We start from the raw sequence: 57671 nt of genomic DNA on the forward strand, positions 1-57671 counted from the left end.
TGTGAGTTCACCGTAAAGGAACGTAATATTGAGTTTAAGGCTGTTCTCGCTTACGAACCGAAGAAGTAGCCGTTGTGCGGGGAGCAATCCCCGCATATCCGGTTGTCAGGTCAGGGTGGTAAGGCACCTGCTTTACACTTTCGCCCGCGGTCAGTGATGGCTGCGGGCGATTTCGTTTTAAGGGCAATGATCAGTTTTGCTGACAGAAGTCCGAAACAGGATTTGCTGTATAAATAAACAGCCATTTTGTTAAGGAAGGGTAAGATAACGGCGGGTGCCTGAAGCTTTCCGGTTTCAGGTTTACTCTGAGGTCTGGAAAGATGAAGCCCCAGGAGATATTTCTATCAACCCTGGGGCTGCCACTCCAAACCCGAACAATTTGGATGGTAGTCCCTTCTTCGCATGGAGGCAATATAAACATGCTGACGAAATATGCCCTTGTGGCGGTCATAGTGCTGTGTTTAACGGTGCTGGGATTTACGCTTCTGGTCGGAGACTCACTGTGTGAGTTCACCGTGAAGGAACGTAATATTGAGTTTAAGGCTGTTCTCGCTTACGAACCGAAGAAGTAGCCGTTGTGCGGGGAGTAATCCCCGCATATCCGGTTGTCAGGTCAGGGTGGTAAGGCACCTGCTTTACACTTTCGCCCGCGGTCAGTGATGGCTGCGGGCGATTTCGTATTAAGGGCAATGATCAGTTTTGCCGACAGAAGTCCGAAACAGGATTAACTGTATAAATAAACAGCTATTTTGCTAAGGAAGGGTAAGATAACTGCGGGTGCCTGAAGCTTTCCGGTTTCAGGTTTACTCTGAGGTCTGGAAAGATGAAGCCCCAGGAGATATTTCTATCAACCCTGGGGCTGCCACTCCGAACCTCAACAACTCGGATGGTAGTCCCTTCTTCGCATGGAGGCAATATAAACATGCTGACGAAATATGCCCTTGTGGCAGTCATAGTGCTGTGTTTAACGGTGCTGGGATTTACGCTTCTGGTCGGAGACTCACTGTGTGAGTTCACCGTAAAGGAACGTAATATTGAGTTTAAGGCTGTTCTCGCTTACGAACCAAAGAAGTAGCCGTTGTGCGGGGAGTAATCCCCGCATATCCGGTTGTCAGGTCAGGATGGTAAGGCACCTGCTTTACACTTTCGCCCGCGGTCAGTGATGGCTGCGGGCGAACCGTACCAGATGTTGTCAATTAATCGTGTTGGCACAGCGTTATGACTATCTTTTGTTTAAGCTGCCAGTGCACAGCAAACTGCTCATCCTCTAGTCGAATGATGATCCGCTGTTTATTCCAGCTAATTATCTGATAATCCAGAAAACCTGGAGCGGCCTGTATCTTGTTTGCCTTAAATGCACTCTCTTTGGCGGAAAATGCCAGTGTCAGCGCCAGAGAAAAGGCTAAACCGCAGTCTGCGAGTCGCTCGTGTTCCGCTGGCGTAATAATGTTGTCTGTCAATTCTGCCGCTGTTTGCGCAGAAAAAATTTCTTCGATATCAATGCCAATCGGTTGACGGGATACCACGGCTAATGCCGTAGTCCCGCAGTGGCTGATACTGCCATGTAACCCCGCAGGCCACACAGGTTGACGTAGCTCGCCGATTGCGGGTATACATTTATAGCCATATTCCCGCAACGCATAAACAGCAGCAATCCGTCCGGCCAAATGTTCGGCTTTGCGTTTCCGTCCAGCGTTTTGCAGTTGCGCGTAGTGCGGCAGCCAGAGTAAATCCTGCTCGCGAAAACTCGCCGGATCAAACTCAACAAAATGCAGCGTATGTCCGGCAAAGGGGAGGGCGGTATGCGTAGTTTTCATGTCGACCATATTTGAGACTGATGACAAACGCAAAACTGCCTGATGCGCTACGCTTATCAGGCCTACGTGGTCCTGCAATATATTGAATTGGCAAGATTTTTGTAGGCCTGATAAGGCGTTCACGCCGCATCCGGCATGAACGACGCGCACTTTGTCAACAATCTGACGTTAGCATCAGAAGTGAGTGTTAACGCTCATATACCACGTACGTCCCGGCTCGTTATAGGTATACGCCCCAGCACCGGCAATATAGTTGGCTCCTGCCAGATCGCCTGTGGTCTGGGCATTGCCCGCACGCCACAAACGCTTGTCGAACAGGTTGTCCACGCCGCCGGTCAGACTGACATTCTTCGTCACATCCCAGGTCGCGCTCAGACCCACAATGCTGTACGGACTGATTTCTTTGGTTTCCGGACCAACCGCTGGCTGACCTTTATAGTTGTACTTCTTCGGCTGCTGCTTGCCGTACCAGGTGAAGGTCGTTTGCATCGACAAATCTTCTCGTGCCTGCCAGCTCAGCGTTGAGTTCAACGTATACTCCGGGATAATCGACAAACGGTCGCCCGTGGTTTTGTTTTCACTCTTCAGCATATAAGTGATGTTATTGGTCCACATCACCGTTTCGCTAACCGGTACGTTTAACGATCCTTCCAGACCTTCAACCACCGCTTTCGGCACGTTATCCCACTGGTAGAGATCGGTGCCGGCTGCGTTTTGCCCTACAGCCACATAGCCCGCTTCAATCTTATTGCGATAATCGTTACGGAACCAGGTGACGCCCGCCAGCCAGCCGTCGCGTTTGAACTCCAGACCAATCTCTTTGTTGATACTGGTTTCCGCTTTCAGGTCATCGTTCCCCTGCAGATAGCAGCCGCCTGCGCTGGCGTAACAGCCCTGACCTTTACTGTAGAGAATGTAGTTCGGGTTAGTCTGGTACAGGCTCGGCGCTTTATAGGCGCGGGCAATGCCCATTTTCAGCGTGAAGTCATCGCCTAAACCTTGCGATATGTTCAGCGCCGGGCTCCAGTTATCGCCAACAATGCTGTGATGATCGAAACGCAGCCCCGGCGTTACGATGGTGCTGTCAGTCAGCTCCATGTTGTTTTCGGCAAACAGCGAGAAAATTTCTGCTTTTGAATATGGGCTACGGTCGGTGGCGCTCACGCCATCAATAGCACCACCGGTATTCGTTCCGGTCAGCGCCTGGGTGTTGGAACTTAAGTCCTTCATCCGCTGCTGATTCCACTCCGTACCCAGCGTCAGAGTCTGGTTAACAAGGAAATCAATCGGCAGGTTAATTTCGCTGTGCAGCATCACGTCATCAAGATCGATATCGACGAAATCCTGTGTCGCTTTTTCGTTAAATTTCCCTTCGGTGCCGCCCGCCAGACCTTCTGGAATACGTGAGTTTCGCGTGTGTTCGTACTGTACCCAGTTGCTGGTGGTCACGCCGTTATCCCAGCCGCCGTTCCAGGTCAGCGAGTAGTTCTGGCGATACAAGCGGTTGGTTTCATCACCATATTTCGAGCGGGTATAGGAATCGGAGTTGGTGTTCTGTGTGTCGCCTGCATACAGGTTGCCCTGGCGGCTGTAGCCTGCTTCCAGTTCAAGTGATTGCAGAGGCGCAAAGTCCCAGCGAACTACGCCATTAATATCCTTGTTGATCACCCCTTCGCGCCCGGCGGGCAGCGTATCCGCATATGTACCGGCACGCGCGGACTGATGCCCCCGGTTAATATCCCACGCGTCAGCCTGAGTTTTGTCGAGGTTGCCATATAAACGGAAGCTGAATTCATCACCCAGCGGGCCGGTCAGGCTGAAGTTGGTACGTTTGGTGGCACCTTCCTCTTTATGTTCTGGGGCGTTGAAATAAGCATCCCAGGAGCCATGCCACTCACCGCTGCCTTTTTTGGTAATGATGTTAACTACGCCGCCCGCCGCGCCGTTGCCATAACGCGCAGCTGCCGGACCACGCAGAACTTCAATACGTTCAATCATTTCAGGCGGCACCCAGGAGGTATCGCCACGGGTATCGCGCTCGCCACGCCAGCCCTGACGTACCGAGTTACGGCTGCTGACCGGTTTGCCGTCAATCAAAATCAACGTGTTTTCCGGCCCCATGCCGCGAATATCAATCTGGCGGTTATTACCACGCTGACCACTGGTGGAGTTACCGGTCAGGTTAACGCCTGGCATGGTACGGATGATTTCCGACACATCGCGGGCAACGGGGTTTTTGCGGATTTCATCTGCGGTGATGGTCGAAACGCCAGGCGCCTGCAAGTTCTGCTCTGCGGCGGTAACGACAATGGTATCGTCATGTGAAACAGGAGTATCGGTTGGCTCTTGTGCCTGTGCTACCCCATAAATCCCCAGATTGACCAACAAGGCCAGGGAATGAATCTTCTTGTTCATTGTTTTATTCCTGCATTTTTGCCACGAATTGCAACTGTCGGGCATGGTCGTCATCAACACGACGCATCCCGCTACCGCGAAAACCTTTGATCCTGAAAGACACGCAGTGCAGTTGGTTAATAAATGTCCGCGCTTCCCACGGCGTGCCATTACGCTATTGCAAATGCAAATAGTTATCAATAATATTATCAATATATTTCTGCAATCAATGAAAAAATTCACAATAAACATAAGGTTATGATGTGGCGGCGTTAAAGGTGGGAAGTGATAGCTGGTGGCAGTTGAAACATGGCCCTGAATGGCAGCGTCTTAATGACGAAATGTTTGAGGTCACTTTCTGGTGGCGTGATCCACAAGGTTCTGAAGACTACTCGACGATAAAGCGCGTATGGGTCTACATTACTGGCGTCACCGATCACCATCAAAATAGCCGCCCCCAGTCGATGCAGCGAATTGCAGGTACCAACGTCTGGCAGTGGACGACACAACTCAATGCCAACTGGCGCGGCAGCTACTGTTTTATTCCCACCGAACGCGATGACATTTTTTCTGCACCATCCCCCGATCGCCTCGAGTTACGCGAGGGATGGCAAAAATTACTCCCCCAGGCGATAGCCGATCCGCTGAATCCACAAAGCTGGAAAGGCGGGCGAGGGCACGCTGTTTCTGCACTCGAAATGCCGCAAGCGCCCGTGCAACCTGGTTGGGATTGTCCGCAAGCGCCAGAAACGCCTGCCAAAGAAATTATCTGGAAAAGTGAACGGTTGAAAAATTCACGCCGTGTATGGATTTTTACCACCGGTGATGCAACAGCAGAAGAACGCCCGCTGGCAGTTTTGCTCGATGGCGAATTTTGGGCGCAGAGTATGCCCGTCTGGCCTGTGCTGACTTCGCTGACCCATCGTCAGCAACTTCCTCCCGCCGTGTATGTGTTGATCGACGCTATCGACACCACGCACCGCGCCCACGAACTGCCGTGTAATGCCGATTTCTGGCTGGCAGTACAGCAAGAGTTATTACCCCTGGTGAAAGCTATTGCCCCTTTTAGCGATCGCGCCGATCGCACCGTGGTCGCCGGGCAGAGTTTTGGTGGGCTTTCCGCGCTGTATGCCGGACTGCACTGGCCTGAACGCTTTGGCTGTGTATTAAGCCAGTCAGGATCGTACTGGTGGCCGCATCGGGGCGGGCAGCAAGAAGGTGTTTTACTTGAGCAACTTAAAGCTGGTGAAGTTAGCGCCGAAGGTCTGCGCATTGTGCTGGAAGCGGGTATTCGCGAGCCGATGATCATGCGGGCCAATCAGGCGCTGTATGCGCAATTACACCCCATAAAAGAATCCATTTTCTGGCGTCAGGTTGACGGCGGACATGATGCGCTTTGTTGGCGCGGTGGCTTGATGCAGGGGCTAATCGACCTCTGGCAACCACTTTTCCATGACAGGAGTTGAATATGGCATTCAGTAATCCCTTCGATGATCCACAGGGAGCGTTTTACATTTTGCGCAATGCGCAGGGGCAATTCAGTCTGTGGCCGCAACAATGCGCCTTACCGGCAGGCTGGGACATTGTGTGTCAGCCGCAGTCACAAGAGTCCTGCCAGCAGTGGCTGGAAGCCCACTGGCGTACTCTGACACCGGCGAATTTCACCCAGTTGCAGGAGGCGCAATGAGCCAGCATTTACCTTTGGTCGCCGCACAACCCGGCATCTGGATGGCAGAAAAACTGTCGGATTTACCCTCCGCCTGGAGCGTGGCGCATTACGTTGAGTTAACCGGAGAGGTTGATGTGCCATTACTGGCCCGCGCGGTGGTTGCCGGATTAGCGCAAGCAGATACACTGCGGATGCGTTTTACGGAAGATAACGGCGAAGTCTGGCAGTGGGTCGATGATGCGCTGACGTTCGAACTGCCAGAAATTATCGACCTGCGAACCAACATTGATCCACACGGTACTGCGCAGGCATTAATGCAGGCGGATTTGCAACAAGATCTGCGCGTCGATAGCGGTAAACCACTGGTCTTTCATCAGCTGATACAGGTGGCGGATAACCGCTGGTACTGGTATCAGCGTTATCACCATTTGCTGGTCGATGGCTTCAGTTTCCCGGCCATTACCCGCCAGATCGCCAACATTTACTGCACATGGCTGCGTGGCGAACCAACGCCTGCTTCGCCGTTTACGCCTTTCGCTGATGTAGTGGAAGAGTACCAGCAATACCGCGAAAGCGAAGCCTGGCAGCGGGATGCGGCATTCTGGGCGGAACAGCGTCGTCAACTGCCACCGCCCGCGTCACTTTCTCCGGCACCTTTACCGGGGCGTAGCGCTTCGGCAGATATTCTGCGCCTGAAACTGGAATTTACCGACGGGGAATTCCGCCAGCTGGCTACGCAACTTTCAGGTGTGCAGCGTACCGATTTAGCCCTTGCGCTGGCTGCGTTATGGCTGGGGCGATTGTGCAACCGCATGGACTACGCCGCCGGATTTATCTTTATGCGCCGCATGGGATCGGCAGCCCTGACCGCCACCGGGCCGGTGCTCAACGTTTTACCGTTGGGAATTCACATTGAAGCGCAAGAAACGCTGCCGGAACTGGCAACCCGACTGGCGGCTCAATTGAAAAAAATGCGCCGTCATCAACGCTTTGATGCCGAACAAATTGTCCGCGACAGCGGGCGAGCGGCAGGTGATGAACCGCTGTTCGGTCCGGTACTCAATATCAAGGTATTTGATTACCAACTGGATATTCCGGGCGTGCAGGCGCAAACCCATACCCTGGCAACCGGTCCGGTTAATGACCTTGAACTGGCCCTGTTCCCGGATGAACACGGTGATTTGAGTATTGAGATCCTCGCCAATAAACAGCGTTACGCTGAGTCAACGTTAATCCAGCATGCTGAACGCCTGAAAATGTTGATTGCCCAGTTCGCCGCGGATCCGGCGCTGTTGTGCGGCGATGTCGATATTATGCTGCCAGGTGAGTATGCGCAGCTGGCGCAGATCAACGCCACTCAGGTTGAGATTCCAGAAACCACGCTGAGTGCGCTGGTGGCAGAGCAAGCGGCAAAAACACCGGATGCTCCGGCGCTGGCAGATGCACGTTACCAGTTCAGCTATCGGGAAATGCGCGAGCAGGTGGTAGCGCTGGCGAATCTGCTGCGTGAGCGCGGCGTTAAACCGGGCGACAGCGTGGCGGTGGCACTACCGCGCTCGGTCTTTTTGACCCTGGCGCTACATGCGATAGTTGAAGCTGGCGCGGCCTGGCTACCGCTGGATACCGGCTATCCGGACGATCGCCTGAAAATGATGCTGGAAGATGCGCGTCCGTCGCTGTTAATCTCCACCGACGATCAACTGCCGCGCTTTAGCGATATCCCCAATTTAACCAGCCTTTGCTATAACGCCCCGCTTACACCGCAGGGCAGTGCGCCGCTGCAGCTTTCACAACCGCACCACACGGCTTATATCATCTTCACCTCCGGTTCCACCGGCAGACCAAAAGGGGTAATGGTCGGGCAGACGGCTATCGTTAATCGCCTGCTTTGGATGCAAAACCATTACTCGCTTACAGGCGAAGATGTCGTTGCCCAAAAAACGCCGTGCAGTTTTGATGTCTCGGTGTGGGAGTTTTTCTGGCCGTTTATTGCCGGGGCAAAACTGGTGATGGCTGAACCGGAAGCGCACCGCGACCCGCTCGCTATGCAGCAATTCTTTGCCGAATATGGCGTAACGACCACGCACTTTGTGCCGTCGATGCTGGCGGCATTTGTTGCATCGCTGACGCCGCAAACAGCTCGCCAGAGTTGCGCGACGTTGAAACAGGTTTTCTGTAGTGGTGAAGCCTTACCGGCTGATTTATGCCGCGAATGGCAACAGTTAACCGGCGCGCCGTTGCATAATCTATATGGCCCGACGGAAGCGGCGGTAGATGTCAGTTGGTATCCGGCTTTTGGCGAGGAACTGGCACAGGTGCGCGGCAGCAGCGTGCCGATTGGCTATCCGGTGTGGAATACGGGCCTGCGTATTCTTGATGCGATGATGCATCCGGTGCCGCCGGGTGTGGCGGGTGATCTCTATCTCACCGGCATTCAACTGGCGCAGGGGTATCTCGGACGACCCGATCTGACCGCCAGCCGCTTTATTGCCGATCCTTTTGCCCCAGGTGAACGGATGTACCGTACCGGAGACGTTGCCCGCTGGCTGGATAACGGTGCGGTGGAGTACCTCGGGCGCAGTGACGATCAGCTAAAAATTCGCGGGCAGCGTATTGAACTGGGCGAAATCGATCGCGTGATGCAGGCGCTGCCGGATGTCGAACAAGCCGTTACCCACGCCTGTGTAATTAACCAGGCGGCAGCCACCGGTGGTGATGCGCGTCAGTTGGTGGGCTATCTGGTGTCGCAATCAGGTCTGCCGTTGGATACCAGCGCATTGCAGGCGCAGCTTCGCGAAACATTGCCACCGCATATGGTGCCCGTGGTTCTGCTGCAACTTCCACAGTTACCTCTTAGCGCCAACGGCAAGCTGGATCGCAAAGCCTTACCGTTGCCTGAACTGAAGGCACAAGCGCCGGGGCGTGCGCCGAAAGCGGGCAGTGAAACGATTATCGCCGCGGCATTCTCGTCGTTGCTGGGTTGTGACGTGCAGGATGCCGATGCTGATTTCTTTGCGCTTGGCGGTCATTCGCTACTGGCAATGAAACTGGCAGCGCAGTTAAGTCGGCAGTTTGCCCGCCAGGTGACGCCGGGGCAGGTGATGGTCGCGTCAACCGTCGCTAAACTGGCGACGATTATTGATGGTGAAGAAGACAGCTCCCGGCGCATGGGATTCGAAACCATTCTGCCGTTGCGTGAAGGTAATGGCCCGACGCTTTTTTGTTTCCATCCGGCATCCGGTTTTGCCTGGCAGTTTAGCGTGCTCTCGCGTTATCTCGATCCACAATGGTCGATTATCGGCATTCAGTCGCCGCGCCCTCATGGACCCATGCAGACGGCGACGAACCAGGATGAAGTCTGCGAAGCGCATCTGGCAACGTTACTTAAACAACAACCGCACGGCCCTTATTACCTGCTGGGGTATTCTCTGGGCGGTACGCTGGCGCAGGGCATTGCGGCGCGACTGCGTACCCGTGGCGAACAGGTGGCATTTCTTGGTTTGCTGGATACGTGGCCGCCAGAAACGCAAAACTGGCAGGAAAAAGAGGCTAATGGTCTGGACCCGGAAGTGCTGGCGGAGATTAACCGCGAACGCGAGGCCTTCCTGGCGGCACAGCAGGGAAGTACTTCAACGGAGTTGTTTACCACCATTGAAGGCAACTACGCTGATGCTGTGCGCTTGTTAACCACCGCCCATAGCGTTCCGTTTGATGGCAAAGCAACGTTATTTGTTGCTGAGCGCACACTTCAGGAAGGTATGAGTCCCGAACGCGCCTGGTCACCGTGGATAGCTGAGCTGGATATTTATCGTCAGGATTGCGCGCATGTGGATATTATTTCTCCGGATTATTTTAAAGAAATAGGACCATTAATAAATACGCTGATTAATAACTAACCGTACGTTAGTAATGAATTTGCCATAACCTCACGCAAAACCATAATCCGACTAAATGATTATGGTTTTTTTATTCTTAAAAATTATTTATTTCTCTGAGAGCTGCACCATTGCTGGGATTGCTGAGTTTGTTATTCATTTTTGGATAATAATAGTGAAAGAGTTCTTTCGGATAATTCTCAGATACTGTTAGAATGTTATATACAACGTTGTGCTTTTATGGACTAAAATCTCAGGTTCAACTACATGTCATCACTGAATATTAAGCAGGGAAGCGATTCTCATTTTCCCGATTATCATCTGGCGCCGACCAGCAATAATGAAATTGATTTACTTAAACTTATCGAAGTTTTGTGGTGCGCAAAAACGCGGATAATAGCGGTGGCTTTTGTCTTTGCCTGCATCGGATTACTGGTGTCTTTCATCCTGCCGCAAAAATGGACCAGCTCGGCAGTCATCACGCCCGCAGAGGCTGTTCAGTGGCAAGACCTGGAGAAAACCTTCACCAAACTGCGGGTGTTGGATCTTGACGTGAATATTGGACGTGACGATGTATTTAATCTGTTTATCAAGAAATTTCAGTCTGTTAGTTTGCTGGAAGATTATCTGCGTTCGTCACCGTATATCATGGATCAGTTAAAAGAGGCGAAATTCGACGAACTGGATTTGCATCGCGCTATTGTCGCATTGAGCGAAAAAATGAAAGCGGTTGATGACAACGGCAGTAAGAAAAAAGATGAGCCCGCGTTGTATACTTCCTGGACATTAAGTTTCACCGCACCCACCAGTGAAGAAGCGCAGACAGTATTGGCAGGGTATATCGATTATATCTCTGCCATCGTGGTGAAAGAGTCGCTAGAAAATGTGCGTAATAAGCTGGAAATCAGAACCCAGTTTGAAAAAGAAAAACTGACCCAGGATCGTATAAAAACGAAAAATCAGCTTGATGCAAATATTCAGCGTCTCAATTATTCACTGGATATTGCCAATGCGGCAGGAATTAAAAAGCCCGTATACAGTAATGGTCAGGCTGTTAAAGATGACCCTGATTTTTCTATTTCTCTCGGTGCTGACGGTATTGAACGCAAACTTGAAATTGAAAAAGCGGTCACCGATGTTGCGGAACTGAACGGTGAGTTACGTAATCGTCAGTATCATGTTGAGCAATTAACAAAAACAAATGTCAATGATGTAAACTTTACGCCGTTTAAATATCAGTTGCGTCCGACTTTGCCGGTGAAAAAAGACGGTCCGGGCAAAGCGATTATTGTGATCCTTTCCGCGCTGATTGGCGGTATGGTGGCTTGTGGCAGTGTGTTGTTGCGTCATGCGATGGCATCCAGAAAACAGGATGCCATGATGGCAGACCACTTAGTTTAAATCTTCGCGGTTGAAGGTGCCGTTCGTCCGAGCGGCACCACGAGCGGCGTTCCGGCAACTGGATCGTCAATAATCATGCAGCGCAGGCCATAAATGCGCTCGATCAATTCAGCAGTGACAATCTCCTTCGGCGCTCCCTGAGCAACAATTTTCCCTTCCCGCAATGCAATCAAATGGCTGGCGTAACGACAGGCCTGATTAAGATCGTGCAGCACTGCCGCCAGGGTATAGCCTTTCTCGCGGTTCAGCTCGCTTAACAACTCCAGCAAATCAATCTGATGACTGATATCCAGCCAGGTCGTGGGTTCGTCGAGCAGCATAATTGCCGTTTCCTGGGCCAGCACCATCGCGATCCACGCCCGCTGGCGTTGTCCGCCAGAAAGGGTATCCACGCTTTGATCCGCCAGATGAGTTATTCCCGTTGCTTGCATCGCTTTCGTTACCGCTTCTTCATCTTCTTTGCGCCAGCGGGTAAACAGCGGTTGATGCGGGTAACGCCCACGCGCTACCAGCTCCTGCACGGTGATATCTCCCGGCGTGGTAGCATTTTGCGCCAACAGACCAATCCGGCGTGCAACCTCTTTACTGGCGTAATGTTGAATGTGCTCGCCATCCAGCCAGACATGCCCGTGAGCAGGCGTCATCAGGCGGCTTAAGGTACGCAGTAACGTGGATTTACCGCAGCCATTTGGCCCGATAATTGCCGTGAAGTGACCATCAGGTATTTCTACAGTCAGATTTTCCGCAACGGTATATTTGCCATATCCCAGGGTTAACTGTTCGCCGCGCAAACGGGCTACTGATTCGGTCATTTTTTGCGAGACTCCTGAATTAACAAGACGATAAGGTAAATACCGCCGAGGCTGACGGTAACGACACCAACCGGAAGTTGATACGGCATAAACAGTTGCTGAGCGCAGAGATCGGCCGCCAGCAGTAACAGCGCTCCGCACAGCGCCGCCTGGGTCAGCCCCCAGCGAGCGGTGCCGCTAATGCGTCGGGCAATGTGCGGCGCGACTAAAGCAATAAAGGAAATCGGCCCGGCAAGCGCCGTTGCCGCAGCGGTAAGCACCACTGCAACCAGCATCATTAACAGACGCGAACGTTCGACGCTGACGCCCAGCGCACACGCGGTATCATCGCCCATTTCCAGCAAGCGCATTCGCCGCACCAGCAAGGCGGCGGCAATGAGAATCAATATAATGATGGGTGCGGAAGGCGAGGTTTTTGCCCACGTCAGGCCGTTGAGCGATCCGGCATTCCACAAACCCGCTGTTAGCGCCGTTTCTAAAGACGCTTTCAGCAACAGCCAGGTATTAAAGGCCACCAGCATGGCGCGAACGCCGATGCCGATAATAATCAACCGAAAGGTGTCGATACCGTTACGCCAGGCGAGCAGCCAGACCAACAGCGAAGTGACAATGCCGCCCACCATTGCTGCCAGCGCGATAGCCGTCAGGTCCTGACCAAACAGCACCATCGCCACCAGCACGCCGCTCCACGCCCCGGTGTTAAAGCCCATTACGTCAGGGCTGCCGAGCGGGTTACGCATCAGCGACTGAAAAATCGCGCCGCTGACGCCCAGTGCCGCGCCAATCAACAGCGCCATCAGCACGCGTGGTAAACGCCATTCGGTGACCACCATCGTCATACTGCGCGGCGAATCACCCATCAACGCGGCGAATACCTGCGAGGTTTCCAGCGTGACGGCACCGCTACGTAATCCCCAGATACCTGCAACCACACAGGCGGAAACCAGCAGCAAACAGGTGATGATTAATCGGCGAGAGACGTAAATCATGCACCACCTCGCGTTTTACGTCGCACGAGGAAGATCAGCACCGGCGCGCCAATAAACGCACTGACCACAGAAACGCGCAGTTCACCGGGCACAATCACCCGCCCGATGATATCGGCAAACAGCAGCAGGGCAGGGGTAGCGAGTAGCGTGACGGGCAGCGACCAGCGATGATCGGCACCTACCAGCCAACGCGCCATATGCGGCATCATCAGGCCAATAAAGGCAATCGGGCCAACTACCGCCGTCGCACTACCACAAAGCACGGTAATCGCCAGCAGGCCAATCAACTGTGTGCGCGCCACGCGACTGCCCAGCGCCGTCGCGGTGTCACTGCCAAGGCTTAAACTGTTCAGCGCGCGGCTCAGTAATAGCGCGGTTGCTCCGGCGATCAGCACCGGGATCAGCACCACTTTTAAGGTGTGTAAATTACGAATATCCAGCGAACCGGCTTGCCAGAAACGCAGTTGATCGTAGACGTCAGGATTAAGCAGGGCGATGCCGCTGGTCAGCCCTTCCAGCACCGCCGCCAGCGCCACGCCCGCCAGGGTTAAACGCACCGGACTTAATTGCCCGCCGCCCTGGCTGCCGGTAAAGGCAACAATCAACGAGGCCACCAGCGCCCCGGCGAAGGCCATCGCCAGTTGTTCCTGCGCGGATGAGTAACCAAACAGCGCAGCTCCCAGCACAATGGCAAAGCTGGCTCCGGCGTTCACGCCAAGCAAGCCGGGGTCGGCAAGTGGGTTTCGGGTGAGGGTTTGCATTAACGCCCCGGCAAGCCCAAGCGCACCGCCGGCCAGTAAACCGGCAAGGGTGCGCGGCAGTCGCGCGTCGAGCACGATGGTGCAGTCGGCGCTCTGACAGGTGCCGGAGAAGGCCTCCAGCACTACGGAAGCGGGGAGTGATTTTGCCCCAATGAGCAGGCTTAATGCCGTCGCGATAATCAGTAATAACAGCAATCCGGGCACGGCAATGGCGCGTGTCACGGCAACAGAACCAGACATACGAACTTCCATGATAATGAAATTAATTATCGTTATCGATCTTATTTGGATATGTTAGCATGTGCAGCCTAAGAATAGGTATTTAAAATATTTGATGGCAAGGCATTGTAATGAATAAACAATCCTGGCTGCTTAACCTCAGCCTGTTGAAAACGCACCCGGCGTTTCGCGCAGTATTCCTCGCTCGTTTTATCTCAATTGTGTCTCTGGGTTTGCTCGGCGTCGCGGTGCCGGTGCAGATCCAGATGATGACGCATTCTACCTGGCAGGTGGGGCTTTCGGTGACGCTGACCGGCGGCGCGATGTTTGTTGGCCTGATGGTCGGCGGTGTGCTGGCGGATCGCTATGAGCGCAAAAAAGTGATTTTGCTGGCGCGCGGCACCTGTGGCATTGGCTTCATTGGACTGTGCCTGAACGCGCTGCTGCCGGAGCCATCTCTATTGGCAATCTATTTACTTGGTTTATGGGATGGTTTTTTCGCATCGCTTGGCGTTACGGCGCTACTGGCGGCGACACCTGCACTGGTAGGGCGTGAAAACTTAATGCAGGCCGGGGCGATCACCATGTTGACCGTGCGTCTGGGGTCGGTGATTTCGCCCATGATTGGCGGTTTACTGCTGGCGACCGGAGGCGTCGCCTGGAACTACGGGCTGGCGGCAGCGGGCACGTTTATTACCCTGCTGCCGTTGTTAAGCCTTCCGGCGTTGCCACCGCCACCGCAGCCGCGTGAGCATCCGTTGAAATCACTTCTGGCAGGTTTTCGTTTTCTGCTCGCCAGTCCGCTGGTGGGAGGGATTGCGCTGCTGGGTGGTTTATTGACGATGGCGAGCGCGGTGCGGGTACTGTATCCGGCGCTGGCTGACAACTGGCAGATGTCGGCGGCACAGATTGGTTTTCTCTATGCGGCGATCCCGCTCGGTGCGGCTATTGGCGCGTTAACCAGCGGGAAGCTGGCACATAGTGCGCGACCAGGGTTATTGATGCTGCTCTCCACGCTGGGATCGTTCCTCGCCATTGGTCTGTTTGGCCTGATGCCGATGTGGATTTTAGGCGTGGTTTGTCTGGCACTGTTCGGCTGGTTGAGTGCGGTTAGTTCGTTGCTGCAATATACAATGCTGCAAACGCAAACCCCGGAAGCGATGTTAGGGCGGATTAACGGTTTGTGGACGGCACAGAACGTGACGGGCGATGCGATTGGTGCTGCACTGTTGGGCGGTCTGGGGGCGATGATGACACCAGTGGCTTCCGCAAGCGCGAGCGGTTTTGCTTTGTTTATTATCGGTGTGTTGTTGTTGCTGGTGCTGGTGGAGTTGCGGCGTTTTCGCCAGACGCCGCCGCAGGTGACAGCGTCCGACAGTTAATGCTTAAAACAGCGCCTTAAGTCGTTCCAGCACTTGCATGGCGCTGTAGTAATCCAGACGGAACGTCTCGGTTCCCAGTGCATAAACTTGCTTGTTTTGTACTGCAGGCAAGTGCGCGAGCAGCGGATTAGCATAAATCGCATCGGCGTCTTTCTGATCACCGGCGAACAGGAATAGCGATTCACCGTTTAACCCAGCAGCCAGATTTTCCCCACCAAGCTGAATGATGTCATGGCGTTTGCCCTGGCTTTGGCTGGCGTTTAACCCTGCGGGTAACTTCGCCAGCGTAAAGCCGAGTTGTTCCAGCATCTGCCCTTGTGCTGATTCCGGCGTCCAGAGATTGGCACTGTGCGCGGCGGCGGTATAGACAATGGCAGTGACCGGCTGCGGCGGTAATTTGATTTGCTCTTTCGCCGCTGCCAGTTGCTTATCAAACTGTGCAATCCGCTCTGCCGCTTGTTTCTCATGCCCGGTAATTTCGCCAAGCTGCGTTAACAGCGACTGCCAGCTTTTGTCGTCGTAATTGATGATTAATGTCGGGGCGATGGTAGAAAGCTGATCATACAGCGCCAGCGCCGAATCCCCGCCAGTTGCGCTAATTAAAATCAGATCCGGCATTTGCGCGGCAACGGCTTCGGCACTCGGTTCGCCGATATAGAGTCGTTGCAGTTTGCGTTCTTTCGCCACATCGCTCCACTGGCGTAAAAAGCCCTGGTCATCTGCTACGCGGTTATTTGGCGTGGTCGCGCCGCTGGCGATCACCGGAGCATCAATCGCCAGCAGTGAGCCGGTCAGGGTGACGCTGGTGGAAACAATACGCTGCGGCTGACTTTCCAGGGTATGAGTGCCACGGCTGTCAGTAATCTGACGCGGCCAGTCGGCAGCCTGAACTGCGGCTATTCCTGAAAGCAAAAGTCCTGTTAATAGAAGGGCGTTGCGGTAGAGCGAGGCGAGTCTCACAAATCAGCTTCCTGTTATTAATAAGGTTAAGGGCGTAATGACAAATTCGACAAAGCGCACCATTCGTCCCCTCGCTCCTTTGGGGAGAGGGGGCAGAACGGCGCAGGCCATCACATTGCGCTTATGCGAATCCATCAATAATGCTTCTCATTTTCATTGTAACCACAACCAGATGCAACCCCGAGTTGCAGATTGCGTTACCTCAAGAGTTGACATAGTGCGCGTTTGCTTTTAGGTTAGCGACCGAAAATATAAATGATAATCATTATTAAAGCCTTTATCATTTTGTGGAGGATGATATGGATACGTCACTGGCTGAGGAAGTACAGCAGACCATGGCAACACTTGCGCCCAATCGCTTTTTCTTTATGTCGCCGTACCGCAGTTTTACGACGTCAGGATGTTTCGCCCGCTTCGATGAACCGGCTGTGAACGGGGATTCGCCCGACAGTCCCTTCCAGCAAAAACTCGCCGCGCTGTTTGCCGATGCCAAAGCGCAGGGCATTAAAAATCCGGTGATGGTCGGGGCGATTCCCTTCGATCCACGTCAGCCTTCATCGCTGTATATTCCCGAATCCTGGCAGTCGTTCTCCCGTCAGGAAAAACAAGCTTCCGCACGCCGTTTCATCCGCAGCCAGTCGCTGAACGTGGTGGAACGCCAGGCAATTCCGGAACAAACCACGTTTGAACAGATGGTTGCCCGCGCCGCCGCACTTACCGCCACGCCGCAGGTCGACAAAGTGGTGTTGTCGCGGTTGATTGATATCACCACTGACGCTGCCATTGATAGTGGCGTATTGCTGGAACGGTTGATCGCGCAAAACCCGGTTAGTTACAACTTCCATGTCCCGCTGGCTGATGGTGGCGTTCTGCTGGGGGCCAGCCCGGAACTGCTGCTACGTAAAGACGGCGAGCGTTTTAGCTCCATTCCGTTAGCCGGTTCCGCGCGTCGTCAGCCGGATGAAGTGCTCGATCTCGAAGCAGGTAATCGTCTGCTGGCGTCAGAAAAAGATCGCCATGAACATGAACTGGTGACTCAGGCGATGAAAGAGGTACTGCGCGAACGCAGTAGTGAGTTACACGTTCCCTCCTCTCCACAGCTGATCACCACGCCGACGCTGTGGCATCTCGCAACTCCCTTTGAAGGTAAAGCGAATTCGCAAGAAAACGCACTGACTCTGGCCTGTCTGCTGCATCCGACCCCCGCGCTGAGTGGTTTCCCTCATCAGGCCGCGACCCAGGTTATTGCTGATCTGGAGCCGTTCGACCGCGAGCTGTTTGGCGGCATTGTGGGTTGGTGTGACAGCGAAGGTAACGGCGAGTGGGTGGTGACTATCCGCTGCGCGAAGCTGCGGGAAAATCAGGTGCGTCTGTTTGCCGGAGCGGGGATTGTGCCTGCGTCGTCACCGTTGGGTGAGTGGCGCGAAACAGGCGTCAAACTTTCTACCATGTTGAACGTTTTTGGATTGCATTAAGGAGCGAGGATGAGCATTCCATTCACCCGCTGGCCGGAAGAGTTTGCCCGTCGCTATCGGGAAAAAGGTTACTGGCAGGATTTGCCGCTGACCGACATTCTGACCCGCCACGCCGCGAGTGATAGCATCGCGGTTATCGACGGCGAGCGGCAGTTGAGTTACCGGGAGCTGAATCAGGCGGCGGATAACCTCGCCTGTAGTTTGCGCCGTCAGGGCATTAAACCTGGTGAAACCGCGCTGGTACAACTGGGTAACGTCGCTGAACTTTATATTACCTTTTTCGCGCTGCTGAAACTGGGCGTTGCGCCGGTGCTGGCGCTGTTCAGCCATCAGCGTAGTGAACTGAACGCCTATGCCAGCCAGATTGAACCCACATTGCTGATTGCCGATCGCCAACATGCGCTGTTTAGCGGGGATGATTTCCTCAATACTTTCGTCACAGAACATTCCTCCATTCGCGTGGTGCAACTGCACAACGACAGCGGTGAGCATAACTTGCAGGATGCGATTAACCATCCGGCTGAGGATCTTACTGCCACGCCGTCACCAGCTGATGAAGTGGCCTATTTCCAGCTTTCCGGTGGCACCACCGGCACACCGAAATTGATCCCGCGCACTCATAACGACTACTACTACAGCGTGCGTCGTAGCGTCGAGATTTGTCAGTTCACACAACAGACGCGCTACCTGTGCGCGATCCCGGCGGCTCATAACTACGCTATGAGTTCGCCAGGATCGCTGGGCGTCTTTCTTGCCGGAGGAACGGTTGTTCTGGCGGCCGATCCCAGCGCCACGCTTTGCTTCCCGTTGATTGCAAAACATCAGGTTAACGTTACCGCGCTGGTGCCGCCGGCAGTCAGCCTGTGGTTGCAGGCGCTGGCTGAAGGCGAAAGCCGGGCGCAGCTTGCCTCGCTGAAACTGTTACAGGTCGGCGGCGCACGTCTTTCTGCCACCCTTGCGGCGCGTATTCCCGCTGAGATTGGCTGCCAGTTGCAGCAGGTGTTTGGCATGGCGGAAGGGCTGGTGAACTACACCCGTCTAGATGATAGCGCGGAGAAAATTATCCATACCCAGGGTTACCCAATGTGTCCGGACGATGAAGTGTGGGTTGCCGATGCTGAAGGAAATCCACTGCCGCAAGGGGAAGTTGGACGCCTGATGACGCGCGGTCCGTACACCTTCCGCGGCTATTACAAAAGCCCACAGCACAATGCCAGCGCCTTTGATGCCAACGGTTTTTACTGTTCCGGCGATCTGATCTCTATTGATCCAGAGGGTTACATCACCGTGCAGGGGCGCGAGAAAGATCAGATTAACCGTGGCGGCGAGAAGATCGCTGCCGAAGAGATCGAAAACCTGTTACTGCGCCATCCGGCGGTGATCTACGCCGCACTGGTGAGCATGGAGGATGAGCTGATGGGCGAAAAAAGCTGTGCTTATCTGGTGGTAAAAGAGCCGCTGCGCGCGGTGCAGGTGCGTCGTTTCCTGCGCGAACAGGGTATTGCCGAATTTAAATTACCGGATCGCGTGGAATGTGTGGATTCACTTCCGCTGACGGCGGTCGGGAAAGTCGATAAAAAACAATTACGTCAGTGGCTGGCGTCACGCGCATCAGCCTGAAGGAGAGAACACGATGGCTATTCCAAAATTACAGGCTTACGCGCTGCCGGAGTCTCACGATATTCCGCAGAATAAAGTCGACTGGGCCTTTGAACCGCAACGTGCCGCGTTGTTAATCCATGATATGCAGGACTATTTTGTCAGCTTCTGGGGCGAGAACTGCCCGATGATGGCGCAGGTGATCGCCAATATTGCGGCACTACGCGACTACTGCAAACAGCACAATATCCCGGTTTATTACACCGCCCAGCCGAAAGAGCAGAGCGATGAAGATCGGGCGCTGTTGAATGATATGTGGGGGCCGGGCCTGACCCGTTCGCCGGAACAGCAAAAGGTGGTGGATCGCCTGACGCCAGATGCCGACGACACGGTGCTGGTGAAGTGGCGCTACAGCGCGTTTCATCGTTCTCCGCTGGAGCAAATGCTCAAAGAGAGTGGACGTAACCAGCTGATTATTACCGGGGTATATGCCCACATTGGCTGTATGACCACCGCAACCGACGCATTTATGCGCGATATTAAACCGTTTATGGTGGCGGATGCGCTGGCCGATTTCAGTCGTGACGAGCATTTGATGTCGCTGAAATATGTGGCCGGGCGTTCTGGTCGGGTGGTGATGACCGAAGAATTACTGCCAGCACCTATCCCCGCCAGCAAAGCGGCGCTGCGTGAGGTGATCCTGCCGTTGCTGGACGAGTCCGATGAGCCGTTCGATGACGACAACCTGATCGACTACGGTCTGGATTCGGTGCGGATGATGGCGCTGGCGGCGCGCTGGCGCAAAGTGCATGGCGATATCGACTTTGTCATGCTGGCGAAAAACCCGACCATCGACGCCTGGTGGAAGCTACTCTCCCGCGAGGTGAAATAATGGATTTCAGCGGTAAAAATGTCTGGGTAACTGGCGCGGGGAAAGGTATCGGCTACGCCACGGCGCTGGCGTTTGTTGAAGCGGGAGCGAAAGTCACAGGTTTTGATCAAGTGTTCGCTCAGGAGCAATATCCCTTTGCGACCGAAGTGATGGATGTTGCCGATGCTGCGCAGGTGGCGCAGGTATGTCAGCGACTGTTAGCTGAAACGGAGCGACTGGACGTGCTGGTCAATGCGGCGGGAATATTGCGCATGGGCGCGACCGATCAGCTCAGTAAGGAAGACTGGCAGCAGACTTTTGCGGTCAATATCGGCGGTGCGTTTAACCTGTTTCAGCAGACCATGAACCAGTTTCGCCGTCAGCGGGGCGGGGCGATTGTTACTGTTGCGTCCGACGCCGCACACACGCCGCGTATTGGTATGAGTGCTTATGGCGCGTCGAAAGCGGCGCTGAAAAGCCTGGCGTTGAGCGTCGGGCTGGAACTGGCGGGTAGCGGGGTGCGCTGTAATGTGGTTTCGCCGGGCTCCACCGACACTGATATGCAACGCACGCTGTGGGTGAGCGATGACGCCGAAGAGCAGCGTATTCGCGGCTTTGGCGAGCAGTTTAAACTCGGCATTCCGCTGGGGAAAATCGCCCGTCCGCAGGAGATCGCCAATACGATTTTGTTCCTCGCTTCCGATCTCGCCAGCCATATCACGCTACAGGATATTGTGGTCGATGGCGGCTCAACGCTGGGGGCATAAGCATGATCTGGAAACGCCATTTAACACTCAACGAGCTGAACGCCACCAGCGATAACACAATGGTGGCGCATCTGGGAATTGTGTATACCCGTCTGGGCGATGATGTACTCGAAGCCGAAATGCCGGTTGATACCCGTACTCATCAGCCGTTTGGCCTGCTGCATGGCGGCGCGTCGGCGGCGCTGGCGGAAACGCTGGGATCGATGGCCGGATTTATGATGACCCGCGACGGACAGTGTGTGCTGGGCACGGAACTTAACGCCACCCATCATCGCCCGGTGTCTGAAGGCAAGGTACGCGGCGTCTGCCAGCCGCTGCATCTTGGGCGGCAAAATCAGAGTTGGGAAATCGTTGTTTTCGATGAACAGGGGCGGCGTTGCTGCACCTGCCGGCTGGGTACGGCAGTTTTGGGATGAACCCGACAGAATTAAATGAGATTGCAGGAAAACTCGGTTAACGGAGTGATCGAGTTAACATTGTGAAGTTAAATATTGGTTTCAACTCCGATTTACATGGTTGCTGTGTTGTTAAATTACCCAAAGATGTTATAGAAACAAAATGTAACATCTCTATGGACACGCACACGGATAACAACTATGAACAAATCAGGGAAATACCTCGTCTGGACAGTGCTCTCTGTAATGGGAGCATTTGCTCTGGGATACATTGCTTTAAATCGTGGGGAACAGATCAACGCGCTGTGGATTGTGGTGGCGTCGGTCTGTATCTATCTGATCGCTTACCGTTTTTATGGGCTGTATATCGCCAAAAATGTGCTGGCGGTTGACCCGACGCGTATGACGCCAGCGGTGCGCCATAACGACGGGCTGGACTATGTGCCGACGGACAAAAAAGTGCTGTTCGGTCACCATTTTGCGGCCATTGCCGGAGCAGGTCCGTTGGTTGGGCCGGTACTGGCGGCGCAAATGGGTTACCTGCCAGGGATGATCTGGCTGCTCGCCGGGGTGGTTCTCGCCGGTGCGGTGCAGGATTTCATGGTGCTGTTTGTTTCTACGCGCCGTGACGGTCGCTCGCTGGGTGAGCTGGTCAAAGAAGAGATGGGGCCAACCGCCGGGGTGATAGCGCTGGTGGCCTGCTTTATGATCATGGTCATTATCCTTGCCGTGCTGGCGATGATCGTGGTTAAAGCCCTGACTCATAGCCCGTGGGGAACGTATACCGTTGCGTTCACCATTCCGCTGGCGCTGTTTATGGGGATCTACCTGCGCTATCTGCGTCCGGGGCGTATTGGCGAAGTGTCGGTGATTGGTCTGGTGTTCCTGATTTTCGCCATTATCTCTGGCGGCTGGGTGGCAGAAAGCCCGACCTGGGCACCGTACTTTGACTTTACCGGCGTGCAGCTGACCTGGATGCTGGTGGGCTACGGTTTTGTGGCGGCGGTGCTGCCAGTGTGGCTGTTGCTGGCCCCGCGTGACTACCTCTCTACCTTCCTGAAAATCGGGACTATCGTCGGTCTGGCGGTAGGCATTTTGATTATGCGCCCGACGCTGACCATGCCTGCGTTGACTAAATTTGTTGATGGTACTGGCCCGGTATGGACCGGTAACCTGTTCCCGTTCCTGTTTATCACCATCGCCTGTGGCGCGGTGTCTGGCTTCCATGCGCTGATCTCTTCCGGTACCACGCCGAAGATGCTGGCGAACGAAGGGCAGGCGTGTTTTATCGGCTACGGCGGGATGTTAATGGAATCCTTCGTGGCGATTATGGCGCTGGTTTCTGCCTGTATCATCGATCCGGGTGTGTACTTCGCCATGAACAGCCCGATGGCGGTGCTGGCTCCGGCAGGGACGGCGGATGTAGTCGCTTCTGCCGCGCAGGTAGTGAGTAGCTGGGGCTTTGCGATTACCCCGGATACGCTAAACCAGATTGCCAGCGAAGTGGGTGAACAGTCGATTATTTCCCGTGCGGGCGGTGCGCCGACCCTGGCGGTGGGGATGGCCTACATTCTGCACGGTGCGCTGGGCGGCATGATGGATGTGGCGTTCTGGTATCACTTCGCCATTCTGTTTGAAGCACTGTTTATTCTGACGGCGGTGGATGCAGGTACGCGTGCCGCGCGCTTTATGTTGCAGGATCTGCTGGGCGTGGTGTCTCCGGGCCTGAAACGGACCGATTCACTGCCTGCTAACCTGCTGGCAACGGCGCTGTGCGTGCTGGCGTGGGGCTACTTCTTGCATCAGGGCGTGGTCGATCCGCTGGGCGGTATTAACACTCTGTGGCCGCTGTTTGGTATTGCCAACCAGATGCTGGCAGGGATGGCGCTGATGCTCTGTGCTGTGGTGCTGTTCAAAATGAAACGTCAACGTTACGCCTGGGTGGCGCTGGTACCAACGGCCTGGCTGCTGATTTGTACCCTGACCGCAGGCTGGCAGAAAGCGTTTAGCCCGGATGCGAAAGTCGGCTTCCTGGCCATTGCTAACAAGTTCCAGGCAATGATCGACAGCGGCAATATTCCGTCGCAGTATACTGAGTCACAACTGGCGCAACTGGTGTTCAACAACCGTCTGGATGCCGGGTTAACCATCTTCTTTATGGTGGTTGTGGTGGTCCTGGCGCTGTTCTCGATTAAGACGGCACTTGCGGCATTGAAAGAGCCGAAGCCAACGGCGAAAGAAACGCCGTATGAGCCAATGCCGGAAAATGTTGAAGAGATCGTGGCGCAGGCAAAAGGCGCGCACTAAAGTCAGAGTGAGGGGGGATGTTGGTATAGTGCCGAGCGTTCCCCTTACTCTCAGCAATTCCAGTCCGGATAAGGCGTTCGCGCCGTATCCGGCAATATTTCAGCAACCTGATTACCGGAGTTATTGATGTTTGATTCACTGGCAAAAGCCGGAAAATATTTAGGTCAGGCGGCGAAACTGATGATTGGTATGCCTGATTACGACAACTATGTCGAACATATGCGGGTTAACCATCCCGATCAAACGCCGATGACCTACGAAGAGTTTTTCCGTGAGCGGCAGGACGCGCGCTACGGTGGAAAAGGCGGCGCGCGCTGCTGCTAAATGTGTACGTCAGGCTTTAAACGATTCCACTTTTTCGAACGCTGCACGCAAGGTATCAGGTGTCAGCGTGACTGGCAGGTAATGAATGGATTCCACCGGGCGCAAGGTGTGGGCAATCACTTTGTCGATCTCCGCCTGATTATTGATATCCACTTCCAGCTCCGCCAGCGTAGTTGGCAGATGAAAACGCTGATACGCTCCAGTTAATTGCGCGAGCACATCATCCTGACCCAGCAAGGCGCTTTGCACCAGAATTCCGTAGGCGACTTTGGTGCCGTGAAGAAACTTCTCGGTTTGCGGTAGCACGGTCAGACCGTTATGCACGGCATGGGCCGCCGCCACACGCGTAAAACGATCGCCCAGACCACCGACCATCCCACCACCAGCAATAATGGCATCCACCACATCGCAAAATGATTGCGTTAACTGCTGATTTTGCTGATCGGCAAGCGCCTGCTCGCTACTGTTTAACAAGACGTCGCGAATGGCCTGCGCGTTATTAATCCCCAGACGGACGGTCAGCGGCAACGTTTCTGGTTGCGGGGCCAGCACCACCGCTTCATACCATTTCGCCAGCGTGTCACCGATCCCCGCCAGCAGATATTCTTGCGGCGCATTGAGGATAATCTCCGGTTCCACCAGCACCATAAAATTGGCGTCGTCGAAAATCTCATAATGCAGCGCCTGTCCGGCATCGTTATACCAGACGGAGAGCGGTGTCCAGGCGGCGCAGGTTGCGGCGATCGTCGGAACGGCAACAAACGGCAGACCGAGACGGCGGGCGAGGGCTTTCGCGGTGTCGAGCAGTGCGCCGCCGCCGACGCCAATCACCACGCTGCGATCGTCACCGGACTCAGCCGCCAGTTGCTGTACATCGCTTTCGCTGCAATGACCGCGAAACAAAATATGCTTTGCCCCCGGCAGTTCAAACGCTGGCGGAAGTTTGGTTTGCGCCGCAGCAATGGCGCGTTCGCCGTAGATCCACACCGCGCGAGAAAGCTGTTCATCAGTGAAAAAATCGTGCAGGTGATTGAAACTTCCGGGATGAGAAAAGTAGTTAGCCGGGCCGACGACCACGCGGATAGGATTGTGAGGCATGTTGTGTTGTCCTTATTGTTTTATTTAGACATCTAAACGTCTTGATTGCCAAATACTAGCATCGTGTTATAGTGCCTTCAACACGCAACTTCGTCAGGTACAATAAAAATGACAAATAACCCTCTGATTCCACAAAGCAAACTTCCACAACTTGGCACCACTATTTTCACCCAGATGAGCGCGCTGGCGCAGCAACACCAGGCGATTAACCTTTCGCAAGGTTTTCCTGATTTTGATGGTCCGTGCTATTTACAGGAGCGGCTGGCGTACCACGTTGCCCAGGGGGCAAACCAATACGCGCCCATGACCGGCGTGCAGGCATTGCGCGAGGCGATTGCTCAGAAAACGGAACGTCTGTATGGCTATCAACCGGATGCCGATAGCGATATCACCGTAACGGCAGGGGCGACGGAAGCGTTATACGCGGCGATTACCGCATTGGTGCGCAATGGCGATGAAGTGATTTGTTTTGATCCCAGCTATGACAGCTACGCCCCCGCCATCGTGCTTTCTGGGGGAATAGTGAAGCGTATTGCACTGCAACCACCGCATTTTCGCGTGGACTGGCAGGAATTTGCCGCATTGTTAAGCGAGCGCACCCGACTGGTGATCCTCAATACGCCGCATAATCCCAGCGCCACCGTCTGGCAGCAGGCTGATTTCGCCGCTTTGTGGCAGGCGATTGCCGGGCTCGAGATTTTTGTTATTAGTGATGAAGTGTACGAGCACATCAACTTTTCACAGCAGGGCCATGCCAGCGTGCTGGCGCATCCGCAGTTGCGTGAGCGGGCGGTGGCAGTATCTTCATTTGGCAAGACCTATCATATGACCGGCTGGAAAGTGGGTTATTGCGTTGCGCCAGCGCCCATCAGCGCCGAAATTCGCAAGGTACATCAGTATCTGACCTTTTCGGTAAATACCCCGGCGCAACTGGCGCTTGCCGATATGCTACGTGCAGAACCTGAGCATTATCTTGCGTTACCGGACTTTTATCGCCAGAAGCGCGATATTCTGGTGAATGCCTTAAGTGAAAGTCGGCTGGAGATACTACCCTGCGAAGGTACTTACTTTTTGCTGGTGGATTACAGCGCCGTGTCTACGCTGGATGATGTTGCGTTTTGCCAGTGGCTGACGCGGGAGCATGGTGTGGCGGCGATCCCGCTGTCGGTATTTTGCGCCGATCCCTTCCCACATAAACTGATTCGTCTCTGTTTTGCCAAGAAGGAATCGACGTTGCTGGCAGCAGCTGAACGCCTGCGCCAGCTGTAGTTATTTAACTGTCCAGGCGCGGGAATATTGACGATCGGCAAACAGTTCTTGCAGACCGTTAATTTGCTTCAGGCGCAGCACTTCGTCGCTGTCCATTCCCAGCTCTTTGCCGATTTTATTGTCGTCCCATCCCAACTGGCTGAGTTCACGGACGATTTCTGACATGGCGGTGATTTGATGGCGTCCACGAGCGCGGTTGTGGCGAATTGTTGCAGCGATCCGTTGATTACGCGTACCTTCCAGACAGGTCACCGGCAAATAACCTTTTAAGCGTAATTTTAACGATGATAAGCCTTTACCTATTTCATGGCGGTGAAAACCATCAACAATTTCCAGAGCATTTTTATCTGTATGCGTGACCACAATGGGTTGCGTAAAGCCATCTATTTCAATGGATTTTTGCAGCAGTTTTTTCTCTGGTGGTGCCACATTATTGGGGTTGTAATCATTCGGCACGAGCTGGCTATTTTTAACCCACAGAACGCAATCCACGGGCTCTTCACGAAAGGGGCTAACCTGATGGATCGCCATGCGGATTTCATTAATCGCTTTGATGCGATCGTCTTCCGGCAAGCTGGCGAGAAATTGGGTTAAATCCTGCGTTAATCGTTGTTGCATAGTATCCCCCATTCCTGACGTTTTCCTTTTATCCGTTCGTTATAACGCTGATAGTTCTTCGCTTTCGTAGGGCTAAATGATAATGCCCGGCACCAGTAATCGTTATTGAGTAAAACTTTGCATATTCGCCGCCAGGAGGGGATATCTTTCGTGCCAATGTCCCCTTGCTGGGTTTGTGGAATCTCGATGCCTTTTTTCTGATACCAGTGCAAATAAATGGCGATTTTATTGCGGTAATGCTCCGCAGTTTTTTCCGGCATGCTATTGAGCAGCAATAATGCATACTCTTGCCAGTCTAAATGCTCTGGCTTGAGGATTTTCCGATGCCCATAGAAATGATTGTCATGTCCGGCGTAAATTCCGCCGCTTTTTACACCGCTGACTCGTGCGCACATAGCAGCCCAGCGATCCGGTTCGATAACGTGATAGAGCCATAATCCCTGTCGTTGCTCCGGGCCAAAAGGTTCGCAAATTCGCATTTGACGCAGAGGGACGCCCGCCTGATACATTAGGTTATACAGAGGGTTGCAGAGACTTTGATGATTTGCATACCAGGTCCAGATATCAGCAACTTTCCAGTCGTAGATGGGGTAAATGTACCAGCTATGACCGCCTGGTGCAGCCGTAGTCCAGGGTTTATCGTCGGCAAAACGCTGTTTATTCGAACTGGCGATAGCAACGAAACGGTTATAGGACTCATCAGCCCGGATGCCGATCATCATCGCCGCCGGACGTTTTTGCGAAAACCATTCGGCAAATTCACGCACGAAATGTTCAAAAGTCATGCCTGACTGGTAAAACGGGAAATAAGCAGGATCGGTTATTGCATCTTCCGGAGGCTGGCGTACCCATTCAACATCAGGTTCCCAGCATTGCCATTCGGGTTGATACTGAGAAAGAGAGTTTTGCGTCGTAAGAGGCAGCGCTACCCAATAAAACTCTTCAATGACATCTGCATACTGCTCTCGTAGGGACTGAATATAGTGAATAGTTAAAGAAAACTGTGCTTCCCAGTCGATAAACAGAACGTATATTTTTTTGCCCATTTTTCTGGCCAGATTCGCGGTTAGATGAAGCATTAAGCCTGAATCTTTACCGCCAGAAAATGAGACACAAACGCGGGGTAGGGTGTTGAGTGTCCAGGTAATACGCTCTTGTGCAGCTTCCAGAATATTGAGCGGAAGAGGAATTTTATAAATAGACATCTAAAGATGCTCTCTGAACCTGACAGGTAGATAATGCGATAGTTTTTTTAATTATAAAGTAAATTAATTCAAATAAGATATATTATTTTATGTATTTATAGTGTGAATTTTTCATTGAAAAACATTTTGCCAACGGATAGATGTTTATTATAAATTGTCATTCAAACGATCAATGAATCGTGAGAACGTAAGGTTATTTAATGATGATTTATTATAGGACATATAAAGTGTGTTTGAAGGCAACGGGTGTTCAAGTTTTATTTGTTTTAGCTGAAGTGTTTTATGATAACTGCGGTATAATTCGTAAGGCACAATACCAATTAAATCGGTAACTGCAATTGTATTAATAATGGTAAACAGAGAGGAACTACGAAACGATATTTTACGGTTTGCCATGAGTGCTTCTATTTCCATCTGGAAATCTTCTAATCCAGGGATTTTAGATATCAGAAAGGTAAATTCTTCATCAAGAATTTGTGCATGGGTACTCCGTTCATTTATTCTCGGATGGGAAGTGCTACAGATGAGTGTATTACGAATTGACTGAAATGGGACACAGCTTACAGAACGACTGATAACCGGTGTCAATGTCACTACGAGATCCGCTTTGCGGTAAGCCAGTAAGTCTTCGGCGCTTTCTACGGCCATCATAATGTCATGATGTTCAATGTCGACAATCGCATCCTGGCGCAGACTATTGATCAAAAGGCTGCTGTTTGTCGCAGAGATGAATTGTGGACCATAGATTATAAATTTTTTCTTTAATTCAGATTTATTGACGATATTTATTGTTTGTTCCAGGTTTCTAAGGTTTTTCTCAAGATGATGATGAAGATTTAACCCAGTAGTCGTTGGCGTAATACCTTTTCCGGCACGAGTAAACAAAGGATCATTAAATTGCGTACGTAAGCGCTGCAGGGACTGACTAACCGCAGAGGGCGTTATATATAGCGATTCTGCAGCCTTACTAATGCTGAGATGTTGGTAAATGCACTCGAAGATTACCAGTAAATTCAAGTCAAATTTTTTTAAGTCGTAAAGATTGGCCATGATGTACTCCATTCATATCATTGCACTCATCATGATATTCATTAAATCTATAATATGAATTAATATATTTGTATTTATTATGTTCTTTTACTTAACTCATGATTAAGTTTTTCTAAAATAGCATAGCCGATTTATTGTTTGTGATCAATTCTTGCGGTTTTCAGGATAACTGAAAAGCCGTATATATTCCAGTTATCCATGATTTAATATTATTTATTTCCCATGATGATATTTAAGGTCTTTTGATCCGGTAATCCGACCGCCTGTTGCAATGTATTCTCCGGGCTCATGTAGTAGATAGCAGGCGTGACGTTTGCGCCAAGTTCATCCATCAGTTTTTCATTGGCACTTAAGATTTTCATTTGCTCTGTACCAACGGTGGCCGGAATGTTTAGCTTTAGCTTCTTGTCTGATGCTTCATACTCTTGCCATGCTTTAGCCGGATCTTTAGCCGCGAGGATCGCCGCAGCAGTCGCTGGGCTTTCCGGTTTGATTACGCCAACCAGTAGTGTGCGAAGCTGAACTTTGCCAGCCTCAACCCACGGGCGCGTCTGCTGCCAGAACTGTTTACAATACGGACAAAATGGATCGGCAAAGACATAAACCACAACAGGCGCATCTTTTTTGCCGTCGAGGAGCCAGTGGGATTGCTCCATCCGTTGCCACATTTCTCGACCGACTGGCGCATAAATTTCTTTCTCAATAAGTGTGTTACTCAGGTTTTCACCTTTTTCGTTGTACATATAACCTGAGATGGCGTGCTTGCCGTCTGGTGTCAGGTAGATAGTAACTCCCATATCCTGATACTTTCCGAGATAACCTTTCATTCCCCCGGGGGCATCAAAAGATTTGAGGATAGTAATACCCTGTTTTTCAATGGCTTTTACTGGGGCTGGAAGTTCCTCTGCGAAGGCGACTGCAGGAAGCAGAGCCAATAAAAGTATCTTTTTTAACATTAATTTGTCCTTTTCAGTCAGTGCAAAATTTGAGTAAAAGGCATAACCTATCACTGTCATAGGTAAGAGCTTAGAACAGGTGATTGCCCTTTGTTTATGAGGGTGTTGTAATCCATGTCGTTGTTGCATTTGTAAGGGCAACACCGCAGCCTGCTAAACAGGCGCTGAAGATACCAAAGGGTAGTTCAGATTACACGGTCACCTGGAAAGGGGGCCCATTTTACTTTTTATCGCCGCTGGCGGTGCAAAGTTCACAAAGTTGTCTTACGAAGGTTGTAAGGTAAAACTTATCGATTTGATAATGGAAACGCATTAGCCGAATCGGCAAAAATTGGTTACCTTACATCTCATCGAAAACACGGAGGAAGTATAGATGTCCTTGATTAACACCAAAATTAAACCTTTTAAAAACCAGGCATTCAAAAACGGCGAATTCATCGAAGTAACCGAGAAAGATACCGAAGGCCGCTGGAGCGTCTTCTTCTTCTACCCGGCTGACTTTACTTTCGTATGCCCGACCGAACTGGGCGACGTTGCAGACCATTACGAAGAACTGCAGAAACTGGGCGTAGATGTATACGCAGTATCTACCGATACTCACTTCACCCACAAAGCATGGCACAGCAGCTCTGAAACCATCGCGAAAATCAAATACGCGATGATCGGCGACCCGACTGGCGCCCTGACCCGTAACTTCGACAACATGCGTGAAGACGAAGGTCTGGCTGACCGCGCGACCTTCGTTGTTGACCCGCAGGGTATCATCCAGGCAATCGAAGTTACCGCTGAAGGCATTGGCCGTGACGCGTCTGACCTGCTGCGTAAAATCAAAGCTGCTCAGTATGTAGCTTCTCACCCAGGTGAAGTTTGCCCGGCTAAATGGAAAGAAGGTGAAGCAACTCTGGCTCCGTCTCTGGACCTGGTTGGTAAAATCTAAATTTCCTTTGTCTTTCGCGCTACTAACTCCGGCGCGAAATACTTCGGAAATTCACCTAATTCTTCGGGTGCTGCGGCACCCGATTTTCTTCCCCGCACCATGATGCAAGCTGCATCCAGCTAGCCGCAGAGGCCGCTTGCATGATGATGTTTAAAGCCCAGGAGATAAACATGCTCGACACAAATATGAAAACTCAACTCAAGGCTTACCTTGAGAAATTGACCAAGCCTGTTGAGTTAATTGCCACGCTGGATGACAGCGCTAAATCGGCAGAAATCAAGGAACTGTTGGCTGAAATCGCAGAACTGTCAGACAAAGTCACCTTTAAAGAAGATAACAGCTTGCCGGTGCGTAAGCCGTCTTTCCTGATCACCAACCCAGGTTCCAACCAGGGACCACGTTTTGCAGGCTCCCCGCTGGGCCACGAGTTCACCTCGCTGGTACTGGCGTTGCTGTGGACCGGTGGTCATCCGTCGAAAGAAGCGCAGTCTCTGCTGGAGCAGATTCGCCATATTGACGGTGATTTTGAATTCGAAACCTATTACTCGCTCTCTTGCCACAACTGCCCGGACGTGGTGCAGGCGCTGAACCTGATGAGCGTACTGAACCCGCGCATCAAGCACACTGCAATTGACGGCGGCACCTTCCAGAACGAAATCACCGATCGCAACGTGATGGGCGTTCCGGCAGTGTTCGTAAACGGGAAAGAGTTTGGTCAGGGCCGCATGACGTTGACTGAAATCGTTGCCAAAATTGATACTGGTGCGGAAAAACGTGCGGCAGAAGAGCTGAATAAGCGTGATGCTTATGACGTATTAATCGTTGGTTCCGGCCCGGCGGGTGCAGCGGCAGCAATTTACTCCGCACGTAAAGGCATCCGTACCGGTCTGATGGGCGAACGTTTTGGTGGTCAGATCCTCGATACCGTTGATATCGAAAACTACATTTCTGTACCGAAGACCGAAGGCCAGAAACTGGCAGGTGCGCTGAAAGTTCATGTTGATGAATACGACGTTGATGTGATCGACAGCCAGAGCGCGAGCAAACTGATCCCGGCAGCGGTTGAAGGCGGCCTGCATCAGATTGAAACAGCTTCCGGCGCGGTACTGAAAGCTCGCAGCATTATCGTGGCGACTGGTGCAAAATGGCGCAACATGAACGTTCCTGGCGAAGATCAGTATCGCACCAAAGGCGTGACCTACTGCCCGCACTGCGACGGCCCGCTGTTTAAAGGCAAACGCGTAGCGGTTATCGGCGGCGGTAACTCCGGCGTGGAAGCGGCAATTGACCTGGCGGGTATCGTTGAGCACGTAACGCTGCTGGAATTTGCGCCAGAAATGAAAGCCGACCAGGTTCTGCAGGACAAACTACGCAGCCTGAAAAACGTCGACATTATTCTGAATGCGCAAACCACGGAAGTGAAAGGCGATGGCAGCAAAGTCGTTGGTCTGGAATATCGTGATCGTGTCAGCGGCGATGTTCACAACATCGAACTGGCTGGTATTTTCGTTCAGATTGGTCTGCTGCCGAACACCAACTGGCTGGAAGGCGCAGTCGAACGTAATCGTATGGGTGAGATAATCATTGATGCGAAATGCGAAACCAACGTCAAAGGCGTGTTCGCTGCTGGTGACTGTACGACGGTTCCGTACAAGCAGATCATCATCGCTACGGGCGAAGGTGCTAAAGCCTCTCTGAGCGCTTTTGACTACCTGATTCGCACCAAAACTGCATAAGAAGAAGTAAGATTCACCTGCAATTGCTTAGCCGCCGGGGTCAAACCTGGCGGCTTTTTTTATAAAAAACGCCCTGCCGGGATTGCTCAGGGCAGGGCGTCATAAATGCGTTAATTTGTTAACGAACGACTAATACCGGCAGATTGGCGTGACGGATCACGTTGGAAGCGTTGGAACCTAACAGATGGGTTGAAATCGATGGATTTCGCGAACCGATAACCACAACATCCGCATCCAGTTCTTTAGCTAACTCGTTCACTTCATCTCGCACGTTACCAAAACGGACATGTGGTTTGATACGGGATGGATCAATATTGAAATGGCCGACCATTGTCTGTAGGCGTTCTTCGGCTTCATGTTGCAAATGTTCTTCGAAACGACGCACATCAGCAGCAAAACGGTGCAGACTAAGGCTTGCGGCGCCCGGTAATACATGGAGTAAATGAATTACGCCATCATCCTGGGCGAGAAATTCAGCGTGACGAACGGCTTTGTCGCTCAATTCCATTTCAAATACGTCTACTGGCATAATGATTGTTTTGTACATAAGCATTCCCTCCTTGCTATTGCATGAACATATAACAGCATATTATTGATTATGATTCTATGATTTGCGAAGTTGATTTGATCTGGGATAGCAATTGATCTGGAAAATGGATTAAGTCAGCTACTACCAGCGTTGCTCAAGATATAGCACTGCCACAACAATAATTGCTGCAATGAATATATAAAACGCAGTAATACCGAGAGCTTCGCTCATAGGGGGGATCCGCTGGTGGATAACTTGTTCAGATTAGAACGCAGCGGTGAAGAGCAAAATGATAAATCTGGTTGATATTTGAGCGGAAAGAGGATGCAGAAGCATCCTCCGGGCAAAGCGAATAACGCTTGTGCAGATGGGATTAAAGCAGGTACTCGCCAGCGGCTTCAGGCTGGTATTCGAGTTCCAGCACTTCAAGGTGGGTAGCAACGCCGCCCGGAAGTTCCCAGTGGATGGTATCGCCAACGCGCAACCCCAGCAGTGCGGCGCCAACCGGAGCCATAACGGAAAGTTGAGTATTGCTGTCGGTCATCTTTGCCGGATACACCAGTGTACGCACACGGACTTCGCCATCGCTAAGATTGCGGAATTTAACCCGGCTGTTCATCGTCACCACATCGTGTGGCATCTCTTCTGGCGAACACATTTGGGCGCGATCCAACTCTGCGTTTAACGCGTCGGCGATTGGCAAACCGGCATAGGCAGGTTGCTCCAGCAGAATATCGATGCGTTCGGCATCCAGGTCGTTAATGATGATTGTTGGTCTGGACATTTTTACTCCATGTCGTCGGTACTGCGAGTGTCGCAGATAAACATACCCAAAAGAAAACCCTCACCGTCAGGCGGCGAGGGTTTAGCTCATATGATGATACTGACTGTTGCTCACTCTTTGAAGTGATTTACATCACATTCAGGTAATTCCTTAATGCTGAGCGATTTGTATAAATCTTAATCGAAAAACAGCGTAAGGGATAAATTTTCGTGATGGATCAACTTCCGCTGCGCTGGATCTCAATAACCTGCTTTATCAATCACAAAGTTTTTGCCACAGTTGCCTGGGTGTGGTTGTGGCAAGAATGAGTTTGCAGAAAGCGGCGCATTGATGGCGTCAGCTTTGATTGAAATCTGGATTTCAGTCAAATATGCCGGATTACCCTGGCAGGTTAACTTGACTGCTTTGACGTTCTCTTTCCCCCAGCTTTTGGCAAAGGCGGCGTCAAAGTCACTGCGGCTCACGGTTTTACCGTAGTTATCCGCAAGGAATTTTCCGGCTGTGCTTTCTTTGATCTCTTGATTCAGACGTACCATCGTACCGAAGTAAGCGTCCGGATCAAAACCAAAGCAGGCGCCGTGTTTCGCGTATTCATAACGTTCCAGACAGGAACGACCACCTGCGCCTGGCATAACTTCACTCAATTTAGCTGCTGTTTCCAGCGATAACCCTGTTTCCGGTGAAGAACACATCCGGCTGGCGCGAGCTTCCGGCAGGTTTGGGACTGGGCGAGTGGCGCAGCCGAAGCGCATCCATCGGCGTTCATCAACGCCACGCGCAGCAACCGATTTAGGCAATCCCGGCCACAGGCCATGAACGGTCAGAAAATCAGCTTTGTTGCTCGTTTCGGTTTGCAGTCGACACTCATCGCGTTCGTTACGATTTCGATCGTGCTGACTCTGGCAAAACCCGGTTTGCCAGGAAAGAGCTAAAACGTAACGATCAAAATCGCCATACTGTTTTGCCTGTAATGCAGCGGCGTTGACAGAAGATAAGGGGAGCAGAGAAGCCGCCAGTAAAGCGGCGTTACGCCAGAATGTTTTCATAGTGGGTGTGGAACTCATACATGCACTGAATACTATCTATTAAATCATAAAAAAGCCCGCCAGGTTGGCTAACCTGGCGGGCGCGGTGATTTATTCAGCGTTTGGCGAACGTATTAGTTCCACATGGCGAGAATCGGCCAGCCTACCAGAAGCAGCATGGCAATATAAATCACCCCGAAGATAGCCCCAAGACGCCAGTAATCTTTTGATTTCACATAGCCGCAGCCGTAAATAATCACACCAGGGCCAGTAGCATATGGGGTCAGACAGCCCATGATACCGATAGACAGCACCAGCAGGATACACAGTTGTTCCATTGGTACGCCCGGAATACCTTTGCCGACGGCCAGAATAACCGGCAGCATGGTTGCGGTGTGCGCTGACAGGCTGGCAAACAGGTAGTGCGCAAAATAGAACACCAGCACGAGGACGATAACCGTCGCATTTGGCGAAAAACCTTCCAGATGCGTACTCATGGTGTTGGCGAACCAGTCGATAAATCCGGAACGAGTCAGGCCATTAGCCATGACGACCAGCGTTGCCAGGTTAACCAGCGTGTTCCATGCGCTGTTATAGCGGGTAATGTCTTTCCACGGCACAACGTGCAGCGCCAGCATCAGCGAAACTGCCAGCAGACCAACCGCAGTGGCGTTAATCACTTCGCTGCCAAATACCCATAAACCTAAGCTGAGTAATACAAGGCCAATCAGCGTCCACTCTCTGCGTGTCAGCGCCCCCATGGTTTTTAGTTCATCACCCGCCCAGGTTGCGACTTCTTCACTATGAGTAACTTCCGGTTTGTACAGCACGTAGGAAAGCCACGGAGCAATGATAAGCAAGATAACCCCAACCGGCAGGAAGCAGAGGAACCACTGCAACCAGCTAATCTGGATGCCGGCAATTTTGCTGACGAACTCCAGACCCAGCACGTTTGGTGCTGCACCGGTGACAAACATGGACGAACTCAGACTGGTACTAATGACCATCATCCACATCAAATAGCCGCCAATACGACGCGCGGACGGATCGTTCGGGAAGGATTTAAATAGCGGCGGCAGGTTTTTAATGACCGGGAACACCGTACCCCCGGTGCGCGCGGTGTTGGACGGTGTAAACGGTGCCAGCAGAATGTCGATAATGACAATCGCATAACCTAACGTCAGCGTGCGTTTGCCCATGAATTTCACCAGGAAAAGGGCAATGCGACGACCTAACCCGGAAACTTCATACCCTAATGCAAAAATAAATGCGCCAAATACCAGCCAGACTGTGGTACTGGAAAAACCAGCCAGCCCCCATTTCAGCGCCTGTTTTTGCGCATTAAACGCTGGGTCAGCTAATTCTTTGGCATCAAAGAGCAGGTAATTACTGCCAATAACGCAAATAGTAACCGCAATAAAACTGATCGCTGTTGCCGGGATTGGCTCGAGGATCATTCCGACAATCATTGCCACAAACACAGCGAAGTAATGCCATGCCTGCGGCGGCATACCGTCGGGGACAGGGATAAGAAACATGACACCCATCACCACCAGTGGGGCCAATAGTTTCCATATATTATCTTTTGCTAAAGACATACGGGTTCTCCGAAAATTAATATTTCCAAATTTATCAAGTGCTTAAATAATTAAATCTGTGCTAAAAACCAGGTAAGGATCAGCAGGTCGGCACTGCCGCCTGGACTGAGATTTCGTTCGATACACTCCCTGTCGAACTGCCGGAGATAATCGAGATCGGCGGGGGTTCGGATGCCCCCTTTTTGCAATAGTGTTTGCGCCTCGCGCTGTAGCCAGCGCAGGCCCCCCTCTCCACCGCGCGATGCAACGTTGGTATCGCCGTTGGTAGCCATCAGTAGGAGCAAGGTATCGAGCAATGCCAGTTCAGGATCTAACCCCTGATCCAGCAGAGTGAGGTAATGCGGAAGTGCGTGGTTGATCACCAGTGGATAACCTGCTTCGGCTTCACCGCGCGCGCCGGTAAGGCCTAGTTGCTGGTACAACCGTTGACCTGCGGTCAGTTGTTGATTATTGGTACGCAGTTCGCGATCGGTCAGACCACGGCAGAAACTTGCCGCCGTAGAACAAACGGTTGTGGGCGTTACCGGCTGGTTGAGCTGAAGCAAACGGCCAATCGCCGCGCACAGTAGCCCTAAAGAAAAAATGCTGCCTTTATGGGTGTTTACGCCCGCAGTGGCGCGGAACATATCGCCTTCACAGGCCATACCAATTGGGCGTAATCCGTGGAGTACTGCTTCGGGGGCCATTTCTGCACTACAGGCACCAAATTCGATAAAACGGGGTAACCAGGCCTGGATCGCCAGTGCGCTACGGTGGAAATCTTCCAGCGCCATATCTTTGTGCGCACCGCAGTTAATGCGATCCACGAGGCCTGGTTTCGGTGACAGATTGACTTCAGTCAGCATGGCGCGCCAGCCCAGCAGGGCATATTCATCGATTAATGACGTCGCAAGCTTTGTGGTTTTAGTTGACGTTGCAGGCATCGACATCGTTCAGCAGCGCCTCCATGCGGTTGAGTAAATCGGTCAGTTGGTGGGTTTTTCCACGCGCGCAGACGGCTGCGCTTTGCTCGCATAATAGGCAGCGGCGAGGCGGCAGCGAATAATCGCGGCGGGAGAGAATTTCGCCTTCGGGCGTCAGGACATCGATATCCCATAAACGCCCGAGAGGATGGCTATGTTCAAGCTCAATGGTGGCGAGCTTGAGGTCGCGAGCTGGAGCGGCAATGCTCAACATGCCCTCCGGCCCGCTGGCGGAAACCAGTGCAGCCTGCTCCTGAATTTGCCAGCCCTGTTTTGCGGCTAAGGCACGCAAGGCTGTCACGCCATGATTAAAAATTCGGCGTGTGACCTCGCTGTCTTTAATCGGACCCGGCGCAACCACGGTAAAGGAGACCAGTGGAACAGGATGGCGCTTGAGCCAGGCGTGTTGCCGTGCTTGCCTTTCATCCCGGCTGACGAGCAGCTCGGGAATTGACACCGCATGGTGGCTGGCGAGTTCAGGAAGCAGGTGCATGGCTTATTCCTTCACCTGATGCACAACGTCAATCACCGAGCCATCGCGGTAGCGCACGACGGCAACGACGCGGTCGGTGAATTCAATCGGCTGTGGTTCACCGGTCAGCAGACGCGCACGTTCGCGCAGCCACTCAATGGAAACCACTTTAATGCCTGCTTCCTGCAGACGTTCTGCCAGTTCCGGACGTGCCGGGTTAACAGCGATGCCGTGGTCGGTGACCAGAATATCGACGCTGGACCCTGGGGTAATGCAGGTCAGCACGTTATCCACCAGAGTCGGGATACGACCGCGCACCAGCGGCGCAACAATGATGGAAAGCGCAGAGGCAATTGCGGTATCGCAGTGACCGCCGGAAGCGCCACGCAGCACGCCATCAGAGCCGGTCAGCACATTGACGTTGAACTGGGTATCAATTTCCAGCGCGCTCAGTACCACCACGTCGAGACGATCAACCGATGCGCCTTTAGAGCCCCAGTTAGCGTACTGGTTGGCACTGATTTCGATGTGATTGGGGTTACGGGCCAGCGATTGCGCAGCGTGGCTGTCAAAGCTCTGCACATCCAGCAGTTTGCGGATCAGACCTTTTTCGTGCAGATCAACCATCGTTGCGGTAATGCCACCGAGGGCGAAGTCGGCGCGAATATCGCGGCTACGCATTTTGTCTTCCAGGAAACGGGTTACCGCAAGCGAAGCGCCGCCGGTGCCGGTCTGCAGGGAGAAACCTTCTTTGAAGTAGCCAGAGTTGACAATCACATCCGCAGCGCTGCGGGCAATCAGCAGTTCGCGCGGGTTAGTGGTCATACGGGTTGCGCCAGCGCCGATTTTCGCGGCATCGCCGACACGATCAACTTTGACGATCAGATCAACCTGATCCTGTTCAATGCTCGCCGGGTTATGCGGATAAGGCAGCAGTTCTTCGGTGAGCATCACCACCTGTTTTGCGTTGTCGGCATCAACCATTGCATAACCGAGGGAGCCGCAGCAGGCTTTGCCGGTGTAGCCGTTGGCATTACCGAATTCATCACAGGACGGGACGCCGAGGAAAGCGACGTCGATGTTCAGTTCGCCGCTCTGTACCAGATGCACACGTCCGCCGTGAGAGTGGATTTGCACCGGTTCAGCCAGCAGGCCACGGGAGATTTCTTCTGCCAGTGGACCGCGTAAGCCGGAGGTATAAATGCGGGTAACCACGCCCTGGCGAATGTGTTCTACCAGCGGCGCATGGCAATCACTCAGGGAACTGGACGCCAGGGTCAGGTTTTTAAAGCCCATCTTCGCGATGACGTCCATCACCATATTGACGGTCAGGTCACCGCCACGGAAAGCGTGATGGAAGGAGACGGTCATACCATCTTGCAAACCAGAACGACGAATGGCTTCTTCCAGGTTGGCGCACAGTTTGCGATCGCGCGCTTTTTCAGCCTGATAGGTTTGTTTCGGCGAGTTCTGGAAAGCGGCAAGATCGCATTCAGCGTGACGATTCCAGGCTGCTACCCGTTCTTGTCGTTGAGATTGTTCAATTTTCTGCGTCATTTTGATTGCCTTATTCTTCGCGGATGCCGGAAAGTTCTGCACGGGAGAGCACCAGACGGGCGCGATCGATAACCGGACCGTCAACCATCTTGCCGTTCAGGGAAACGACGCCAAGGCCTTCGCGAGCGGCGGCTTCAGCGGCTTCTACGACGCGGCGTGCGTGATCCACTTCTTTCTGGGTTGGAGCGTAGAGGTTGTGCAGCAGATCAATCTGACGCGGGTTGATCAGCGATTTGCCGTCAAAGCCCAGCTGTTTGATGTGGGCGGCTTCTTGCAGGAATCCGGCTTCGTTGTTGGCGTCGGAATAGACGGTATCGAACGCCTGAATACCCGCAGAACGTGCGGCCTGCAAAATAGAGCAGCGAGCGAACAGCAGTTCAGTTCCTTCCGGGGAGCGTTCTGTACGCAGGTTGCGCACGTAGTCTTCTGCACCGAGGGCGATACCGATCAAACGCTCGGAAGCGTGAGCGATTTCCACCGCGCGGGTAATGCCCAGCGGAGATTCAATCGCCGCCAGCAGCCCCGTGCTGCCGGGTTCGCGACCGCAGGCTTTTTCGATACGCAGGATCTCTTTTTCGATATCCAGAACGTCCTGAGCGGTATCGGTTTTCGGCAGACGCACAACGTCTGCGCCACCGCGAACGACGGCTTCCAGGTCGTTAACGCCCCATTCAGAATCCAGTGCGTTAACACGAACGATGGTTTCAATATCGCGATACAGCGGATGTTGCAGCGCGTGGTATACCATACGACGTGCAGTGTCTTTTTCACGCAGCGCCACGGAGTCTTCGAGGTCGAACATCAGAGCATCAGCTGGGTAGATGAAGGAGTTGCTGACCATCGCGGCATTGGCACCAGGCACAAACAACATGCTGCGGCGGGTGCGAGTTTTACGTTGTTGCAGCGAAGCGGAAATCATTGGCAATCCTCCCATGGCAGCGCCGGGATACCGCTGGCGCGCGCCAGCAAGGCTTCCAGTCGTGCACGTAAAATGCAGTCCAGTGCGCCTTTGTCATCGACATTCAGCTGTACGCCGCGCACGTTATAGCGGGCGAGAACGTCCAGAATGGTGGTGCGAATCGCATCGCCAAACTGTTTCTCAACGCTGCTGTTGATTTGCAGGTCGATATCCTGCGTATCGAGTGGGGCGATGCGTATCATCACATCCCCAGACTCAAGGGTGCCTGCAACGGCGGGCTGGTTTATTTTCATTTTTCACCTGTTTCTTATGCGGGGGTCTTTTGACGAACTGCCGCGTCCTGGCGGGCGTGTTCAAGCAGATTCTGCAAGTAATGCAGAGTGGGTGCCGGGACCAGTGGCGCGATAGCCGTGAGATCGTTTTTCACCAGCAGTTGACGTACCCGGGAAGCGGATATCGGCAGTTCCTGGTAACGCAGTCGCTCAATTTCAACCAGTTCGATGGGCGGTGCGGAGATGGTCGGTGTTTCCAGCCAGTAGCGCATATCCTGGTTGTACTGAGCGGTCACGCGACAAATGGGTTCAGTACCAACAAAGCGGTGAGTAACGCCCAGCGCGGGCGCGAGGTACTGACGGAAAATTTTCAGGTCAATTTCGGTGTAACAATGGTTGATGACGCTCTGTTCTTTAATGAAGTAGCAGGGGAACGTGGCGCGGGAGATGATGTACTCGGAGCCGCGATGCACGGTCAGACGCGGAATATCGGCGGTGCCTTTTAACACCAGATCTAACCGGTCGTCATAGGGAAAGCGTGAAGAATCTTCTTTGACTAAAAACAGATGCAGCCAGTCGCACTGTGCCGCAGCTTGTTGAATCAGATAACGGTGGCCGTTAGTAAAGGGATTGGCGTTCATGACGATACAGCCAATCTTCTTCCCTTCATGACGGAATTTCTTCAGCGATTCGGCATAGCGTTTCAGACGTGTGGCGCTATTTTCCATTAACACCATCACGCCAGGTACGCTGGTTAACGTGTAGAAACCGCACTGACGGAACAGCGCCTCGTATTCGGTTTTGGTATAAATAAACAGATGCGTGCTGTGCCGTTCATAGGCGAGGTTTATCAGTTCAGTGGCTAATGTCAGAGCCAGTCCTTCACCGCGAACTGATTCACTAATAGCGACGCACTTAATGATATTTCCGGCAATTCCGCCGCAGGCAATAAGGCGGTCGTTACGGGTTACGGTAATTAATACCTCGACCGTGGTGTCAACACTCAAATCATTTTCATGCAGAAAGTGGGTAATTTCCGCCATCTTTTTATTTTCTGAACGTTTTACCCGGGTGAAAATATCATTGCCGAACATAATAAATAGTATCCTGAAGGTGCATGTTGTTATCGGGTTGCAACAAATGTTGTTCGATGTAGCAAATTGATAACCTTTTATTTTCAGTTGAGAGAAAGGGCTGTGAGTGAGGTATTTCTGTTTCTCCTTTCGCCATACATCCTAAGGAGTATTGCATCGTGAAATTTTGATTTATTTCACATAGAGTTAGTGGTTTTTTATTTATTTAATGGTTTTAAGTTTTTTAATTAATGTAATTACGAATTGACCCATAGGTTTAATTGATTTAATTGATTTAATGAATGAAATTTGTCACGATCATATTTGATATTTATAAATCGAGATTCAACATTTTAATTACATCCGCCAAAAAACAGGGCTTACCCCGCAAGGAAAACAATGTTGCAGCTTAATGAGAATAAACAGTTTGCTTTTTTCCAACGACTGGCGTTCCCGCTGCGTATTTTTTTGCTGATTCTGGTGTTCTCGATATTTGTCATCGCTGCGTTGGCGCAATATTTTACCGCCAGCTTTGAGGACTATTTAACGCTTCATGTTCGTGATATGGCAATGAATCAAGCGAAAATTATTGCCTCCAATGACAGTATCATCACCGCAGTGAAAACGCGTGACTACAAACGACTGGCTACTATTGCCAACAAATTGCAAAGAGATACCGACTTCGATTATGTGGTGATTGGTGACCGGGATTCGATCCGCCTTTACCATCCTAATCCGGAAAAGATTGGTTACCCCATGCAGTTTACCAAACCGGGAGCGCTGGAAAGAGGGGAGAGTTACTTCATCACCGGCAAAGGGTCGATAGGTATGGCAATGCGCGCCAAAACGCCGATCTTTGATGACGATGGCAAAGTCATTGGCGTGGTGTCGGTGGGGTATCTGGTAAGTAAAATCGATAGCTGGCGGGCAGAGTTTTTATTACCGATGGTGGGCGTGTTTGTCGTGCTGTTAGGCATTCTGATGCTGCTGTCGTGGTTCTTAGCTGCGCATATCCGCCGCCAGATGATGGGGATGGAACCAAAGCAGATTGCGCGCGTGGTCCGCCAGCAAGAGGCGCTTTTTAGTTCGGTTTATGAAGGGCTGATTGCGGTGGACCCGTATGGGCATATTACTGCCATCAACCGCAACGCAAGAAAAATGTTGGGGCTGAGTTCCCCCGGACGGCAGTGGCTGGGCAGACCTATTGCAGAGGTTGTTAGACCGGCTGATTTTTTTACCGAACAAATTGATGAAAAACGTCAGGATGTGGTGGCGAATTTTAATGGTCTGAGCGTTATTGCTAACCGCGAAGCTATTCGTTCTGGTGATGATTTGCTAGGTGCAATTATTAGTTTTCGTAGTAAAGACGAAATATCTACCCTTAATGCGCAACTGACGCAAATTAAACAATATGTCGAAAGCCTGCGCACACTACGTCATGAACATCTCAATTGGATGTCTACGCTCAATGGTCTGTTGCAGATGAAAGAGTATGATCGTGTGCTGGCGATGGTTCAGGGGGAGTCCCGGGCTCAGCAGCAACTTATTGATAGTCTGCGTGAAGCATTTTCCGACCGCCAGGTGGCGGGGCTTCTTTTTGGTAAAGTGCAGCGCGCCCGGGAGCTGGGGCTAAAAATGACAATTGTTCCAGGCAGCCAACTTTCACAACTGCCGCAAGGGCTGGACAGCACTGAATTTGCGGCGATTGTGGGCAACTTACTCGATAATGCCTTCGAAGCCAGTCTGCATAGTGATGAAGGGAGTAAGACAGTCGAATTATACCTGAGCGATGAAGGCGACGACGTGGTAATCGAAGTGGCCGATCAGGGCTGCGGCATTCCAGAGTCTCTTCGCGACAAAATATTTGAGCAGGGCGTCAGTACGCGTGCTGATGAACCCGGTGAGCATGGCATTGGGTTGTATCTTATTGCCAGCTATGTAACGCGCTGCGGTGGAGTTATTACTCTCGAAGAGAATGATCCCTGCGGTACTTTATTTTCAATCTATATTCCGAAAGTGAAACCTGATGACAGCTCCATTAACCCTATTGATCGTTGAGGACGAAACACCGTTGGCAGAAATGCATGCGGAATATATTCGTCACATTCCCGGCTTCAGTCAGATATTGCTGGCGGGAAACCTGGCGCAGGCCCGAATGATGATCGAGCGTTTTAAGCCGGGGCTTATCTTGCTGGATAACTATCTCCCTGATGGTAGAGGCATTAATTTGTTGCATGAGTTGGTGCAGACGCATTACCCCGGCGATGTGGTGTTTACCACTGCCGCCAGCGATATGGAAACGGTATCTGAGGCTGTGCGCTGCGGTGTGTTTGATTATTTAATCAAGCCAATCGCTTATGAGCGTCTGGGGCAGACATTAACTCGTTATCGCCAGCGTAGACACATGCTGGAAAGTATTGATAGCGCCAGTCAGAAGCAAATTGATGAGATGTTCAACGCTTACGCTCGCGGTGAACCAAAGGATGAGCTGCCAACTGGCATTGACGCGTTGACGCTAAACGCAGTGAGAAAACTGTTCAAGGAGCCTGGTGTGCAACATACGGCTGAGACAGTAGCGCAGGCTTTAACCATAAGCCGCACCACTGCGAGACGTTATCTTGAATATTGCGCCAGCCGACATCTGATCATCGCCGAGATTGTTCACGGCAAAGTCGGCCGGCCACAGCGCATTTACCACAGCGGATGAAGAGAGTGCCGGAGGACGCGCTCCTCCGGCCTGGGAAATTACTTACCAGCAACCGCGGCGGTAGTACCGGGTACCATCAACTCTGTAGCCACAATGACAATCACCAGCCCAACAAGCACCGGCACCGAGGTGCGTTTAACCACTTCAAAAGGTGATATTTTAGCCATCCCCGCAACGGCAACCACCACGCCAGAGACTGGCGAAAGCGTGCGCCCCAGGTTTGACGCCTGCAGCATCGGGATTGTCAGGTACGCCGGGTTAATGCCGGAAGAGTGTGCCAGTTTCGGGATCATCTCAACAAAGGCATAGAAAGGCGCATTGCCGGAACCCGTGGTGACTGCTGCCAGCATTGTCAGGATAACCAGCACCAGCATCAGGATAATGCTCGCCGAACCGAACGAGGTGGCGATTGAGATCAGGCTCTGGATAAAGCCGATGGTGCTAAGGCCCTGAGCGAAAACCCCTGCGGCAACTAATAACATGACTACGTTAGCGAAGGCATCAGCCATGCCGCGGTAAGCTACCTCGAGGCCCGAAAAGACTTTTTGCGTATTAAAGCCGCGAAGAAATTCCAGAACAGAGGCAATCAGCATACAGATCACCAGAATGGTGATGATGTGCAATTGCGGACCCCATTTGCCGTCAAAAAATAGCACGCCAATGATCGGTGTAAACGGCAGAATGGCGTAAAACGCGGGCGCGGTGGTTGTTATTTCGCTGACATCTAACATTTCATGAGAGATGTGCTCTTTTTTGTCCAGATAACGCTGCCAGAAAAAGTGGGCAATCGCCATGCCGATAATCGCAGCAATTGAGATAGGAAGTGTTGTTTTGAAGGCGAAGTCAATCAGCGGCATTTCAGAAGCCTGTGCTGCCAGCACCACATCACCAGATGTTGGTGCGAGAATAATTGCTGCTGGTGAGGCACAAATGGCAGCTGCCGCGCCGCGACTGATACCAACGTTCACCATCACCGGGAACAACGTTGCCATCAGTAAAACGCCAAGACCGGTTGCGGAAGAGACTGCCAGTGACATCAGACAGGCGACAAAGTAGGCGGCAATCATCAGCAGGTAAGGGGAGTTAATGTACTGCAGCGGTTTTGATGCCAGTTTGACAACCATATCGTTCGCGCCAATGTGGGTCATATAAGCGGCAAAGCCACACAGCATCATGATCATCATGCCGAGATCGCCGCCACGGCTCATCAGTAATATTTTAATGTATTCAACGATATCTGTGGCGCTGTAGCCAGTGGAAGTCTGGCTGGAAGGTAAAACTTTGTGTCCCATTATAGCGCTGATGATCAGCAGTAGCAGGCCGCCAACAAATAGCACCCCGGTGGCGGAATACCCTTTAATGATGTAGCGAGCTACACCCACAATAACGACAACCCCAATAAGGAGTTCAATAAATGTCTGCATATTCTTTCCTGTCTCCAGAATCTACAATAAATAATAAAAAAGTCCTAAAATAAGAAAAAAATATGCCGAATAAATTGACATCGGATGCTGATTGAAATCAAGAAAGCTGTCATTAAGACATTGATGTTGTTGTTTTTATACCTGGATAACAAAATTTATTTTAGGGGGAGTAATTACAACATAACGATGTTTATAAACTGATGAATAATTGATGCGATTTTGTTAATTGTTTTATGGTGTTTTGTCCGTCCAAAAAATAATCTTGTATGCGTATCATGTGGCAATGCAAACAATGACTTTATTGATGGTTTATTGTATCTAATTGAAAAATAAATGAATGATAATTATTTTTATGAGTGTAACTTTTATTTGCATGAGTTGTTCTTTAGCTGAAAATATTTCTTAGTCTCCGGAATAATCCGATGGTTTTATTAGTAAATTTCATGAAATAAATTTTTTCAGACACTCGGATTATTCTTTATGTTTGCCTTGTTAAGGTTGTATTTATTTTTCTTTGGCTATGCTGGTAATATATTTTTGATAAGTTTTCTGTGGTTGCTAATGGGCGCTAGTAAATGTGTTACCGTATTTTCCTTTACTTTTATTCAGTTAATCAGCATTGAAGAAGTTTCTGCTAGTGCAGAGCAATGGATTGCGACATTTAAAGATAATGTCGCAGAAACCTGGCTGCGGCCAGAACATTATGATCTGTATATTCCCGCCATTACCTGGCATGCACGTTTCGCTTATGACAAAGAAAAAACCGATCGCTACAACGAAAGACCGTGGGGTGGCGGTTTTGGTCAGTCGCGTTGGGATGAGAAAGGCAACTGGCACGGTTTGTACGTGATGGCGTTTAAGGATTCATGGAATAAATGGGAGCCCATTGCCGGATACGGTTGGGAAAGTACCTGGCGACCGCTTGCCGATGAAAACTTTCATGTCGGTCTGGGATTCACCGCTGGTGTGACGGCGCGTGATAACTGGAACTACATACCTGTTCCGCTGATACTGCCATTGGCTTCTGTGGGCTATGGCCTTGCAACTTTTCAGATGACCTATATCCCTGGCACTTACAACAATGGCAATGTTTACTTTGCCTGGATGCGGTTTCAGTTTTAGACAAGTCATGTTTTAATAAAAACCTTAAAAATCAGTATGTAATGAAATTAACATCAAAAATAACGCGACTTTTATCACTTTTTAGTAAAGTTGCACTGGACAAAGCGTACCACAATTGGTGTACTGGTAACCGACACAGCATTTGTGTCTATTTTTCATGTAAAGGTAATTTTGATGTCTAAGATTAAAGGTAACGTTAAGTGGTTTAATGAGTCCAAAGGATTCGGTTTCATTACTCCGGAAGACGGCAGCAAAGATGTGTTCGTACACTTCTCTGCAATCCAGACTAATGGTTTTAAAACTCTTGCTGAAGGTCAGCGCGTAGAGTTCGAAATCACTAACGGTGCCAAAGGCCCTTCTGCTGCAAACGTAATCGCTCTGTAAGATACGTCAGCAAGAATTCAAAACCCGCTTATTCAGCGGGTTTTTTTTGGTCTTCAGTGTGCGGTTGATGCTGAAAATAGCCAAAAAGCCAGTGCGGTCATGGCAAAGGAACCTAACAGGTTAACGAAGACGTTCAGTAGCGCCCAGCCAAAACGCCCCTCCTGCAATAAAAACACCACTTCTGCCGAAAATGTTGAGAAGGTCGTTAGCCCGCCACAAAAACCAGTGGTGATTAATACTTTCCACACCGGATCGATATTAGTCATGCGGCTAAACCAGGCAAATCCCATTCCTATGATAAATGCCCCAATCAGGTTTGCTGCCAGAGTTCCGAGTGGAATAGCCTGGTGCAGTGGGTTAAACCGCATACTTAACATCCATCTCGCCACGCTTCCCGTACCACCACCAATAAAAACTGCTAAAAGGAGTTGTAACACAGCTAAATCCTGCTATTTGATTTGTATGAGTGATAAGTTTAACGCCGAATATTCGTCGTTGGCGAATTTTACAACTCTGACAGGAGGTGGCAATGCTGGTTGCCGCAGGACAATTTGCTGTAACATCAATATGGGAAAAGAACGCTGAGATTTGCGCTTCGTTAATGGCACAGGCGGCGGAAAACGACGTATCGCTGTTTGTCCTGCCGGAAGCGCTTCTGGCGCGCGACGATCTTGACCCGAATTTGTCAGTTAAATCTGCACAGTTGCTGGAAGGGGAATTCCTCGGACGTTTACTGCGGGAAAGTAAACGTAACATGATGACGACGATTCTGACGATTCATGTTCCCTCAACCCCTGGGCGCGCGTGGAATATGCTGGTGGCGCTGCAGGCGGGGAAAATTGTCGCCCATTATGCCAAATTGCATCTCTATGATGCGTTTGCCATTCAGGAGTCGCGCCATGTGGATGCAGGTGATGAAATAGCCCCTTTACTGGAGGTTGAAGGCATGAAAGTGGGGCTGATGACCTGCTATGATTTACGCTTTCCAGAGTTGGCATTAGCCCTGGCATTACAGGGGGCGGAAATCCTGATCCTGCCAGCGGCCTGGGTTCGCGGGCCACTCAAAGAGCACCACTGGTCAACCTTGCTAGCCGCTCGTGCTCTGGATACCACCTGTTATATGGTGGCTGCGGGGGAGTGCGGGAACAAAAATATCGGGCAAAGCCGGATTATAGATCCCTTTGGCATCACCATTGCAGCAGCGGCAGAAATGCCAGCGCTCATTATGGCGGAAGTGACGCCCGAACGTGTGCGTCAGGTGCGCGCGCAACTTCCCGTCTTAAACAACCGTCGCTTTGCGCCGCCGCAATTATTATGATGTTTTTTTACTCGGTGCTTGATTCACCTTGTTACAGATTGCTATTGTGTGCGCGCGTCGAATGACCGTTAATATTCTCTGGTTTTTAAGGCGCGTTCTGTTGCCAGTTTTATGTCAAGAAGGTATCTATGGGTGAGATTAGTATTACCAAACTGCTGGTAGTTGCGGCGCTGGTCGTTCTGCTGTTTGGGACTAAGAAGTTACGTACGCTGGGCGGAGACCTGGGAGCGGCCATTAAAGGGTTCAAGAAAGCGATGAATGATGATGACGCTGCGGCTAAAAAAGGCGCAGACGTTGATATTCAGGCTGAAAAGCTCTCTCATAAAGAGTGACGTGGCGAGCAGGACGCTCCCTCAATATCTTGTTCGATAAAAAAACCCGCTTCAGATAGCGGGTTTTTTATCAGACAGATGTAAGCAATTATTACACGATTACTTAACTTCCATCCCTTTTGCCTGCAAGTCGGCGTGATACGAAGAGCGGACAAACGGACCGCATGCAGCATGGGTAAAGCCCATCGCCAGCGCTTCGGCCTTCATTTCATCAAACTCATCCGGGCTAACGTAGCGTTGTACCGGCAGGTGATGGCGGCTTGGCTGCAGATATTGCCCCAGTGTCAACATGGTTACACCATGGCGGCGCAGATCGCGCATGACTTCAATGATCTCTTCATTGGTTTCACCCAGTCCCACCATCAAACCGGATTTGGTCGGGATCTCCGGATGCGCTTCTTTAAAGCGTTCCAATAGTTTTAGCGACCAGTTGTAATCTGCGCCCGGGCGTACCTGACGGTAAATACGCGGTACGTTTTCCAGGTTGTGGTTGAACACGTCTGGCGGCGTGGCGGTCAGAATATCCAGTGCGCGATCCATACGACCACGGAAATCCGGCACCAGAGTTTCAATTTTGATTTCCGGGCTTTTTTCCCGGATGGCAGTAATGCAATCCGCAAAGTGCTGGGCTCCGCCATCGCGCAGGTCATCGCGGTCAACGGAGGTGATAACCACATAACGCAGCGCCATATCAGCAATGGTCTGCGCCAGTTTTACCGGCTCGTTGGCATCCGGGGCGACCGGGCGACCGTGGGCAACGTCACAGAACGGACAACGGCGCGTACAAATGGCGCCGAGGATCATAAACGTTGCTGTGCCGTGGTTGAAGCATTCTGCCAGGTTAGGGCAGGAGGCTTCCTCACAGACAGAATGCAGGCCATTTTTGCGCATTGCGGCTTTGATGCCCTGGATACGTGTAGAGTCCGCGGGAAGCTTGATTTTCATCCATTCCGGCTTGCGCAGCAGGGCTTCGCGCTCTGTTGCCACGTTTTTAACCGGGATAAGGGCCATCTTATCGGCATCGCGGTATTTAACACCGCGTTCCATCACAATGGGTTTACTCATAGCGTGCGTGTTCCAGTTGCGAATTACGAAGGAAAGCGTTTCAATTCAATGGATTGTTGTAATTATCAACTATTTTTGAATTAACGACTGGCAGTATATCATTGAAACGGCCCAGAAAGCAGCCAAAGCGGTCGCGAAAATGTAAAATTGTTGTTGGTTTGTGCCATTTTATCGTTCTGCGCTGTGAACGCTATGTAACGATACTTTTTCAAAACACATTCGATAGCATCAGTTCCCCGCGAAGCACTGGAACACGCTGACTACAATGACCCAATATGATTTGGGTCATTAATGAGGGGGAATTAAGCAGGGATATATTCTACGTCAGGATTTTTGAGTAGCGCTAAAATATTTGCCAGTAAGCGTGGTGCAATATTATCGGTGGTCGCATCAGGTTTCCATTGTGATATTTTTGCCATTTCCATCCCGGCATAACCACAAGGGTTGATACGTAAAAATGGCGAAAGATCCATATTGACGTTTAATGCCAGACCGTGGAATGAACAGCCGCGGCGAATACGCAATCCGAGCGAACAAATTTTCTTTTCCCCAACGTAGACACCTGGAGCATCAGCCCGAGGGTGCGCTTCAATATCCAGCTCGGCCAGGGTATTCACTACCGTTTGTTCGAGCAAGGTCACCAGTTCACGCACGCCCAGCTTCCTACGTTTGAGGTTAAGCAACACATACATCACCTGTTGCCCCGGCCCGTGATAAGTTACCTGGCCGCCGCGATCGCTCTGGATCACCGGAATATCACCCGGCATTAAAATATGTTCCGCTTTACCTGCTTGTCCCTGGGTAAATACAGGATGGTGTTCAACCAACCAGATTTCATCAAGGGTATTTTCATCACGGGTATCGGTGAATTCATGCATAGCCTGAGAAATAGGCTCGTAAGGCTGAAGGCCGAGCTGGCGGACAAGAATTTTATCCTGATACAAAACGGCATCTCCGTGGAGAATGAGTAAAAGTGGGGAAAATTATATCACAGCGAGGGGAGGGGAGTTACCCGACCAGAGGCCGGGTAACGGAGAAGCGAATTACAGAACCATACGGACGATATCGATTTTGCCCAGTTCTTCGTACAGAGTTTCAACCTGCTCGATATGAGTTGCGTTGATAGTGATAGATACCGAGTGGTAGTTGCCTTTGCTGCTTGGTTTTACCGTTGGGTTGTAGTCACCTGGCGCATGGCGCTGTACCACTTCAACCACCTGATCAACCAGCTCAGGTAACGCCTGCCCCATTACTTTGTAGGTAAAAGGAGTAGGGAATTCAAGCAGTTCGTTAAGTTTGGTTTTCATGTCAGCTCCGGCGTAACGTAATTAAATAGCAACTCCCGCCAGAGGGCGGGAGTTTTTTACTGATGCTTAGTATATGGGGGCGGAAATTACACTTTCAAGTGTTCAATTTTTAGCCGAACCAGTGATGGAACATTAATTTAATGTAATCAATGATTTTGCCGAAGAAGTTACCTTCCGGAATTTCCTGTAACACCACCAGCGGGCGCTGTTCGATAGTTTTGCCATCAAGTTGGAAGTTGATGGTGCCAACGACCTGGTTCTTTTGCAGCGGCGCATGTAGTTCACTGCTGTTCAGCACGTAGCTGGCTTTCAGGTCTTTCATGCGGCCACGCGGAATGGTCAGGTAAACGTCTTTATCAACCCCTAACGAAGCGCGGTCAGTATTACCAAACCATACCGGTTCAGAGGCGAACTCTTTGCCAACTTTCAGCGGGTTAACCGTTTCGAAGAAACGGAAGCCCCAGGTCAGCAGTTTTTTACTTTCGGTTTCACGGCCTTTGAACGTGCGTCCACCCATGACTGCGGAGATCAGACGCATCTGACCTTCCGTTGCGGAGGCGACAAGGTTGTAGCCCGCCTTATCAGTATGGCCAGTTTTGATACCGTCGACATTCAGGCTGTTATCCCATAGCAGGCCGTTACGGTTGAGCTGGCGAATACCGTTAAAGGTAAACTCTTTCTCTTTATAGATAGCGTATTCGTTAGGGACATCACGAATCAGGGCCTGACCGATCAGCGCCATATCACGCGCGGAGCTGTACTGACCGTCAGCGTCCAGACCGTGTACAGTCTGGAAGTGGGTATTTTTCAGGCCCAGGGCGTTAACGTAACTGTTCATCAGACCAACGAAAGCATCCTGGCTACCGGCGGCGAAGTCAGCCATGGCAACACAAGCATCGTTACCAGATTGCAGGTTGATACCACGGATAAGCTGAGAAACCGGTACCTGCATGCCAGGTTTGAGGAACATCAGCGAAGAACCTCTGAACACCGGGTTACCGGTGGCCCAGGCGTCATTGCCGATGGTCACTAAATCAGATTCTTTGAATTTACCTGCTTTCATTGCCTGGCCGATAACGTAGCTGGTCATCATTTTGGTCAGACTTGCAGGGTCGCGACGGACATCCGCATTTTGCTCGGCGAGCACTTTGCCGGAGTTATAGTCGATCAGGATGTAAGACTCCGCGTCGATCTGCGGTACACCCGGGATCATGGTTTTGATATTCAGGTCATCGGCATGTGCAGCAGAGATAAAGGCTGTGCAAAGAGCCGTGGTGAGCGCCAGGCGCTTCATGATACGAGCGGAAAAAATGGTATTCATGGTCTGAACTACGACATCCGTGATGGAATTTAAAATAAGTGCCCTACTATAGCAAATGCACTACCGCCAGGCATCTGACTTTCCGCGTGACTTTGTTAACGTCATTTACAGAAATTGACATTTCAGATGCCTGCTTTACGTTATTGCGCGGTGGTAATAAATGACTGTAATTGGGCTTCGGTTTGTAAACGTTGCTGTAAGGCACTGGCTTCAGCTTTGTTGGCAAATGGACCAAGCTGAATACGCCAGACCGCGCCGTTTTGGGTCACGCGACCGGGTACGCCGAACTTTTGTCCCAGTTGCTGTTGATACTGTTGCGCGCGTGCCTGATCGCTAACGGCCCCCACTTGCACCATAAAGTTACCGCTGGCGCTTTGCGAAGCGGCTTGCGGTGTCACCATTGCAGGTGTTGTTGCAGGTGCCGAGACAACGGGCTGTGGTGCAGGCGTCGGTTCGCTGCCTTCCAGTACGCCGGGCGCCAGGGTGGTCGGTGCGCCGAGGAAGCCGCTGCTGGTTACCGGCGCGCCGGTCGGATCTTCGCTTTTCAGCGTCGAGTTGCTGACCGGGAGAATATCACCCTGCGGGACAGACATAGAGTTTGTTCCGCTGCCGCCGTTTAAATCGGGCGGTGCAGGCAGGGCGTAAGTCTGTTTGGCAATGGTAGTACAAGCCATGCCTGGGCCAGAAAATGAACCATCCTGGGCGACGATAATAGGATCGATACGAACTTTTGTATTGTTCGAGGTGTTAAGACGGTCAGCTGCCGCGCGTGAAAGTGAAATCACACGGTCGTTGCCGTAGGGACCGCGATCGTTAATGCGCACCACGATCATCCGCCCATTAGCCAGGTTGGTGATTCTGGCGTAGCTGGGGATGGGGAGCGTTGGATGCGCCGCCGTCAGCTGCGTTGGATCAAATGCTTCGCCAGATGCTGTCAGATTGCTGCCAGGTTCGGCATCATAAATGGCTGCAAGGCCCGCCTGGCTAAAGCGTGAAGGGTCCTGCACGATTTTGTAGCTTCTGCCGTCGCGCTGATAATCCTGATTTGCCGTCGCGTTCAGTGGTTCGAAACGTGGTTCCGCCCCGCTAATTTCAACTATAGGGCCGTTACATACCGCAGGCTGCGGCACACTTACCGTCTGTTGCTGACCATCATCGCTAGTACATGCCGCGAGCATTCCTGCCGCGATGCAGATCCCGAGCCACTGCTTACGCATTCGCACCTCTTACACGCTTTTCGACAACATTTTCCTGTGGGTGTGGATTGACATCACAATCCCAAACCCAGCCATCAGCACTATGAGCGCCGATCCTCCATAACTGACCAGCGGGAGTGGAACCCCTACAACCGGCAGAATACCGCTTACCATACCAATATTTACGAAGACATAAACGAATAATATCAGCATTAAGCCGCCAGCCATGACGCGACCAAAGGTAGTTTGTGCTCTGGCTGCAATCCACAGTCCGCGCATGATGAGCAGAATATAGAGAGCAAGCAGAATCAAAATACCCACTAATCCCAACTCTTCCGCCAGTACCGCGAAGATAAAATCGGTATGGCGTTCGGGCAGAAATTCAAGCTGTGACTGGGTACCGTGCAGCCAGCCTTTACCGCGTAATCCGCCGGAGCCAATAGCAATTTTAGACTGAATAATGTGATAGCCCGCGCCGAGTGGGTCTGATTCCGGGTCGAGTAGCATCATTACGCGCTGGCGCTGGTAATCATGCATCAGGAAGAACCACAAGATTGGGATAAATGCTGCCACCAGTACCACTGCAACGCCAATCAGGCGCCAGCTAAGTCCGGAGAGAAACAGTACAAACAGACCGGAAAGTGCAACGAGGATTGACGTCCCCAGGTCAGGCTGCGCTGCCACCAGCAACGTGGGCATAAAAATCAGCACCAGCGCGATGGCGGTATTTTTTAACGACGGCGGGCAAACGTCACGGTTGATAAAGCGAGCCACCATGAGCGGCACAGCTATTTTGGCGATTTCCGAGGGTTGGAAACGGACGATACCGAGATCCAGCCAACGTTGAGCGCCTTTGGAGATGGCCCCAAAGGCATCTACCGCTACCAGCAAAATAATACAGATGATATAGAGATAGGGCGCCCAGCCTTCATAAACGCGCGGCGGAATTTGGGCCATCACCACCATAATGACCAGCCCCATCGCGATCTGGCCGATTTTACGCTCCATCATGCCGATGTCCTGGCCGCTGGCGCTCCAGATTACCAGGGCGCTGTAGACCAGTAATGCCAGTAAGATCAGTAGCATTGTGGGATCAAGATGGACTTTATCCCAGAATGTTTTTTTATTCGGATTATCCGTCATGATTAATGGTCCTCCGCAGCAGTAACCGCCGGGTTTTCTGCAGGCAGATCGGTGTTGTTGTCACCAAGCATAATATGGTCGAGGATCTGGCGCATCAGCGTACCGACCGCCGGGCCAGCCCCGCCGTTTTCCAGAATCATAGCGACAGCGACTTGCGGATTGTTATACGGCGCAAACGCGGTCATCAGTTTGTGGTCGCGCAGACGCTCGGCAATTTTGTGCGCATTATAGGTTTCGTTCGCCTTCAGGCCGAAGACCTGTGCGGTACCGGATTTCGCCGCAATTTTGTAGGGCGCGCTGGCAAAGTATTTATGTGCCGTACCGTTAGGACGGTTAGCAACACCAAACATGCCGTCTTTCGCCAGTTCCCAGTAACCAGAATGAATATCGCCTACCGGCGGTTCATGCGGCTGTACCCACGGCACTTGTTTGCCATTTTCGGCGGTGCTCATCAGCAAATGCGGAACCTTCACAATACCGTCGTTAATCAGGATCATCAGTGCTTTGTTCATCTGGATAGGGGTCGCTGTCCAGTACCCCTGACCGATACCGACAGGAATGGTGTCACCCTGATACCACGGTTTTTTAAAGCGTTTCTGTTTCCATTCGCGGGTCGGCATATTACCGGAACGTTCTTCCGACAGGTCGATACCGGTGTAATGACCGTAGCCAAATTTACCCATCCATTCAGAAAGGCGGTCGATGCCCATATCGTAGGCAACCTGATAGAAGAAGGTATCTGCTGACTCTTCTAGCGATTTAGTGACATTCAGGCGACCGTGGCCCCATTTTTTCCAGTCACGATAACGCTTTTCAGACCCCGGTAACTGCCACCATCCAGGATCAAACAGGCTGGTATTACGGGTGATCACCCCTGCACTTAATGCCGAAACCGCCACATAAGGTTTAACCGTCGACGCTGGCGGATAAACCCCCTGCGTGGCACGGTTCACCAGTGGTGTGTTCGGGTCGTTCAGCAACGCGGAATAATCTTTGCTGGAGATACCGTCAACAAACAGGTTAGGGTCGTAACTTGGCGTGGAAACCAGCGCCAGCACGCCACCTGTACGCGGATCGGTGACTACAACAGCGGCACGACTGCCCGCCAGCAGTGTTTCAATATACTGCTGGAGCTTGAGATCAATTGTCAGGTAAATATCATGCCCGGCCTGCGGCGATACTTCTTTTAACTGGCGGATGACGCGACCGCGGTTGTTAACTTCAACTTCTTCATAACCCGTCTGGCCGTGCAGAACATCTTCGTAGTAACGTTCAATCCCCAGCTTGCCGATATCATGTGTTGCGGCATAGTTGGCCAGTTTGCCGTCATTATTTAGTCGCTCGACGTCTTTATCGTTAATTTTCGAGACATAACCGATAACGTGGGTCAACGCTGAACCATAGGGATAGTAACGACGTTTATAGCCTTTAACTTCCACACCTGGAAAACGGTACTGGTTAACGGCGAAACGCGCCACCTGAACTTCAGTCAGGTTGGTTTTCACCGGAATAGAGGTAAAACGGTGCGAACGTGCACGCTCCTTTCGAAACGCGGCGATATCGTCATCGGTCAGGTCAACCACGCTGCGCAGGGCGTCCAGAGTCTGCTGCACGTTATCGACTTTCTCCGGCATCATCTCTATCTGATAGATAGTTCGGTTGAGCGCCAGAGGGATACCGTTACGGTCGTAGATAATGCCGCGGCTGGGGGCGATAGGCACCAGCTTAATGCGGTTTTCATTAGAACGGGTCTGGTAATCGGTAAAGCGAACAATTTGTAGGTTATACAAGTTGGCGATGAGCACGCCGGTTAGCAGCAAAATCCCCAAAAAGGCGACCAGCGCCCGGCGCACAAACAGCGCGGACTCTGCCGAATAGTCGCGAAAAGAGTTCTGTAATTTCATCCGCTGCGTTTTCTACTTAAGGCTACCATATCACTCACGGTGATAAGGATGGTTGGTGGTAATGCTCCACGCCCGGTACAGACTCTCTGCGACCAGTACGCGAACCAGCGGATGGGGGAGGGTAAGCGCCGAAAGTGACCAGCTTTGTTCTGCCGCCGCTTTACAGGCAGGCGATAACCCTTCCGGCCCGCCAATCAGCAAGCTGACATCGCGGCCATCCAGCTTCCAGCGTTCCAGTTCAGCGGCTAACTGTGGCGTGTCCCAGGGCTTGCCTGGGATATCAAGGGTGACAATGCGGTTTTTACCTGCGGCAGCCAGCATTTGTTCACCCTCTTTGTCGAGTATGCGCTTGATATCCGCGTTCTTGCCGC

The 57671-nt window shown here is 51.8% G+C and carries 54 protein-coding genes and 3 pseudogenes (1 of these 57 running past the window's edge); 24 read left to right on the top strand and 33 right to left on the bottom strand.

What is annotated here, in order from left to right:
- Positions 1-69 (top strand): annotated as a pseudogene (gene hokE, locus D9597_RS23320) (type I toxin-antitoxin system toxin HokE); the annotation flags it as partial.
- 131 nt (positions 70-200) lie between these two features.
- Here the strand turns inward: hokE (D9597_RS23320) and D9597_RS23575 are convergent.
- Positions 201-451 (bottom strand): annotated as a pseudogene (locus D9597_RS23575) (hypothetical protein); the annotation flags it as partial.
- Between D9597_RS23575 and hokE (D9597_RS11595) the strand changes: the two are divergent.
- Positions 420-572 carry a type I toxin-antitoxin system toxin HokE gene (hokE, locus tag D9597_RS11595; RefSeq protein ID WP_000956465.1) on the top strand — a complete coding sequence of 51 codons (153 nt, stop codon included), beginning with the start codon at positions 420-422 and terminating at the stop codon, positions 570-572. The pseudogene D9597_RS23575 and the gene hokE (D9597_RS11595) overlap by 32 nt on opposite strands.
- A 152-nt stretch (positions 573-724) precedes the next feature.
- Here hokE (D9597_RS11595) and D9597_RS23580 read toward each other — a convergent pair.
- Positions 725-954, bottom strand: a pseudogene (locus tag D9597_RS23580) (hypothetical protein).
- Here D9597_RS23580 and hokE (D9597_RS11605) point away from each other — a divergent pair.
- Complete coding sequence (gene hokE / locus D9597_RS11605; protein ID WP_000956465.1) at positions 923-1075, top strand: type I toxin-antitoxin system toxin HokE; 153 nt, start codon at positions 923-925, stop codon at positions 1073-1075. The pseudogene D9597_RS23580 and the gene hokE (D9597_RS11605) sit on opposite strands and share 32 nt — an antisense overlap.
- A gap of 121 nt (positions 1076-1196) precedes the next feature.
- Here hokE (D9597_RS11605) and entD read toward each other — a convergent pair whose 3' ends face one another.
- The gene (entD, locus tag D9597_RS11610; RefSeq protein WP_130222554.1) at positions 1197-1817 is read right to left on the bottom strand and encodes an enterobactin synthase subunit EntD; all 621 of its coding nucleotides are present in this window, start codon (positions 1815-1817) and stop codon (positions 1197-1199) included.
- A gap of 174 nt (positions 1818-1991) precedes the next feature.
- Positions 1992-4232: a siderophore enterobactin receptor FepA gene (gene fepA, locus D9597_RS11615; RefSeq protein ID WP_130222556.1), complete on the bottom strand. Its 2241-nt coding sequence runs from the start codon at positions 4230-4232 to the stop codon at positions 1992-1994.
- Positions 4233-4474: 242 nt separating this feature from the next.
- Between fepA and fes the strand changes: the two genes are divergently transcribed.
- The 4 genes from fes to wzz(fepE) all read left to right on the top strand — a co-directional run bounded on the left by fes (position 4475) and on the right by wzz(fepE) (position 11156).
- Positions 4475-5677 carry an enterochelin esterase gene (fes, locus tag D9597_RS11620; RefSeq protein ID WP_130222558.1) on the top strand — a complete coding sequence of 401 codons (1203 nt, stop codon included), beginning with the start codon at positions 4475-4477 and terminating at the stop codon, positions 5675-5677.
- 2 nt (positions 5678-5679) lie between these two features.
- Positions 5680-5898, top strand: a complete 219-nt coding sequence (gene ybdZ / locus D9597_RS11625) for an enterobactin biosynthesis protein YbdZ (protein WP_000885782.1) — start codon at positions 5680-5682, stop codon at positions 5896-5898.
- Positions 5895-9776 (top strand): enterobactin non-ribosomal peptide synthetase EntF, encoded by a 3882-nt coding sequence (entF, locus tag D9597_RS11630; protein WP_130222560.1) that lies wholly within the window; start codon positions 5895-5897, stop codon positions 9774-9776. Before ybdZ ends, entF begins: the two co-directional genes overlap by 4 nt.
- A gap of 246 nt (positions 9777-10022) precedes the next feature.
- A complete protein-coding gene (gene wzz(fepE) / locus D9597_RS11640; RefSeq protein WP_130222562.1) occupies positions 10023-11156 on the top strand; it encodes an LPS O-antigen length regulator Wzz(fepE) in 1134 nt (377 codons plus the stop codon).
- On the opposite strand, the gene fepC is transcribed toward wzz(fepE), so the two are convergent.
- From fepC to fepD, 3 genes are read right to left on the bottom strand one after another with little or no spacing between them, the layout of a single operon-like run.
- Positions 11153-11968 (bottom strand): iron-enterobactin ABC transporter ATP-binding protein, encoded by an 816-nt coding sequence (fepC, locus tag D9597_RS11645; protein WP_000140646.1) that lies wholly within the window; start codon positions 11966-11968, stop codon positions 11153-11155. The two genes, wzz(fepE) and fepC, sit on opposite strands and share 4 nt — an antisense overlap.
- Positions 11965-12957: an iron-enterobactin ABC transporter permease gene (gene fepG, locus D9597_RS11650; RefSeq protein WP_130222564.1), complete on the bottom strand. Its 993-nt coding sequence runs from the start codon at positions 12955-12957 to the stop codon at positions 11965-11967. Before fepG ends, fepC begins: the two co-directional genes overlap by 4 nt.
- Positions 12954-13958 carry a Fe(3+)-siderophore ABC transporter permease gene (gene fepD, locus D9597_RS11655; RefSeq protein ID WP_001298899.1) on the bottom strand — a complete coding sequence of 335 codons (1005 nt, stop codon included), beginning with the start codon at positions 13956-13958 and terminating at the stop codon, positions 12954-12956. The genes fepG and fepD overlap by 4 nt, the downstream gene beginning before the upstream one ends.
- A 110-nt stretch (positions 13959-14068) precedes the next feature.
- Here fepD and entS point away from each other — a divergent pair, with 110 nt between their 5' ends.
- Positions 14069-15319 (top strand): enterobactin transporter EntS, encoded by a 1251-nt coding sequence (entS, locus tag D9597_RS11660; protein ID WP_130222566.1) that lies wholly within the window; start codon positions 14069-14071, stop codon positions 15317-15319.
- A 3-nt stretch (positions 15320-15322) separates the two neighbouring features.
- Here entS and fepB read toward each other — a convergent pair whose 3' ends face one another.
- Positions 15323-16279: a Fe2+-enterobactin ABC transporter substrate-binding protein gene (gene fepB, locus D9597_RS11665; protein WP_130222568.1), complete on the bottom strand. Its 957-nt coding sequence runs from the start codon at positions 16277-16279 to the stop codon at positions 15323-15325.
- Between the two features lie 299 nt (positions 16280-16578).
- Between fepB and entC the strand changes: the two genes are divergently transcribed.
- From entC to D9597_RS11700, 7 genes are all read left to right on the top strand, one after another.
- Positions 16579-17754 (top strand): isochorismate synthase EntC, encoded by a 1176-nt coding sequence (gene entC, locus D9597_RS11670; RefSeq protein WP_130222570.1) that lies wholly within the window; start codon positions 16579-16581, stop codon positions 17752-17754.
- 9 nt (positions 17755-17763) lie between these two features.
- Entirely contained in the window at positions 17764-19374 is a 1611-nt protein-coding gene (gene entE, locus D9597_RS11675) for a (2,3-dihydroxybenzoyl)adenylate synthase EntE (protein WP_130222572.1), read from the top strand.
- A 13-nt stretch (positions 19375-19387) separates the two neighbouring features.
- Positions 19388-20245 carry an enterobactin biosynthesis bifunctional isochorismatase/aryl carrier protein EntB gene (gene entB, locus D9597_RS11680; RefSeq protein ID WP_001007133.1) on the top strand — a complete coding sequence of 286 codons (858 nt, stop codon included), beginning with the start codon at positions 19388-19390 and terminating at the stop codon, positions 20243-20245.
- Positions 20245-20991, top strand: a complete 747-nt coding sequence (gene entA / locus D9597_RS11685; RefSeq protein WP_130222574.1) for a 2,3-dihydro-2,3-dihydroxybenzoate dehydrogenase EntA — start codon at positions 20245-20247, stop codon at positions 20989-20991. The genes entB and entA overlap by 1 nt, the downstream gene beginning before the upstream one ends.
- A 2-nt stretch (positions 20992-20993) precedes the next feature.
- A complete protein-coding gene (gene entH / locus D9597_RS11690) occupies positions 20994-21407 on the top strand; it encodes a proofreading thioesterase EntH (RefSeq protein ID WP_130222576.1) in 414 nt (137 codons plus the stop codon).
- Positions 21408-21587: 180 nt separating this feature from the next.
- Complete coding sequence (gene cstA, locus D9597_RS11695) at positions 21588-23693, top strand: pyruvate/proton symporter CstA (protein ID WP_001043146.1); 2106 nt, start codon at positions 21588-21590, stop codon at positions 23691-23693.
- 126 nt (positions 23694-23819) lie between these two features.
- On the top strand, positions 23820-24017 hold the full coding sequence (locus D9597_RS11700; protein ID WP_000460431.1) for a YbdD/YjiX family protein: 198 nt from the start codon (positions 23820-23822) through the stop codon (positions 24015-24017).
- A 9-nt stretch (positions 24018-24026) separates the two neighbouring features.
- Here the strand turns inward: D9597_RS11700 and hcxA are convergent, their stop codons facing one another.
- On the bottom strand, positions 24027-25115 hold the full coding sequence (hcxA, locus tag D9597_RS11705; RefSeq protein ID WP_001552558.1) for a hydroxycarboxylate dehydrogenase HcxA: 1089 nt from the start codon (positions 25113-25115) through the stop codon (positions 24027-24029).
- Between the two features lie 108 nt (positions 25116-25223).
- Between hcxA and ybdL the strand changes: the two genes are divergently transcribed.
- Positions 25224-26384, top strand: coding sequence for a methionine-oxo-acid transaminase (ybdL, locus tag D9597_RS11710; RefSeq protein WP_130222578.1), 1161 nt, complete (start codon positions 25224-25226; stop codon positions 26382-26384).
- Here the strand turns inward: ybdL and D9597_RS11715 are convergent, their stop codons facing one another.
- From D9597_RS11715 to dsbG, 4 genes are all read right to left on the bottom strand, one after another.
- Positions 26385-27014: a ParB/RepB/Spo0J family partition protein gene (locus D9597_RS11715; RefSeq protein ID WP_130219409.1), complete on the bottom strand. Its 630-nt coding sequence runs from the start codon at positions 27012-27014 to the stop codon at positions 26385-26387.
- Positions 26987-28207, bottom strand: coding sequence for a phosphoadenosine phosphosulfate reductase (locus D9597_RS11720; protein WP_130222580.1), 1221 nt, complete (start codon positions 28205-28207; stop codon positions 26987-26989). Before D9597_RS11720 ends, D9597_RS11715 begins: the two co-directional genes overlap by 28 nt.
- Positions 28208-28354: 147 nt before the next feature.
- Positions 28355-29257, bottom strand: coding sequence for a LysR family transcriptional regulator (locus D9597_RS11725; protein ID WP_130222582.1), 903 nt, complete (start codon positions 29255-29257; stop codon positions 28355-28357).
- Positions 29258-29466: 209 nt separating this feature from the next.
- Positions 29467-30213, bottom strand: coding sequence for a thiol:disulfide interchange protein DsbG (gene dsbG, locus D9597_RS11730; RefSeq protein ID WP_130222618.1), 747 nt, complete (start codon positions 30211-30213; stop codon positions 29467-29469).
- A gap of 373 nt (positions 30214-30586) precedes the next feature.
- Here dsbG and ahpC point away from each other — a divergent pair, with 373 nt between their 5' ends.
- Together ahpC and ahpF are read left to right on the top strand one after the other, a co-directional pair.
- Positions 30587-31150, top strand: a complete 564-nt coding sequence (gene ahpC / locus D9597_RS11735) for an alkyl hydroperoxide reductase subunit C (RefSeq protein WP_130222584.1) — start codon at positions 30587-30589, stop codon at positions 31148-31150.
- Positions 31151-31320: 170 nt separating this feature from the next.
- Complete coding sequence (gene ahpF, locus D9597_RS11740) at positions 31321-32886, top strand: alkyl hydroperoxide reductase subunit F (RefSeq protein ID WP_130219415.1); 1566 nt, start codon at positions 31321-31323, stop codon at positions 32884-32886.
- 118 nt (positions 32887-33004) lie between these two features.
- Here the strand turns inward: ahpF and uspG are convergent, their stop codons facing one another.
- The 10 genes from uspG to citC all read right to left on the bottom strand — a co-directional run bounded on the left by uspG (position 33005) and on the right by citC (position 42098).
- Complete coding sequence (gene uspG / locus D9597_RS11745) at positions 33005-33433, bottom strand: universal stress protein UspG (RefSeq protein ID WP_130206453.1); 429 nt, start codon at positions 33431-33433, stop codon at positions 33005-33007.
- A 355-nt stretch (positions 33434-33788) separates the two neighbouring features.
- Positions 33789-34199 carry a nucleoside diphosphate kinase regulator gene (rnk, locus tag D9597_RS11750; protein ID WP_130219417.1) on the bottom strand — a complete coding sequence of 137 codons (411 nt, stop codon included), beginning with the start codon at positions 34197-34199 and terminating at the stop codon, positions 33789-33791.
- Between the two features lie 239 nt (positions 34200-34438).
- Entirely contained in the window at positions 34439-35245 is an 807-nt protein-coding gene (gene rna / locus D9597_RS11755; RefSeq protein ID WP_130219419.1) for a ribonuclease I, read from the bottom strand.
- Between the two features lie 113 nt (positions 35246-35358).
- Positions 35359-36822 (bottom strand): citrate/succinate antiporter CitT, encoded by a 1464-nt coding sequence (gene citT, locus D9597_RS11760; protein ID WP_130222586.1) that lies wholly within the window; start codon positions 36820-36822, stop codon positions 35359-35361.
- A gap of 50 nt (positions 36823-36872) precedes the next feature.
- A complete protein-coding gene (gene citG / locus D9597_RS11765) occupies positions 36873-37751 on the bottom strand; it encodes a triphosphoribosyl-dephospho-CoA synthase CitG (protein WP_130222588.1) in 879 nt (292 codons plus the stop codon).
- Positions 37726-38277, bottom strand: coding sequence for a citrate lyase holo-[acyl-carrier protein] synthase (gene citX, locus D9597_RS11770; protein WP_000550408.1), 552 nt, complete (start codon positions 38275-38277; stop codon positions 37726-37728). The genes citG and citX overlap by 26 nt, the downstream gene beginning before the upstream one ends.
- A gap of 3 nt (positions 38278-38280) precedes the next feature.
- Entirely contained in the window at positions 38281-39813 is a 1533-nt protein-coding gene (gene citF, locus D9597_RS11775; protein ID WP_130219423.1) for a citrate lyase subunit alpha, read from the bottom strand.
- Between the two features lie 10 nt (positions 39814-39823).
- Positions 39824-40732, bottom strand: a complete 909-nt coding sequence (gene citE, locus D9597_RS11780) for a citrate (pro-3S)-lyase subunit beta (RefSeq protein ID WP_000622357.1) — start codon at positions 40730-40732, stop codon at positions 39824-39826.
- Positions 40729-41025 (bottom strand): citrate lyase acyl carrier protein, encoded by a 297-nt coding sequence (gene citD / locus D9597_RS11785; RefSeq protein ID WP_000700703.1) that lies wholly within the window; start codon positions 41023-41025, stop codon positions 40729-40731. The genes citE and citD overlap by 4 nt, the downstream gene beginning before the upstream one ends.
- A 14-nt stretch (positions 41026-41039) precedes the next feature.
- A complete protein-coding gene (citC, locus tag D9597_RS11790; RefSeq protein ID WP_130222590.1) occupies positions 41040-42098 on the bottom strand; it encodes a [citrate (pro-3S)-lyase] ligase in 1059 nt (352 codons plus the stop codon).
- Positions 42099-42476: 378 nt separating this feature from the next.
- On the opposite strand from citC, the gene dpiB reads away from it, so the two are divergent.
- Both dpiB and dpiA read left to right on the top strand, forming a co-directional pair.
- Entirely contained in the window at positions 42477-44135 is a 1659-nt protein-coding gene (gene dpiB, locus D9597_RS11795; RefSeq protein WP_130222592.1) for a sensor histidine kinase DpiB, read from the top strand.
- Entirely contained in the window at positions 44104-44784 is a 681-nt protein-coding gene (gene dpiA, locus D9597_RS11800; RefSeq protein WP_130206469.1) for a two-component response regulator DpiA, read from the top strand. The genes dpiB and dpiA overlap by 32 nt, the downstream gene beginning before the upstream one ends.
- A gap of 38 nt (positions 44785-44822) precedes the next feature.
- On the opposite strand, the gene dcuC is transcribed toward dpiA, so the two are convergent.
- Positions 44823-46208, bottom strand: coding sequence for an anaerobic C4-dicarboxylate transporter DcuC (gene dcuC / locus D9597_RS11805; RefSeq protein ID WP_130206471.1), 1386 nt, complete (start codon positions 46206-46208; stop codon positions 44823-44825).
- 561 nt (positions 46209-46769) lie between these two features.
- Here dcuC and pagP point away from each other — a divergent pair.
- On the top strand, positions 46770-47330 hold the full coding sequence (gene pagP, locus D9597_RS11810) for a lipid IV(A) palmitoyltransferase PagP (protein WP_130222620.1): 561 nt from the start codon (positions 46770-46772) through the stop codon (positions 47328-47330).
- Between the two features lie 174 nt (positions 47331-47504).
- Positions 47505-47714 (top strand): transcription antiterminator/RNA stability regulator CspE, encoded by a 210-nt coding sequence (cspE, locus tag D9597_RS11815; protein ID WP_000034825.1) that lies wholly within the window; start codon positions 47505-47507, stop codon positions 47712-47714.
- Between the two features lie 53 nt (positions 47715-47767).
- Here the strand turns inward: cspE and crcB are convergent, their stop codons facing one another.
- On the bottom strand, positions 47768-48151 hold the full coding sequence (crcB, locus tag D9597_RS11820) for a fluoride efflux transporter CrcB (protein WP_130206475.1): 384 nt from the start codon (positions 48149-48151) through the stop codon (positions 47768-47770).
- Between the two features lie 92 nt (positions 48152-48243).
- Here crcB and D9597_RS11825 point away from each other — a divergent pair, with 92 nt between their 5' ends.
- The gene (locus D9597_RS11825) at positions 48244-49032 is read left to right on the top strand and encodes a deaminated glutathione amidase (RefSeq protein ID WP_130206477.1); all 789 of its coding nucleotides are present in this window, start codon (positions 48244-48246) and stop codon (positions 49030-49032) included.
- A gap of 128 nt (positions 49033-49160) precedes the next feature.
- A complete protein-coding gene (gene tatE / locus D9597_RS11830) occupies positions 49161-49364 on the top strand; it encodes a twin-arginine translocase subunit TatE (RefSeq protein WP_064528973.1) in 204 nt (67 codons plus the stop codon).
- 99 nt (positions 49365-49463) lie between these two features.
- On the opposite strand, the gene lipA is transcribed toward tatE, so the two are convergent.
- The 8 genes from lipA to rlmH all read right to left on the bottom strand — a co-directional run.
- Positions 49464-50429 carry a lipoyl synthase gene (lipA, locus tag D9597_RS11835; protein ID WP_000042625.1) on the bottom strand — a complete coding sequence of 322 codons (966 nt, stop codon included), beginning with the start codon at positions 50427-50429 and terminating at the stop codon, positions 49464-49466.
- A 302-nt stretch (positions 50430-50731) separates the two neighbouring features.
- Complete coding sequence (gene lipB, locus D9597_RS11840; RefSeq protein ID WP_130206479.1) at positions 50732-51373, bottom strand: lipoyl(octanoyl) transferase LipB; 642 nt, start codon at positions 51371-51373, stop codon at positions 50732-50734.
- A gap of 99 nt (positions 51374-51472) precedes the next feature.
- Complete coding sequence (gene ybeD, locus D9597_RS11845) at positions 51473-51736, bottom strand: DUF493 family protein YbeD (protein WP_130206481.1); 264 nt, start codon at positions 51734-51736, stop codon at positions 51473-51475.
- Between the two features lie 109 nt (positions 51737-51845).
- Entirely contained in the window at positions 51846-53057 is a 1212-nt protein-coding gene (dacA, locus tag D9597_RS11850) for a D-alanyl-D-alanine carboxypeptidase DacA (RefSeq protein ID WP_064528971.1), read from the bottom strand.
- Positions 53058-53197: 140 nt separating this feature from the next.
- Positions 53198-54274 carry an endolytic peptidoglycan transglycosylase RlpA gene (gene rlpA / locus D9597_RS11855; protein ID WP_130222594.1) on the bottom strand — a complete coding sequence of 359 codons (1077 nt, stop codon included), beginning with the start codon at positions 54272-54274 and terminating at the stop codon, positions 53198-53200.
- Positions 54275-54283: 9 nt separating this feature from the next.
- Positions 54284-55396, bottom strand: a complete 1113-nt coding sequence (mrdB, locus tag D9597_RS11860) for a peptidoglycan glycosyltransferase MrdB (RefSeq protein WP_000131717.1) — start codon at positions 55394-55396, stop codon at positions 54284-54286.
- Between the two features lie 2 nt (positions 55397-55398).
- Positions 55399-57300, bottom strand: coding sequence for a peptidoglycan DD-transpeptidase MrdA (mrdA, locus tag D9597_RS11865; protein WP_130219433.1), 1902 nt, complete (start codon positions 57298-57300; stop codon positions 55399-55401).
- A 30-nt stretch (positions 57301-57330) separates the two neighbouring features.
- Positions 57331-57671, bottom strand: the 3' portion of a protein-coding gene (gene rlmH, locus D9597_RS11870; protein ID WP_000776104.1) for a 23S rRNA (pseudouridine(1915)-N(3))-methyltransferase RlmH. 127 nt of this gene lie beyond the right edge of the window; the window shows 341 of its 468 coding nt (coding positions 128-468); its start codon lies beyond the right edge, outside the window; it ends in the stop codon at positions 57331-57333.

The organism is Escherichia sp. E13S3 (genome assembly GCF_004212325.1).
GTDB lineage: Bacteria > Pseudomonadota > Gammaproteobacteria > Enterobacterales > Enterobacteriaceae > Escherichia.

What these genes read in the sequence shown, in the direction of transcription:
- tatE (WP_064528973.1), top strand. Translation starts at nt 49,161, where the DNA reads ATGGGTGAGATTAGTATTACCAAACTGCTGGTAGTTGCGGCGCTGGTC.
- ybdZ (WP_000885782.1), top strand. Translation starts at nt 5,680, where the DNA reads ATGGCATTCAGTAATCCCTTCGATGATCCACAGGGAGCGTTTTACATT.
- citD (WP_000700703.1), bottom strand. Translation starts at nt 41,025, where the DNA reads ATGAAAATAAACCAGCCCGCCGTTGCAGGCACCCTTGAGTCTGGGGAT.
- citX (WP_000550408.1), bottom strand. Translation starts at nt 38,277, where the DNA reads ATGCACCTGCTTCCTGAACTCGCCAGCCACCATGCGGTGTCAATTCCC.
- entB (WP_001007133.1), top strand. Translation starts at nt 19,388, where the DNA reads ATGGCTATTCCAAAATTACAGGCTTACGCGCTGCCGGAGTCTCACGAT.
- cstA (WP_001043146.1), top strand. Translation starts at nt 21,588, where the DNA reads ATGAACAAATCAGGGAAATACCTCGTCTGGACAGTGCTCTCTGTAATG.
- fepC (WP_000140646.1), bottom strand. Translation starts at nt 11,968, where the DNA reads ATGACCGAATCAGTAGCCCGTTTGCGCGGCGAACAGTTAACCCTGGGA.
- citC (WP_130222590.1), bottom strand. Translation starts at nt 42,098, where the DNA reads ATGTTCGGCAATGATATTTTCACCCGGGTAAAACGTTCAGAAAATAAA.
- mrdA (WP_130219433.1), bottom strand. Translation starts at nt 57,300, where the DNA reads ATGAAATTACAGAACTCTTTTCGCGACTATTCGGCAGAGTCCGCGCTG.
- hokE (WP_000956465.1), top strand. Translation starts at nt 420, where the DNA reads ATGCTGACGAAATATGCCCTTGTGGCGGTCATAGTGCTGTGTTTAACG.
- fepG (WP_130222564.1), bottom strand. Translation starts at nt 12,957, where the DNA reads ATGATTTACGTCTCTCGCCGATTAATCATCACCTGTTTGCTGCTGGTT.
- citG (WP_130222588.1), bottom strand. Translation starts at nt 37,751, where the DNA reads ATGTCGATGCCTGCAACGTCAACTAAAACCACAAAGCTTGCGACGTCA.
- dcuC (WP_130206471.1), bottom strand. Translation starts at nt 46,208, where the DNA reads ATGCAGACATTTATTGAACTCCTTATTGGGGTTGTCGTTATTGTGGGT.
- entH (WP_130222576.1), top strand. Translation starts at nt 20,994, where the DNA reads ATGATCTGGAAACGCCATTTAACACTCAACGAGCTGAACGCCACCAGC.
- dacA (WP_064528971.1), bottom strand. Translation starts at nt 53,057, where the DNA reads ATGAATACCATTTTTTCCGCTCGTATCATGAAGCGCCTGGCGCTCACC.
- citT (WP_130222586.1), bottom strand. Translation starts at nt 36,822, where the DNA reads ATGTCTTTAGCAAAAGATAATATATGGAAACTATTGGCCCCACTGGTG.
- ahpF (WP_130219415.1), top strand. Translation starts at nt 31,321, where the DNA reads ATGCTCGACACAAATATGAAAACTCAACTCAAGGCTTACCTTGAGAAA.
- entA (WP_130222574.1), top strand. Translation starts at nt 20,245, where the DNA reads ATGGATTTCAGCGGTAAAAATGTCTGGGTAACTGGCGCGGGGAAAGGT.
- citE (WP_000622357.1), bottom strand. Translation starts at nt 40,732, where the DNA reads ATGATTTCCGCTTCGCTGCAACAACGTAAAACTCGCACCCGCCGCAGC.
- ahpC (WP_130222584.1), top strand. Translation starts at nt 30,587, where the DNA reads ATGTCCTTGATTAACACCAAAATTAAACCTTTTAAAAACCAGGCATTC.
- D9597_RS11825 (WP_130206477.1), top strand. Translation starts at nt 48,244, where the DNA reads ATGCTGGTTGCCGCAGGACAATTTGCTGTAACATCAATATGGGAAAAG.
- uspG (WP_130206453.1), bottom strand. Translation starts at nt 33,433, where the DNA reads ATGTACAAAACAATCATTATGCCAGTAGACGTATTTGAAATGGAATTG.
- ybeD (WP_130206481.1), bottom strand. Translation starts at nt 51,736, where the DNA reads ATGAAAACCAAACTTAACGAACTGCTTGAATTCCCTACTCCTTTTACC.
- entS (WP_130222566.1), top strand. Translation starts at nt 14,069, where the DNA reads ATGAATAAACAATCCTGGCTGCTTAACCTCAGCCTGTTGAAAACGCAC.
- dpiB (WP_130222592.1), top strand. Translation starts at nt 42,477, where the DNA reads ATGTTGCAGCTTAATGAGAATAAACAGTTTGCTTTTTTCCAACGACTG.
- entF (WP_130222560.1), top strand. Translation starts at nt 5,895, where the DNA reads ATGAGCCAGCATTTACCTTTGGTCGCCGCACAACCCGGCATCTGGATG.
- D9597_RS11715 (WP_130219409.1), bottom strand. Translation starts at nt 27,014, where the DNA reads ATGGGGGATACTATGCAACAACGATTAACGCAGGATTTAACCCAATTT.
- rna (WP_130219419.1), bottom strand. Translation starts at nt 35,245, where the DNA reads ATGAAAACATTCTGGCGTAACGCCGCTTTACTGGCGGCTTCTCTGCTC.
- rnk (WP_130219417.1), bottom strand. Translation starts at nt 34,199, where the DNA reads ATGTCCAGACCAACAATCATCATTAACGACCTGGATGCCGAACGCATC.
- cspE (WP_000034825.1), top strand. Translation starts at nt 47,505, where the DNA reads ATGTCTAAGATTAAAGGTAACGTTAAGTGGTTTAATGAGTCCAAAGGA.
- dsbG (WP_130222618.1), bottom strand. Translation starts at nt 30,213, where the DNA reads ATGTTAAAAAAGATACTTTTATTGGCTCTGCTTCCTGCAGTCGCCTTC.
- entE (WP_130222572.1), top strand. Translation starts at nt 17,764, where the DNA reads ATGAGCATTCCATTCACCCGCTGGCCGGAAGAGTTTGCCCGTCGCTAT.
- hcxA (WP_001552558.1), bottom strand. Translation starts at nt 25,115, where the DNA reads ATGCCTCACAATCCTATCCGCGTGGTCGTCGGCCCGGCTAACTACTTT.
- pagP (WP_130222620.1), top strand. Translation starts at nt 46,770, where the DNA reads ATGGGCGCTAGTAAATGTGTTACCGTATTTTCCTTTACTTTTATTCAG.
- citF (WP_130219423.1), bottom strand. Translation starts at nt 39,813, where the DNA reads ATGACGCAGAAAATTGAACAATCTCAACGACAAGAACGGGTAGCAGCC.
- fepD (WP_001298899.1), bottom strand. Translation starts at nt 13,958, where the DNA reads ATGTCTGGTTCTGTTGCCGTGACACGCGCCATTGCCGTGCCCGGATTG.
- rlpA (WP_130222594.1), bottom strand. Translation starts at nt 54,274, where the DNA reads ATGCGTAAGCAGTGGCTCGGGATCTGCATCGCGGCAGGAATGCTCGCG.
- lipA (WP_000042625.1), bottom strand. Translation starts at nt 50,429, where the DNA reads ATGAGTAAACCCATTGTGATGGAACGCGGTGTTAAATACCGCGATGCC.
- entC (WP_130222570.1), top strand. Translation starts at nt 16,579, where the DNA reads ATGGATACGTCACTGGCTGAGGAAGTACAGCAGACCATGGCAACACTT.
- D9597_RS11720 (WP_130222580.1), bottom strand. Translation starts at nt 28,207, where the DNA reads ATGTCTATTTATAAAATTCCTCTTCCGCTCAATATTCTGGAAGCTGCA.
- fepA (WP_130222556.1), bottom strand. Translation starts at nt 4,232, where the DNA reads ATGAACAAGAAGATTCATTCCCTGGCCTTGTTGGTCAATCTGGGGATT.
- mrdB (WP_000131717.1), bottom strand. Translation starts at nt 55,396, where the DNA reads ATGACGGATAATCCGAATAAAAAAACATTCTGGGATAAAGTCCATCTT.
- entD (WP_130222554.1), bottom strand. Translation starts at nt 1,817, where the DNA reads ATGAAAACTACGCATACCGCCCTCCCCTTTGCCGGACATACGCTGCAT.
- dpiA (WP_130206469.1), top strand. Translation starts at nt 44,104, where the DNA reads ATGACAGCTCCATTAACCCTATTGATCGTTGAGGACGAAACACCGTTG.
- hokE (WP_000956465.1), top strand. Translation starts at nt 923, where the DNA reads ATGCTGACGAAATATGCCCTTGTGGCAGTCATAGTGCTGTGTTTAACG.
- D9597_RS11700 (WP_000460431.1), top strand. Translation starts at nt 23,820, where the DNA reads ATGTTTGATTCACTGGCAAAAGCCGGAAAATATTTAGGTCAGGCGGCG.
- ybdL (WP_130222578.1), top strand. Translation starts at nt 25,224, where the DNA reads ATGACAAATAACCCTCTGATTCCACAAAGCAAACTTCCACAACTTGGC.
- D9597_RS11725 (WP_130222582.1), bottom strand. Translation starts at nt 29,257, where the DNA reads ATGGCCAATCTTTACGACTTAAAAAAATTTGACTTGAATTTACTGGTA.